Raw genomic sequence first — 57,671 nt, 5'->3', positions numbered from 1 at the left:
CGGCCCGCCTCGGCCGCTCCGTCGGGCTCGCCCCGCCCGCCCGTACCGCTCGCGCCGCCCTCCTGGTCCGTGTCCCGGCCCGGCAGGTCGTCCGCGTCCAGGGTCTCCCCCGGCCAGGGCACGGGCACGGCGCGGGAACGGACCGAGTCGGGGAGTCGGGGCGGGTCCTTCTCCAGTGCCCGGCGCAGTTCCTCGATGCGGTTCTCGCTGCCGTGCCAGACCCGGGCGAGCCGCGGCCCGAGCGCCAGCCCGAGGCCGCCCGCCCGGTCGGTGGCCTCGTCCTCCAGCCAGACCGCGCACCAGTCGGCGAGGCGGGGCACCAGCAGCTGCCCGGCGAGCGCGGCGACCAGGTCCTCGTCGAGCTGGCCGGCGAGCAGGTCGGAGGCCTCGGCGAGGAAGGAGAGCGCGCCGCGGTTGAGCCAGTCGTGGCCGCGGGACGGATCACGCCCGGGCTCCGTCCCGGGTGTCCCCGCTCCGGGGGTCCCGGAGCCGAAGAGCGCGCCTTCGCGCCCCCCGGCGAGTTCCCCGGCCTGCGCGGCGGGGTCTCCTGCGGTGTACGTCCCCGTCCACGCGCCGCCGCCCGGGGGCGCACCGTCCCACCAGGCACCGCCTGCCGTTCCCGTACTGCCTGCCGCCCCCGCACCGTCCGCCGTTCCCGCGCCGCGTTCCGTCCTCGTACCGTCCGCCGTTCCCGCGCCGCGTTCCCGCACCGCGGCGGAATCGTTCCCCCCATGGCGGTCGGGACCCTCCGTCGTGTCCGGGGTCCCCGCGTCGCGCCGGTCCCGGTCCGCGCCGGATGCCCGGTCGCCCGGACCGCGGCCGACGCGCACCTCCCCCGCCGCGAGCGGCCCGGTGCCGGTGGCGCCTCCCGCCTCCCCTGTCAGCCCGAGTCCGGCGCCGAACTCCGCCGCGCCGTCCACGGGCAGCCGCGCCCACACGGTCTTGACGCCGGTCCGGTAGGTGATGCCCCAGGCCTCGGAGAGCGCGGCGACGAGCCGCAGGCCCCGCCCGTACTCGGGCGTGCCGTAAGGGCGTTCGGCCGCGTCCTCGCGCACCGCGCGTGAGGGGTGGTGGTCGGAGACCTCGATGATCACCGCCCGCAGCGTGGCCGCCCCGCCGTCGTCGCCGGTCTCCAGCCTGCACTGCAGTTCCACGTCCGTGCCCGCGTGCACGACCGCGTTGGTGACGAGCTCGCTGACGATCACGACCGCGTCGTCGCGGAGGCGCTCATCGACCGTCACCGCGCCGGGAAGCGCGAGCGCCGCCCAGTCGGCGAGCGCCTCACTCACCAGCCCTCTGGCGGCGCCCGGCGCGAGCGGGGTGCCCGGCAGCGCCACGCGCACGACCGTCTCCAGGTCGGCACGGTGGTGCGCGGGCGCGTCCGGGGCAAGCGCCATGGAGTCCCGCCGGGACTCCCGTTGCGTCGGAATGGCCCCCACTGTGCAGCTCCCTGAGCAGTTCGGACGAATACGCCTCAGGCGACACGGACAGAGTGACAGACTGAACCCGCCCATAAGCGCCGAGTTACCGAAGTGGGCTGCCATGAGTGCGAACCGTGCTACGCGCGTGCTCGAAGAAGGACAGAATCGGGCATCCGAAGACGGCCGGATCCGGGCGTCCGATCCACGACAGCCGCTCGCCACGCCGACCGCCGCAGGCGACGACGACAGCGACGGCAACAGCGACGGCGACTTCACCGAGGTGCCGGAGGCGGGGTACGGCCCGGCGGGCGGACCTCGTCACCCGGGGTGACAGCGGTCCCGCAGCCGTCACCCCGGGACCGAGCACGACCGGGGAGGCCGCGGTCCCGCCGACGACCGAGTGAGGCACCGTCACCATGAGCGCTGAGGAAACGACCGACGAGCGCGCCGGCATCCTCCTGGTCGACGACATGGAGGACAACCTGATCGCACTGGAGGCCGTCCTGGGGTCCCTCAACGAGCCGATGGTGCGCGCGCGTTCGGGCGAGGAGGCGATGAAGGCGCTGCTGCGGCAGCGCTTCGCCGTCGTCCTCCTGGACATCCGCATGCCCGGCATGGACGGTTTCGAGACCGCCACGAACATCAAGCGGCTCGACCAGACCAAGGACGTCCCGATCATCTTCCTGACCGGTACCGACGCCGGCGCGGGCTACGCCTTCCGCGGTTACGCCACCGGTGCCGCGGACTATCTGACGAAGCCGTTCGACCCCTGGGTGCTGCGCGCCAAGGTCACCGTCTTCCTCGAACTGCACCGCAAGAACATGCAGCTGGAACGGCTGCTGGCACGGGAACAGGCCCACGCCGCCCGGATCAGCGCGCGACTGGCAGCCCTGGAGGCGCAGTTGGCCACCGAGGACCCCCCGAACGTGCCGGACCTGCGCAGGCAGGTGAGAGAACTGCGGCACCTGGTGACGAGGGCGGCGGCCGGCACCCGCGCCCCGTGAGGGACGTGAGCGGCGGCCGCCGCGACGGATGCAGGGTCCCTCTCCGTGAGCGGCACGGAGGGTCACTCGCCGGTGCGGACACGGCGGACCGCTCGCCCCGGCCCCGGAGGGCCCGATGCCGGGCGGGCGGTCCGGCCGCCGCGGGCTCACGCCTCGCGCGTACCGGCGTACATCTCCTCGATCAGTCCCTTGTACTCCCGCTCCACGACCGGCCGCTTCAGCTTCAGGCTCGGTGTGATCTCGCCGTGCTCGACGTCGAGGTCACGCGGCAGCAGCCGGAACTTCTTGATCGTCTGCCAGCGCTGGAGCCCGCTGTTGAGCTCCTTCACATAGCCCTCGATCAGCTCCACGGTGACGGGGGCGGCCACGACCTCGGCGTACGGGCGGCCCTCCAGCCCGTTCTCCTTCGCCCACTCCAGGATCGACGGCTCGTCGAGGGCGATGAGGGCGGTGCAGAAGTTCCGGTCGGCGCCGTGCACGAGGATGTTGGAGACGTACGGGCAGACCGCCTTGAACTGGCCCTCCACCTCGGCGGGCGCGATGTACTTGCCGCCGGAGGTCTTGATGAGGTCCTTCTTGCGGTCGGTGATCCGCAGGTATCCGTCCGGGGACAGCTCGCCGATGTCGCCGGTGTGGAACCAGCCGTCGGCCTCCAGGACCTCGGCGGTCTTCTCCGGCAGCCCGTGGTAGCCCTCCATGATGCCGGGACCGCGCAGCAGGATCTCGCCGTCGTCCGCGATGCGCACCTCGGTGCCGGGCAGCGGCTTGCCGACGGTACCGGTGCGGTAGGCCTCGCCGGGGTTCACGAAGGAGGCCGCGGAGGACTCCGTGAGGCCGTACCCCTCCAGGATGTGGATGCCGGCGCCCGCGAAGAAGTAGCCGATCTCGGGAGCGAGGGCGGCGCTGCCGGAGACGCACGCGCGCAGTCTGCCGCCGAAGGCCTCGCGGATCTTGGCGAACACGAGCGCGTCCGCGACCTTGTGCTTGGCCGCGAGCGCGAAGGGGACCGAGGCGGTGCCGGTGCGGCGGAAGTTGTCCTGGCCGGCCTTCGCGTACGCGCGGGAGACCTCGGCGGCCCACTGGAAGATCTTGTACTTGGCGCCGCCGCCGGCCCGCGCCTTGGCCGCGACCCCGTTGTAGACCTTCTCGAAGATGCGCGGGACGGCCGCCATGTACGTCGGCTGCACCACCGGCAGATTCTCGATGATCTTGTCCACCCGGCCGTCGACGGCGGTGACGTGACCGACCTCGATCTGGCCGGAGGTGAGCACCTTGCCGAAGACATGGGCGAGCGGCAGCCAGAGGTACTGCACGTCGTCGGGACCGAGCAGTCCGGTCGAGGCGATGGCCTTCGCCATGTACGACCAGTTGTCGTGCGGGAGACGGACACCCTTGGGACGGCCCGTGGTGCCGGAGGTGTAGATGAGGGTGGCGAGCTGGTCGGCGGTGATCGCGCCGACCCGGTCCTTGATCAGCTCGGGGTTCTTCTCCAGGTGGGCGGCGCCGCGCGCCTCCAGCTCGGCCAGGCTCAGGACCGCGTCGCCGGTCTCGACACCGGCCGGGTCGATGACGACCACATGGCTCAGCTCGGGCAGTTCGGCGCGCTTCTGCGCCACCTTGGCGAGCTGGGCCGCGTCCTCGACGATCAGGACCCGGCTGTCCGAGTCGGAGAGGATGAACGCCGACTCCTCGGCGTTCGTCTGCGGGTAGATCGTCGTGGTGGCCGCGCCCGCGCACATGATGCCGAGATCGGCGAGGATCCACTCGACCCGCGTGGAGGAGGCGAGCGCGACGCGCTGCTCCGGCCGCACACCCAGCTCGATCAGTCCGGCCGAGATGGCGAAGACCCGCTCGGCGGCCTGTGTCCAGCTCAGCGACTTCCAGTCGTCAGCGGCACGGCCCGCGGGCGTGGCCGCCCGCTCGGGCGAAGCCGGGGCTCCGGGGGCGGCCGGCACGGGGTAGCGGTAGGCCTCGGCGTCCGGTGTGGCCGCCACGCGCTCCAGGAAGAGGGCCGCAACGGACGGCGGACGGTTCTCGATCAGGGTCTGTGTGTCGCTCACGACATCCTCCGGGGCCCGCGACAGTGCGGCTGGCTGGCTCATTGCGGCTGTTGTTTAACTCGCGAGTAACTATCGAGCAGTGATCAGAGTAGAGCGCGTCCGGCCGGTGCGTAAGGGGCGGCGTCCTGTCACTTCCTACAGAGAGCGACGGTCCGCATGCGCGAGGGCCCGCCACGCGAATGCGCGACGGGCCCTTGAAATCGGCGAATCGGCCTACCCGGGACGGCTACTTCTTGCCCTTGCCGCCGCCGGCGCTGTCGTCACTGGAGAGCACGGCGATGAAGGCCTCTTGCGGAACTTCCACAGAGCCCACCATCTTCATCCGCTTCTTGCCCTCCTTCTGCTTCTCCAGCAGCTTCCGCTTACGGGAGATGTCACCGCCGTAGCACTTGGCGAGGACGTCCTTGCGGATGGCGCGGATGGTCTCGCGGGCGATGACCCGGGAGCCGATGGCCGCCTGGATCGGCACCTCGAAGGCCTGCCGCGGGATCAGCTCGCGCAGCTTGGCGACCAGCCGGACGCCGTACGCGTACGCCGCGTCCTTGTGCGTGACCGCGGAGAAGGCGTCGACCTTGTCGCCGTGCAGGAGGATGTCGACCTTCACCAGGCTGGAGGCCTGCTCGCCGGTGGGCTCGTAGTCCAGCGAGGCGTAGCCGCGGGTCTTGGACTTCAGCTGGTCGAAGAAGTCGAAGACGATCTCCGCGAGCGGCAGGGTGTAGCGGATCTCGACCCGGTCCTCGGAGAGGTAGTCCATGCCGAGCAGGGTGCCGCGCCGGGTCTGGCACAGCTCCATGATCGCGCCGATGAACTCCGAGGGGGCGAGGATGGTCGCCCGGACGACCGGCTCGTACACCTTGTCGATCTTGCCCTCGGGGAACTCGCTCGGGTTGGTGACCGTGTGCTCGCTGCGGTCCTCCATCTCGACGCGGTAGACCACGTTCGGGGCGGTCGCGATCAGGTCGAGCCCGAACTCGCGCTCCAGCCGCTCGCGGATCACGTCGAGGTGCAGCAGTCCGAGGAAGCCGACACGGAAGCCGAAGCCCAGCGCCGCGGAGGTCTCCGGCTCGTACACCAGCGCCGCGTCGTTGAGCTGGAGCTTGTCCAGGGCGTCGCGCAGCTCGGGGTAGTCGGAGCCGTCCAGCGGATACAGGCCCGAGAAGACCATGGGCCGGGGGTCCTTGTACCCGCCGAGCGCCTCGGTGGCGCCCTTGTGCAGGGTGGTGATCGTGTCACCGACCTTGGACTGGCGGACGTCCTTCACGCCGGTGATGAGGTAGCCCACCTCACCGACGCCGAGGCCGTCGGCCGCCTTCATCTCGGGGGCCGAGACGCCGATCTCCAGCAGCTCGTGGGTGGCGCCGGTGGACATCATCCGGATGCGCTCACGCTTGTTGAGCTGGCCGTCGATGACACGGACGTACGTCACGACACCGCGGTAGGAGTCGTACACGGAGTCGAAGATCATCGCGCGGGCGGGCGCGTCCTGGACGCCGACCGGGGCGGGGATCTCCGCGACGACCTTGTCGAGCAGCGCCTCGACGCCCAGGCCGGTCTTGGCGGAGACCTTCAGCACGTCCCCGGGGTCGCACCCGATGAGGTTCGCGAGCTCCTCGGAGAACTTCTCCGGCTGCGCGGCCGGCAGGTCGATCTTGTTCAGTACGGGGATGATCTTGAGGTCGTTCTCCATCGCCAGGTAGAGGTTGGCGAGAGTCTGCGCCTCGATGCCCTGAGCCGCGTCGACCAGCAGGACCGTGCCCTCGCAGGCCGCGAGCGACCGTGACACCTCGTACGTGAAGTCGACGTGCCCCGGCGTGTCGATCATGTTGAGGATGTGGGTCTTGCCCGGGTTCTCGGACGGTGCCCAGGGCAGCCGGACCGCCTGGGACTTGATCGTGATGCCGCGCTCGCGCTCGATGTCCATCCGGTCGAGGTACTGAGCGCGCATCTGCCGCTGCTCGACCACCCCGGTCAGCTGGAGCATGCGGTCGGCGAGCGTGGACTTGCCGTGGTCGATGTGCGCGATGATGCAGAAATTGCGGATCAGAGCCGGGTCGGTACGGCTCGGCTCGGGCACATTGTTAGGGGTCGCGGGCACGCAGGGTCCTGTCTCTTGAGGCGCCTGTCGCCTCGGGTCGGATCGATACGTAGGCTCCATGGTCCCACGGGTGGGGAGCTGCGACCGGTTTGGGCCGGTCGGGCGGCGGCTGGTAGCCTGGGTGGCTGTGTCTCATGCCCTCTCTGCACGAGGCACACCCCAAGGAAATCAAACGGCGGGCGAGACGTGCTGTCTCGCGCGCCTGAACCTGTAAAGGCTCATTCGTGGCGAACATCAAGTCCCAGATCAAGCGGATCAAGACCAACGAGAAGGCCCGGCAGCGCAACAAGGCCGTCAAGTCCTCTCTGAAGACCGCGATCCGCAAGGCCCGCGAGGCTGCTGCCGCGGGTGACGTCGAGAAGGCCACCGAGTACACGCGCGCCGCGTCGCGCCAGCTCGACAAGGCCGTCTCGAAGGGCGTCATCCACAAGAACCAGGCCGCCAACAAGAAGTCGGCGCTTGCTTCGAAGGTCGTTGCCCTCAAGGGCTGAGTCCACCTCGACTTGACCGCCGGAAGGGACCAAGCGGGCCCTCTCATCCGCTCCTGACCGGCACCCCCGGAACCGTGCGCGGCCTGCGTTCGCCACGCGGGCACGGATCCACAGGCTTGAACCGAAGGCCCCGTCCCTCTCCTTCCCCAGGAGACCGGGCGGGGCCTTCGCGTTCCCGGAAACCCCGCCGCCATCCTCCGGACGAGGTGAGGGGCGGCGGGGCGGCTGGCGGCTGGCGGCTGGCGGCTGGCGGCTGGCGGCTGGCTGTCGTACCACCGGGGGTGGCGCCGGACGGACAATGGGCGGGGCGCGTCGTGGTGGGCGCCTGGCCCTGGGCAGCGACCTGCCGCGCACTCGCGCCGACGGGCGGTGTCCTGACGTGTGATCGGGCGGCGCCTTGTCGGCGTCCCGCGACGAGCGGGCGACGTCGCGGCGAACCACCGGGCGGCGGACGCCTGACCGTGGGCGGCGGCCTGTCGCGCACGCGCGCCGACCGGCGGTGTCCTGCCGGGTCATCGGCCCGTGTCATCGAGCGGCAGACGATCCCCTGCCGTACCACCGCGGTATCGGAACCGCGGGCTCTAGCTCCGTCGGGAGCGGGCCGCGCGGGCGATGGCCACGACCGCCTTCTCCAGCGCGTACTCGGGGTCGTCCCCGCCACCCTTGACCCCGGCGTCCGCCTCCGCGACCGCCCGCAGTGCGACGGCCACGCCGTCCGGCGTCCATCCCCGCATCTGCTGGCGCACCCGGTCGATCTTCCACGGCGGCATGCCCAGCTCCCGGGCGAGGTCGGCCGGCCGACCGCCGCGCGCGGAGGACAGCTTGCCGATCGCCCGCACGCCCTGCGCCAGCGCGCTGGTGATCAGGACCGGGGCGACCCCGGTCGACAAGGACCAGCGCAGTGCCTCCAGCGCCTCGGCCGCCCGTCCTTCCACGGCCCGGTCGGCCACGGTGAAGCTGGACGCCTCGGCCCGCCCGGTGTAGTACCGGCCGACGACGGCCTCGTCGATCGTGCCCTCGACATCGGCGGTCAGCTGGGAGACCGCGGACGCCAGCTCCCTCAGATCGCTCCCGATGGAGTCGACGAGCGCCTGGCAGGCCTCCGGTGTCGCGGACCTGCCCAGGGTCCTGAACTCGCCCCGCACGAACGCCAGCCGGTCCGCCGGCTTCGTCATCTTGGGACACGCCACCTCACGGGCCCCGGCCTTGCGCGCGGCGTCGAGCAGCCCCTTGCCCTTGGCCGCGCCCGCGTGCAGCAGCACGAGGGTGATCTCCTCGGCCGGCGCGCCCAGATACGCCTTCACGTCCTTGATGGTGTCGGCGGACAGGTCCTGCGCGTTGCGTACGACCACGACCTTGCGCTCCGCGAAGAGCGACGGGCTCGTCAGCTCGGCCAGCGTGCCGGGCTGCAGCTGGTCCGGGGCGAGGTCCCGGACGTCCGTGTCGGCGTCGGCGGCCCTGGCGGCGGCCACCACCTCCCGCACGGCACGGTCGAGCAGGAGATCCTCCTGGCCCACGGCGAGCGTGACGGGGGCGAGAGGGTCGTCTTGTGCGGTCTTCTTGGCCATCCCCGACAGCATCCCACGCGCCACCGACAACGCACGCCGCGCGCTCCGGGCCCGGCCCGGCGGTCCGACCGGCGGCCCGCCCGGCACCGTGGCCCCCCGCCCGTGCCGGCGAGGGTCTACGGCTCCTCGCGCCAGCCGTCCCACTCCGCCGCGAAGTCGTCCAGCTCCTTCGGGTCGAGCCGTTCCTCCGTGTCCGTCAGGACCACCAGCCACTGCGCGTCCTCGGCGTCGTCCTCGCCGGCCAGCGCGTCCCTGACGAGCTGCGGCTCCTCCGCGAGCCCGAACCGGTCGCCGACCGCCTCCGCGGCCTCTTCCGCCGCGTCGCGGTCCGGCAGCACCAACACATGTCTCACGTCACTCACGAGGGACATTTTCCGCTACGCCCGACCGGACCGACGCCGGGGTCCCGCCCGCCGCCGCTCCCGCCCGCCGCCCCGCGTCGCGCCGCCCGCCGGACCCGCCCGGTACAGCCGCCGACGCACCTGTCGGCGCATCCGTCGGCGCACGCATCCGTCAGCTCTTCTGGACGATCTGCACGTCCAGCTCGATCCTGATGCTCGGCCCGACCACCGCGATGCCCCGCGCGAGCATCGTCTGCCAGCTGACGGTGAAGTCGTCGCGGTGCAGCTCGGTCGTGGCCCGGCAGGCCGCCCGCACCTCGTCATCCATCCCGTTGCCGAGTCCGAGGTACTCCGTGTCGAGCGTGATCGTGCGCGTCACCCCGTGCAGCGAGAGCGCCCCGGTCACCCCCCAGCGGTTGCCGCCCCGGTGCACGAAGCGTTCGCTGTAGAACTCCAGCGCCGGAAAACGCGCCACGTCCAGGAAGTCCGCCGACCGCAGATGGTCGTCGCGCATCCTGACGTTCGTGTCGATGGACGCGGCGTCGATCACCACGTGCATCGCCGACTGCTCCATGTCCTCGGCGATCCTTATCGCCCCCGCGAACGTGTTGAACCGTCCGTGGATCCGGGCCAGCCCGATGTGCCGCGCGGTGAACGCGATCGACGAGTGCGTCGGCTCGATGTCCCAGTCACCCGGCCTCGGCAGGGCGGGCGGCTCGGAGACCTGCAGCGTCACATCACCGAGGGAGGCCAGCACGTTCTCCCCGACGACGGCGTTCGCACGGTAGGGCCGGTACCCCTCCGCCGACACCGCGAGCCGGTACTCGCCGGCCGGCACCGTCGCCACGAACGACCCGTACGGGTCCGTGCCCCCGCCCATCACCTGGCGGCCCGTGGCGTCACTGACGGTGAACTCCGCGTGCGGCACCGGCTCGCTGACCGGATCGAGCACCCGGCAGCTGAGCACTCCGGCGCTGGGCGGCACCCGCACCGCGGCGAGGGGACCCGTCCGTTGCGCCCGGTCCGTTCGGTTTCGCCACCAGCGGCCGATCATCTACGACACTCCCGCACCACGTGAAAACATCTGTTGACAAGAGCGCATTCGATCACCAGTGCGGCTTTCGGGGCAACACGGGGGTACAACACGGGAATCAAGCACATGTGCCTGGACTACGGCCGTGAGCACCGTTTGACCTATGAGAACCCCCTGTTTTCTCCGCCCCGCTCCCTGGCGGCTCACCCCTCCACCGGCGCCGCCCCGTCAGGACTTCCGTACCTCCGGCACCCGGTCCAGTTCGATCCCGAAGCGCTCCCGGTAGACCGCCAGCACCTCCTCGTCCGTGGCCTGTTCCGTCACCTCCTTCGTGCCGTCCGGCGCCGTCACCGTCAGACTGCGACCGCTGAGCGTGATCCGCCCCCCGTCCTCCGTGACCCGCGAACACACCGTCGACCGGCCGAAGTGCGACATCGGTGAGGTGCCGTGCCACCATGCGCCGGCCACGAAGTCGCCGAGCACCCGCGGCCGCACCTCCATGCGGTACTGCGGTCCGCCGTTCCGGATGACGTCCAGGTCCTCGGCCTCCCGTCGCCCGCCGACCCCCCGCACTCCCGCCGCGTCAGGTCCCGCCTCGACGACCCTGAACGTGCCACCCGGGTCGCTCTGTTCGCCCCGCTCCCCGAACGCCAGCGGAAGGTGACTGTGCGCCCCGAACCCGACGTCCGCCAGCCAGTCGCCCCCGTCCACCGTCCGCACCCGCAACGCGAGATGGTCGTACGGAATCCCGAGCCGCCCGTCCTCGCCGTACCCCCGGGCCGAGAGAAGCGTCACATCGAAGCCCAACGCACCCAGCAACGCCCCGAACAGTCCGTTCAGTTCGTAGCAGAAACCGCCCCTGCGCGCGCCCACCACCTTGTCCAGCAGATGTTTCTCCTCCAGCACGATCCCCTCTCCCAGATGGATCGACAGGTTCTCGAACGGCACCGTCCTGAGATGGCGGAGGTGCAGATCGCGCAGCACCCCGGAGGTGGGCCACGCCGGGTGCTGGGCCCCGATCCGGCGGAGATAGGCATCAGCCTGTGCGGAATTCATGACCTCAGTCTCTCGCCACGCCGAGCTCCGTGCCCGCACCGACGACAGCCAGTGCCCCGTCCTCGTCCGTCCGCAGCACCACCGCGCCGCCGGCTCGCAGCGCCGCGACCGTGCCGGGAGCGGGGTGTCCGTACGGGTTGTCCCTCCCGCAGGAGATCAGGGCGATCCGGGGCGCGGCTCTTCGCAGGAGTTCCGGATCCTGGTAGGCCGAGCCGTGATGCGCGACCTTCAGCACATCCACGGCCGTCAGCTCCGCGGCGACCGGCGACCTCAACAGCGCGCGCTGCGCCGGTGGTTCGAGATCTCCGAGCAGCAGCACCCGCAGTCCCGCCGACCGTACGAGCAGCGCGACGCTGGCGTCGTTCGGACCGTTCGGGACCGGGCCCGGCGGGCTCGGCCCGGGCCACAGGACCTGCCATGCGAGGCTTCCCGTCCGCCGCCGCTCCCCCGCCGCCGCCCGCGTCACCGTGATGCGCCGCGCGGCCGCCTCGCGCCGGACGAACTCGGCCTGCTCCGGCGGCTCCTCGAAGCCGGTCGTCTCGATCTCCCCCACCGCACGACCGCGCAGCACCCCCGGCAGCCCCGCCACATGATCGGCGTGGAAGTGCGTGAGGACGACGAGCGGGATCCGGGTGACCCCGAGCGCGGTCAGGCAGCGGTCGACCCGTGCCGGGTCCGGTCCGGCGTCCACCACCACCGCGGTGCCGTCACCCGCCGCGAGGACCGTCGCGTCGCCCTGTCCCACGTCGCACATCGCGAACCGCCAGCCGGGCGGCGGCCATCCCGTGATCACCCGGGTGAGCGGTGCGGGGCGCACCACGGCCAGCAGGAACACCACGAGACATGCAGCGGTCGCCCACCGGTGCCTCAGGATCCGTCGGCCGAGGAGCACGACCGCCACCGTGACCAGGGCCAGCAGCGACGCCCCCGGCCAGCTCCCGGGCCAGTCCACGGACCCGCCCGGCAGAGCCGCCCCGGCTCGGGCGATGTCCGCGATCCACCGGGTGGGCCAACTCGCGCACCACGCGACCGCCTTGGCGAGAGCCGGGCTGAACGGGGCGACCGCCAGCGTCATGAATCCCAGCACGGTGGCCGGCGCGACGGCGAGCTCCGCGAGCAGGTTGCACGGCACCGCCACCAGGCTCACCCGTGCCGAGAGGACGGCGACGACCGGCGCGCACAGCGCCTGTGCGGCTCCCGCGGCCGCGAGCGCCTCGGCGAGCCGGGGCGGGACCCCGCGCCCGCGCAGCGCCGCACTCCAGCGCGGGGCGAGCGTGAGCAGGGCGCCGGTCGCCAGGACGGAGAGCAGGAAGCCGTAGCTACGGGCCAGCCAGGGGTCGTACAGCACCAGCAGCAGGACCGCCGTCGCCAGCGCGGGAATCAGTGACCTACGACGCCCGGTGGCGACCGCGAGCAGCGTGATCGCACCGCAGGCCGCGGCCCGCAGCACGCTCGGATCGGGTCGGCAGACGATCACGAAGCCGAGCGTGACCGCGCCACCCAGCAGTGCGGTGGCCCGTAGCGGAACTCCGAGGCGCGGGGCGAGGCCGCGTCGCTCGGCGCGCTGGGCAAGGCCGGGCGGTCCGATGAACAGGGCCAGCAGAATCGTCAGGTTGCCTCCGCTGACCGCGAGCAGATGGGTGAGGTCCGTCGCCCTGAACGCGTCGTCCAGCTCGGGTGCGACCCGTGCGGTGTCCCCCACGACCAGCCCCGGCAGCAGGGCCCGCGCGTCCGTCTCGAGCCCGTCGGTCGCCTGCCGCAGTCCCTCGCGCAGCCGGCCGGCGAACCGCTGCGGACCTGACGGCTCCCCCACCACCTCGGGCGGTCCGCTCCCCCGCACGCGCAGCACCGCCGCGACCCGGTCCCCGCCCGTCAGCGCGGGGGCCAGCCGGCCGGCGATCCGCAACCGGGTGGACGGCAGGAGCGACAGCCAGGGCGACCTCCGGACGGCCTGCCCGGGCATCCTCCGTGGCGCCCGTGCGTCGACGATCACGAGCACCGGCGTCCGCGTCCGTACGGCTCGCCCGCTCCCGTCCGCCCTGCTCACCCGGCGGACCTCGGCATCGAGCAGCACGGCGGTCGGTGCCGCGTGATCGCCCTTGACGCGGGGCCGGGTGAGCCGTGCGTCGGAGGTGACCTCCACCTCGACGCGCACGTGGGCGAACTCCCGCGCCAGGGCCGGTACCGGTCCGCGTCGCACATCCGCCCCGTGCAGTCCCGCGGAGGCGGCTGCCGCGGCGGCGCAGAGCAGCACGGCGGCAACGGAGATCCTGGGCCACGCCCGCGCCGTCGTCCCCGGCCGCCGCGGCGGCGGTGCGCCCGGCCGGGCCCTGCCGTGCGTACGGGCCGTCCGTCCCGCCGCCAGCAGGGCGCAGGCCAGGACCCCGCAGCCGACCACCACACCGGTGGTCCGGCCGGCCGGGGCGTCCAGGGTCAGCGCCGCCGTCGCCCAGGCCGCCAGGGCGGGCGGCACGAGTCGCAGGTCCGCCGGCCCGTCCTCCCGGGGGTGCGCCCTGCCCAGCCGCTTGCCCGACGCCACGTGCACGGCCCGACGGTTCCTGGCCGCACGCGGGGCTCCGGACGCACCTCGGACCCGGCTCCTCGGTGGACCTCCGGTCCCGCCCGGGTCTCTCGTCCCGGACGGGCCACTTGTCCCGCGCGGATCACCGATCCCGGGTGGGTCTCCGATCCCGGACGGGTCACCGGTCCCGGCTGGGTCTCCGGCTCCGAGCAGGGCTCCGGTGCCAGGCGCGTCACGGAGCTCGGGCGCGGTCCGGCTCTCCGCGAGGGCCCCGTCAGGACCGCGCCGCCGCGAGGGGGTCGTGGGCCCGCTCACGGTCGCACGAGATTCTGCAGATCGGCGAACCGGCGGTCGCCGATCCCGTTGACCTCGCGGAGCTCGTCGACGGAGCGGAAGCCGCCGTGTTCGGTGCGGTACTCGACGATGTGCCGGGCGAGGACCGGACCGACACCGGGGAGGGTGTCGAGCTGGTCCACCGTCGCCGTGTTGAGGGAGACCGGAGCGGTGGGCGCGGCCCCGGAACCGGCCCCGCCCACCCCACCACCGACCCCGAGGGAGCCACCGCCCATGGCCGTCCCCGCCACCGGCGCGGGAGCCCCGACGACGACCTGTTCGCCGTCCACGAGGAGACGCGCGCGGTTGAGGCCCTCCGTGTTCGCGCCCGGCCGCACCCCGCCCGCGGCCCTCAGCGCGTCCTCGACCCGGGACCCGGCGGGCAGGCGCCGGAGTCCGGGACCGCGCACCTTGCCGCTGACGTCCACCACGATCTCGGCGCCGACCGGTCCTGCGCTGTTCGCCGGTCCGGCCGGACCGCCTGCCGCCGGGGACGGGTCCGCGGCTCCGCTCCCGCCCTCCGACGCCTCCCCGCCGCCGGAGGGAGCGACCGCCCGTACCTCTTCGGGGGCGCGCACCTGCTGGGTCCGGCCCGTCCAGAAGTGCTGCACGGCGAAGACGGCGGCGACGACGAGCAGCACACCCAGCGCCGCCACGCTCCGGCGCTCCAGTCCGCACCTCGACTGCAGCCACAGCGGCAACCGCTCCCGTACGGCGAGCCCGGCCCGGTGCCGCCACCCGGGCTCCGCACCGTACGGGGGAACACCGGTGCCCACTCGGCCGTCCGTCTCCCGCGGCGAACCCCCCTGGGACGACGTCCTGTTGGACGAAGGACCTCCGTCGGCCCGCGAGGACCGGTCTCCGCCCCAGCCCTCGGCGACACCGAGACCCGTCGAGGTCCTCGCCCGGGGAGCGCCCACGTCCCGGTCCACCACCGGCGGTCCGTGCCCCGACTCCCCCTCCTCCCGGCCCGATTCGGGGAAGAGCGCCCGCGCGCGCAGCCGGAGCGCCTCGGCCGGGGCGTCGTGGCGCCGGATCTCGGTGCCGGAGCGGCCTCGCGGGTGAGGACGGGGACGAGAGGGAGGACGATGACGGGTGCGGCCGTCGGAGACGGGACCGCGCCCCGGTCCACTGGTCGGTGTGGCGGTGCGTGAGCGTGATCGAAGTGCCATGCGTCGAGGATCCGGCACCGCGCCGTCCCGCGATGATCTTGCTCAATTCCGGTGGACGACCAGCGGCTTGTGGACAACTCCGTCACCCGTGGGAGTCACACCCGGCACCAACGGCGCGACCGCCCTCCCCACTTCCTCACCCTTCACCGAGGCGAGATGACCGCCCCCAGCAACCCGGGCCCGGTGTGCGCCCCGATCACCGCGCCGACCTCGCTCACATGCAGATCGGCCAGGCTCGGCACCCGTGTCCGCAAGCGGTCGGCGAGGGCGGACGCCCGTTCGGGGGCGGCCAGGTGATGGACGGCGATGTCGACCTCGGCGCCGCCCGCGCGTTCGACCACGATCTCCTCCAGCCGGGCGATCGCCTTCGAGGCCGTCCGTACCTTCTCCAGGAGCTCGATGCGTCCGCCGTCCAGCTGCAGCAGCGGCTTCACCGCGAGCGCGGAGCCGAGCAGTGCCTGCGCCGCCCCGATCCGGCCGCCGCGGCGCAGATAGTCGAGGGTGTCGACGTAGAAGTACGTGGAGGTGCCGGCCGCCCGCTTCTCCGCGGCCGTGACCGCCTCGTCGACCGTGCCGCCGGACTCGGCGGACCGGGCCGCGGACAGCGCGCAGAACCCGAGGGCCATCGCGACCATGCCGGTGTCCACCACGCGCACGGGCACGGGCGCCTCACGTGCCGCGAGGACCGCGGCGTCGTAGGTGCCGGAGAACTCGGCGGACAGATGCAGGGAGACGATGCCGGTCGCACCCGACGCGGCGATCGCGCGGTAGGTGGCGGCGAAGACCTCGGGGCTGGGCCGGGACGTGGTCACCGGGCGCCGCTTCTGGAGTGCCTGCGCCAGCGAACGGGCCGAGATCTCGGTGCCCTCTTCGAGCGCCTGGTCGCCGAGGACCACGGTCAGGGGCACCGCGGTGATGCCGTGGCGCTCCATCGTCCGCGGCGGCAGGTAGGCCGTTGAATCGGTGACGATCGCGACATGGCGGGACATGAGCTGGAGGTTACCCGTCGGGGCGGCCGGACGGCAGTCCGGCCCTCTCACCTGGGGTCCAGGTCGGGTCAAGTCGTGCTCTCGGGGCGGGGCTTCTTCTGCCAGGGGTACGTGGGACGCCGCCCCGGCGGGGTGAGGGCGGCGCGCGTAGGCTCCTCGGCCGGGCGTGATCGCGGGGGTCGCGGCCGGGTCCGGCTGTCGGAAGCGGACGCGTCCGGCGCCGATGCCTCGGGCCAGGCGGACGCCGGCTCCGGCCCGGTCGTCCAGTGCCGCAGCGCGCCCGCCTCGACGTCGATCTGCGCGCTCAGCGAGTCCAGGTCGTCCTCGGCGAACCGGCGGGCCCGGTCCCGCGCGGCCCAGCGCAGCGAGTCCGCGGACCCGGTGATCCGCTCGGTCCGCTCGCGCAGCCCGGGAAGCCGGGTGGCCAGGGTGCCCTTGTCCGGCTCCGTCTCCAGGCGCTTGAGTTCGTCGTCCAACTCCCGCCCGTGCGCGCTGAGGCGCTCGAAGAGCCCCAGGGACTCCCGCAGCGACTCGTCCTCGCCCACGCCCGCGTGCAGCGCGTCCTGCGTGGCCCGCATCGAGGTGCGCAGCATCAGCCGCAGCCGGGCGATCTCGCCGGCCGGGCCGAACTGGGTGAAGGTCCTGGCGCGAAGGGTGCTGTCCTCGACCGTGCGGCGGGCCCCCGAGATCGTGCGGTCCACACCGCGCTTGGCGGCGCCGACCGCCTTCACCGTGGCGTAGGCGCCCAGGACCACGAACAGCAGGAAGAGCAGGGCGATCACTGCGATCACGGTTTCCACCACACTCCTCCTCCCGACGCTCGCGACGGCCGCCGCGACGCTCTTCAACGGTAAACGCAACGGGCAGGTCCTGAGTTCCGGAAGAACCCCGAACCTGCCCGTAGGGGACTACCCCGACGCCCGCCCGCCCCGCACGGGCCGGACCACGAGGAGACCCTCCCCGGACACGACCCCGCGCGAACGCGCCCGCCCGTCCCCGGCGATCCGCCCGTCTCTAGGCGGTGACGATGTTGACCAGCTTCGGCGCCCGCACGATCACCTTGCGGATGCCCGCGCCGTCCAGCGCCGCGACGACCTTCTCGTCGGCCAGCGCGATCTTCTCCAGCTCCGCGTCGGAGATGGACGGGGAGACCTCCAGGCGCGCCTTGACCTTGCCCTTGATCTGCACGACGCAGGTCACGGCCTCGTCCACGACGTACGCGGGGTCGGCCACGGGGAAGTCCTGGTGGACCACGGAGTCCGCGTGGCCCAGCTTGCGCCACAGTTCCTCGGCGACGTGCGGGGCCAGCGGCGCGATCAGCAGCACCAGTGCCTCGGCGACCGTGCGCGACACCGGGCCGCCCGCCTTGGTCAGGTGGTTGTTCAGCTCGGTGACCTTGGCGATGGCGGTGTTGAAGCGCAGGCCCTCCAGGTCCTGGCGCACGCCGTCGATCGCCTTGTGCAGGACCCGCAGGGTGTCCTCGTCGGCGGTGTCCTCGACGACGGTGACCGCGCCGGTGGTCTCGTCGACGACGTTGCGCCACAGGCGCTGCAGCAGCCGGTACTGGCCGACCACCGCGCGCGTGTCCCACGGGCGCGACACGTCCAGGGGACCCATCGCCATCTCGTACAGACGCAGGGTGTCGGCGCCGTACTCGTCGCAGATCTCGTCCGGAGTGACCGCGTTCTTCAGGGACTTGCCCATCTTGCCCAGCAGCCGGGAGACCTTCTCGCCCTGGTGGTAGTAGGCGCCGTCGCGCTCCTCCACCTCGGCGGCCGGTACGGCGATGCCCCGGCTGTCGCGGTACACGAAGGCCTGGATCATGCCTTGGTTGAACAGCTTGTGGAACGGCTCCGCCGAGGAGACATGCCCCAGGTCGAACAGGACCTTCGACCAGAAGCGCGCGTACAGCAGGTGCAGCACGGCGTGCTCGGCGCCGCCCACGTACAGGTCGACGCCGCCGGTGGGCTGCCCTTCGCGCGGGCCCATCCAGTACTGCTCGATGGCCGGGTCGACCAACTGCCGGTCGTTGTGCGGGTCCAGGTAGCGCAGTTCGTACCAGCAGGAACCGGCCCAGTTGGGCATGGTGTTGGTCTCGCGGCGGTACTTCCGCGGGCCGCGGCCGTCGCCCAGGTCCAGGGTGACGTGGACCCAGTCCTGGTTGCGGGACAGCGGCGTCTCCGGAGACGTGTTCGCGTCGTCCGGGTCGAAGGTGCGCGGCGAGTAGTCCTCGACCTCCGGCAGCTCCAGGGGCAGCATCGACTCGGGCAGCGAGTGGGCGACGCCGTCCTCGTCGTAGACGATCGGGAAGGGCTCGCCCCAGTAGCGCTGGCGGCTGAACAGCCAGTCGCGCAGGCGGAAGTTGACGGTGCCCTCGCCGATGCCCCGGCGCTCCAGCCACTCCGTGATGCGCGCCTTCGCGTCGACGACGCCCAGGCCGTCCAGGGAGATCTCGCCGCCCGCGGAGTTGACGATCTTCGCGTCGTACGAGGCGAAGGCGTCGTCCCAGGTGGAGGCGTCGGTGCCGCGGTCGTCCGAGGGCTCGACCACGCAGCGCATGGGCAGCTCGAAGGCGCGCGCGAACGCGAAGTCGCGGGTGTCGTGCGCCGGGACGGCCATGATCGCGCCGGTGCCGTAGCCCATCAGCACGTAGTCGGCGATGAAGACCGGGACCTTCTCGCCGTTGACCGGGTTGGTGGCGAACGTGCCGGTGAAGACGCCGGTCTTGTCCTTGGCCTCGGCCTGGCGCTCGACGTCGGACTTCGAGGCGGCCTGCGCGCGGTAGGCGGCGACGGCCTCGGCGGGGGTCGCGTGACCGCCGGTCCACACGTCGTGGGTGCCCTCGGGCCAGGCGGCCGGGGTGAACTTCTCGACCAGCGGGTGTTCCGGGGCCAGCACCATGTAGGTGGCGCCGAACAGGGTGTCCTGGCGGGTGGTGAAGACCGTGATCGCTTCCCCGTCGATCGGGAAGTCGATCCGGGCGCCCTCGGAGCGGCCGATCCAGTTGCGCTGCTGCAGCTTGATGGCCTCGGGCCAGTCCAGCGTCTCCAGGTCGTCCAGCAGACGGTCGGCGTACGCCGTGATCCGCATGTTCCACTGGCGCAGCTTGGCCTTGAAGACCGGGAAGTTGCCGCGCTCGGAGCGGCCGTCCGCGGTGACCTCCTCGTTGGCCAGGACGGTGCCCAGACCGGGACACCAGTTGACGGGCGCGTCGGAGGCGTACGCCAGCCGGTACTCGCTCAGCGTGTCGGCGCGCTCGGCGGCGGACAGCTCGTTCCACGCGCGCGTGGTGCCGTCAGCGCCCGCGACGGCACGGTCGCCGCTCTCGAACTGGGCGATCAGCGCGGAGATCGGGCGGGCCTTGTCCGCCTCGTCGTCGTACCAGGAGTTGAAGATCTGCAGGAAGATCCACTGGGTCCACTTGTAGTACTCCGGGTCGATCGTGGCGAACGACCGGCGCTTGTCGTGGCCCAGGCCCAGCGCGCGGAGCTGGACCTTCATGTTCTCCATGTTGGCCTCGGTGGACACGCGCGGGTGCGTGCCGGTCTGCACGGCGTACTGCTCGGCGGGCAGGCCGAAGGCGTCGAAGCCCAGGGTGTGCAGGACGTTGTGGCCGGTCATCCGCTGGAACCGGGCGTAGACATCGGTGGCGATGTAGCCCAGGGGGTGCCCCACGTGCAGGCCCGCACCCGAGGGGTACGGGAACATGTCCATGATGAACTTCTTGGGCCGGGCGGCCAGCTCGGGATCCCCGGCCAGGTCGCCGGTGGGGTTCGGGGCCTCGTACGTGCCCTCGGCGTCCCAGAAGTCCTGCCAGCGTGCTTCGATCTCCGCGGCCATCGCGGCCGTGTAGCGGTGCGGCGCTGCCACCTCGGTGGCGACAGCGGGGTTCGTCTCGCTCATGATCCTCAAAGCTCCATCGATCGTCTCTGCCGGCGGCTCAGAAATGAAAAATCCCCTCGCACAGGAGGGGACGCCGCGCTGATGCCGACCACGGGTCGTCAGTGGTCGGGACTGATCAGCGCGGCTCGCTAAGCAGAAGGCGTACGGCACGCATGGCGTCAGGGTACCGCAGCGCCCGCGCGTGTCGCGACGGACTTGCGGTCCACGCGACACGCCGTGCGACAGTCACGATCGCGCCAAAAAACTGAACAATATTCAAATATTACTTCGCGTAACGGACCCTAAGGGACAACACAAGGCCCTGGGGGCCCTTTGATAACAACGTAATAACTCAATCTCGTATCCCTCGGCAGGGACTCGACCTAGAGTGCGGCTTCGGGACCGCTTCCCCGAACCGTTGGGAGTAACCCCCCTATGAACCCTCGTCGCAATGGCAGCACCCTTCCCCGCCCAGGCCGCTCCGCCTATGGAGTGGCCAGCGCTGTCATTCTGCTTCTCATACCCGTGGTCGTGCTGGCAGGAGGCAACGGAGTCCGGGACTTCCTCAACTTCGGCGCCGGCGTGCTGTCGCTGGTCGCCCTCTCCTGCTCCGTCATCTGGGGGCTGGTGGCGACCGACCGGCTGTTCCTGAACACCCGCCAGCGTCTGGTGGCGCAGGCGGTGCACCGCACGACCGCCGTGTCCTCGGTCGCCTTCCTGCTCCTGCACATCACGGTCAAGCTGGCGCTCGACCACACCGTGCTGATCGCCGCGCTGATCCCCTTCAGCCTCGGCGTCTCCGGGACGGCCGGACTCATCGGCTTCGGCTCCCTGGCCGGACTGCTCATGATCTTCACGGCCGTCACCGGAGCGCTGCGCAGCGCCTTCGCGTCCCCCGCCCCGATCGCGTCCCGCTGGCGCGCGATGCACATGCTGGCCTACCCCGCCTGGTGCTCCGCGCTGATCCACGGCCTCTACGCGGGTCGACAGGCGAAGCCGATCTTCACGATCCTGTACAGCCTGTGCCTGGTCGCGGTCATGGCCGCGCTCGCCCTGCGGGCGGCGCCCGCTCCCTACAAGCGCAAGGTCGCCGACCGGGTCCTCGCGCTGCTCGGCGAGGGCAACGGCTACAGCGCCCGCGTGGCACGCGAGGAGCAGCTGGCGGCGTCCCGCGCCGCCCGGTCCGACACCGCGCGCGGCGGCCGGCAGTCCACGCGGTCGGCGGGCGACTCCTTCGTGCCGCCGCAGCCGGGCCCCGAGCGCTCGCTCTACCAGACCCCGGTGGACCCCACCGCCGCGGGCGGCGCGCCCGGTTTCGCGGCCGCCTACCGGGCCGTGTCGGGCACGCCCGGCGGGAATCCCGCGCCGACCGACCGCTTCCAGACGGCGGGCAACGCGCAGCCCACGGAGACGTTCTCCCGCGCGGACGGCAGCAGCCCGTCGGGCAGTTGGCCCATCCCGTCGCCGCCGCCGGTCGGCGAGGCACCCCGCTCCGCGTACGACCCGCTCGCCGACACGGGATACAACATCCCCGTCTATGACAATTCGGCGGCCGGCGGATACGGCACGAGTGATGTGTACAACAACACTGAGTCGAACCCCGCCTTCGGCACGTACAACACCAACGACACGTACGACAGCGGTCCCACGACTGACGTACTGCCGGGCGCCTTCGACGCTCCTGGCTCCGGTGAACCATGGAACGCCCCTTCCGGAGGCTTTAAGTGAACGAGGCCCTGCCCGACGTCCCGGAGGTCCGCGTCGTCGGACTTCCGCAGCTCACGTCGGGTTTCGACCTGGTTGAACGGCTCGATCTGCCCATGCACCTCAAGGTGCACGGGCCGCTCGAGCCGATGGGCGGTGAACAGCTCGCGGGCCTCGCCGAGGCGATCAGCCTGAAGGGCCGCGGCGGCGCGGGCTTCCCCTTCGCCAAGAAACTCCGCTCGGTCGCCGAGTCGGCGATCAGCAAGGGCATCCGTCCCGTGGTGGTCGTCAACGGCAGCGAGGACGAACCCGCCTGCCGCAAGGACACGGTGCTCATCAACCGTGCCCCCCATCTCATCCTGGACGGCGCCCTGCTGGCCGCGGAGGCCATGGGCGCGCGCACCCTGGTCATCGGGGTGACGCGCGAATCCACCCAGCGGTCCATGGAGGCCGCGCTGGCCGAGCGCGGCCTGAGCGACCGGCGCGGATCCCCGCTTCGCGCGCGCGTGCAGCGCAACCCGGTCCGCATGGTGACCGGGGCGGCGGCCTCCCTGATCCGCTCCATCGACGGCGGCCCGGCCATCCCGCCCGGCCGCAAGGTCAGCGCGTCGCAGACCGGCGTCGGCGGCGCGCCCACGCTGCTGTCGAACGCCGAGACGTTCGCGCAACTGGCCATCGCCGCCCGCATCGGACCCGACCGCTACCGCAACACCGGCCTGTACGACGAGCCCGGCACGGTCATGCTCACCGTCTCGGGCGCGGTCGCGCGCCCCATGGTGATCGAGGTGCCGACCGGCGTGCCCCTGCGGTACGTGCTCCAGCTCGCGGGCGCCCCGCCCATGCCCCAGGGCGTGCTGACCGGCGGCTACCACGGCAAGTGGCTGGACGCCGCGACTGTCAACGAGGCGGTCGTCTCGCGCAACTCCCTGGACGCCGTGGGCGGCGCGCTCGGCGCCGGCGCGATCCTCCCGATCACCCAGGAGACGTGCCCGCTCGGCGAGTCGCTCCGTGTGGCGCAGTGGCTGGCCGAGGAGAGCGCGGGACAGTGCGGTCCCTGCTACCTCGGACTGCCCGCGGCGGCGCGCGGCCTGGAGGACATCCTCAACGGCGGTGGTCCGGCCGCCCTGGAGGCCGTGAAGCAGGTCGCCAAGGCCGTGAAGCGACGCGGCGCCTGCTCCCACCCGGACGGCTCGGCGATGTTCATCGAGTCGACGATCAAGGCGTTCACCGACGACCTTGCCGCGCATGTCCTCGGCAACGGCTGCGGACGGCCCGTGGAGGGCGTTCTGCCGCTCTTCGAGGGCGGCCAGCTCCCGACGGGCATCCCGGGCGGCCAGGCGCCGGAGGAGGCGGGCCCCAGCCGCCAGAAGATCTACGTCGACTGGACGCTGTGCCGCGGGCACGGCCTGTGCGCGGACATCCTGCCCGAGGTCTTCGAGCTCGGCGCGGACGGCTTCCCCACCGTCGCGCAGGCGCAGGTGCCCCGCTACGCGGAGGCGAAGGCGCTGCGGGCCGTACGCCGCTGCCCGGCGCTCGCCCTGCGCATCGAGGAGGACTCCCGGTCCTCCGCACCCGCGCGCAACAACCTGCCGGTGCTGTCCCAGCGCCGGGGCCGCCGGGCGCTCGGCAGCGGCCGCTGAACAAGGCCGGGGCCGGCCGGTCGACCGGCCGGCCGGTCCCCGGACACGATGAAGGCGGGCCACCCGATCCGGGTGGCCCGCCTTCATCTTCTGTGGAGCTAAGGAGAATTGAACTCCTGACCTCCTGCATGCCATGCAGGCGCTCTACCAACTGAGCTATAGCCCCTTGCTTCGCTCCGCCCGGTCTCCCCGGCGGCGACGCCAACATTACACGGTCCTCCCCGTGCACCACCAAATCGATTCCGCGCCGCTCGGACAATACGGACATGCGGGATAGTGTCGGCACCCGTGACCGCGATCGCCCTCCCCCGTGTCCGCCGCCACGCGTCCCTCGCCCTCGGGACCTGTCTGCTGTCGTTCGCCGCCTTCTGGTGCGCGCAGCGGGCCGCGCACGTGTCGATGATCGACCTGACGGTGTACCGGGCGGAGGGCGCGACCGTACGCGCCGGCGGCGACCTCTACGCGCTGCGCGCGACCGAAGCCCGTCTGCCCACGACGTACCCGCCGTTCGCCGCACTGCTGTTCACACCGCTGACCCTGCTGGAGACGGCGGACCTGCGGGCGCCGGCGACGGCCGTGAACCTGGTGCTCCTCGTGGCGTTCGTGACGCTCTCGCTGCGGCTCGTCGGCCACGCGCACGCGCGAAGCGTCGCGTGGGTCTCCGCGGCGGCCGTGTGGTGCGAGCCGGTGTGGACGACACTGCGCTACGGACAGGTCAACCTTCTGCTCGGCGTGCTGGTGCTGCACGACCTGACCGGGCGGCCCGGGCGGCGTCTGGCCGGGGCCGGGATCGGGATCGCCGCGGCGGTCAAACTGACCCCGGCGCTCTTCGCGGTGTTCCTGCTGGCCGCCGGCCTCGTGGACCGGGCACGGCGGGGCGGCACGGGCGAGCGGCTGCGCCACGCGCGCGGGGCGGCCGTCGCGTTCACCGCGGCGACCCTCCTCGCGGCCGCCGTCCTGCCCCGCGACTCATGGCACTTCTGGACCCGGGCGGTCTTCGAGACGGGCCGGGTCGGACTGGTGGAGGACACGGCGAACCAGTCGCTGCGCGGGGTCCTGGCCCGGCTGCTGCACACCGCGGCCCCCGGGCCGTGGTGGACCGTCACGGCGGCCGTGGTGACGGTCGCCGGCCTCGCCGCGGCCGCGGCCGCGGAGCTGCGCGGGCTGCGGGCCTGGTCGGTGACCGCCTGCGCGGTGACGGCGCTGCTGGTCAGTCCGGTGTCCTGGTCGCACCACTGGGTGTGGTGCGTACCGGTGACGCTGCTCCTCGCGACGAGCGGCAGGGCGGCCGCCGTCGCGGCCGTCGCGGTGTTCTGCTCGTACGCGCCGTGGTGGGTGCCGCACGGCCCCGGCAGGCTCGAACTCCACCAGAACGGCGCCCAGTCGGCGCTGTCGGCCCTCTACCCGGCAGCCGGCTGCGCCTTCCTGGCCCTGCTCGGGCTCAGGCTGTGGCAAACGAGTAGAAACGCTTGAGCGTGCAGTGCTCGTCGAGCAGCCGCCCGTAGATCGGCTCGCCCTCCAGCTCGCGGTACGTCTCGATCGGGTCGCCTTTTATGATCAGCGCCCGCGCGCACTCCTCGCACCAGTACTGGTAGTCGTGGTTGACCGGTTCCATGTCGCGGACGATGGGCGTACCACTGCCGCACCAATCGCACTTTCGCCTGTGTGCACCCATCGATCAGCTCCAGCTGTGGCCGCAGGCCGTGCACACGTAGGAGATCCCGCCGTTGTCGCCGAGAACCTGGGCGATATGGACGGATCCGCAGGAAGGACAGTCGAGGAGGGTGGCTCTTCGAGGTTTCGGTGCCGCTTCGAGAAGATCGTGGACCTCCCCGAGGATGCTCGCAGGCATCGCTTCTCCCTCCCGTCGGGCCGCGCCCCCTTCCGGCCGTTTGATTCTGCCACGGCCGGAGCAATACGGTCAGCGACGCCTTCGTACCAGTCCGGACACGGCACCCGACGTATCCGTCGCGGCCAGCGCATACGTGCACATGAGGAGCGCGTCCGCAGAGGTATACGCCCCCGGAGGCCCAAGTGACTCAAGCGGATCGGGAAGAGTCCGCCGAAGGCCCGGACGCGGAACCCGGAGGGGAAACCTCGACGGAGAACCCGGACACACGAAAAATCCCGCCCCCCGAAGGGGACGGGATCTCCGTCGTCGATCTGCACCGACTCGAAGGAGTCGATCTGTGGAGCTAAGGAGAATTGAACTCCTGACCTCCTGCATGCCATGCAGGCGCTCTACCAACTGAGCTATAGCCCCTTGCGTTCTTCCCGCCCTGCGGGCCGAACAAGAAGAACTTTAGCCTGCGACCTGCCGGAAAGTGAAATCCGGTCCCGACGGGTCCCCGGGACCGGACAGGGGCCGTCCGGCCCGCTCAGTCGTCGTCGCCGAGCACCGGTTCCGGCAGCGTGCCGGCGTTGTGCTCCAGCAGCCGCCAGCCCCGCGCGCCCCGCCCGAGGACGGACCAGCAGCAGTTGGAGAGGCCGCCGAGACTCTCCCAGTGCTGGGACTCCAGGCCGAGCAGCCGCCCGATGGTCGTACGGATCGTGCCGCCGTGGCTGACGACCACGAGGGTGCCGTCCTCGGGCAGTTTGTCGACGTGCGCCAGCACCACGGGGGCCGCCCGGTCGGCGACCTCGGACTCCAGCTCGCCCCCGCCGCGGCGCACGGGCTCGCCGCGCTTCCAGGCGGCGTACTCGTCGCCGTAGCGGCTGAGGATCTCCTCGTGCGTCAGGCCCTGCCAGACGCCCGCGTAGGTCTCCCGCAGAGCCTCGTCGTGGATGACGTCGAGGCCGGTGAGCTCGGCCAGCTCAGCGGCCGTGGCGGCGGCCCGCCGGAGGTCCGAGGCGACGATCGCGTCCGGCTCCAGCGAGGCGAGCAGCCGGGCGGCCCGCCGGGCCTGGCCGATGCCGGTCTCGGTGAGCTCGACGTCCGTGGAGCCCTGGAAACGGCTCTCCACGTTCCACGAGGTCTGGCCGTGCCTCCAGAGGATGACGCGGCGGCCCCGGCCCGGCTTCCTGCCCGAGCCGGCGGTCACCGAAGCTCCCCCAGCCCGGCGGAGTCCTCCTCGGCCTGCAGCTTGGCGTGCTCGGCGGACTTGCCGCGGGTGGCCTTGGCGTCGGCGGGCAGGTCCAGCTCGGGGCAGTCCTTCCAGAGCCGCTCCAGGGCGTAGAAGACGCGCTCCTCGCTGTGCTGGACGTGCACCACGATGTCGACGTAGTCGAGCAGCACCCAGCGGGCCTCGCGGTCGCCCTCGCGGCGCACCGGCTTGGCGCCGAGCTCCTTGTTCAGCCGCTCCTCGATCTCGTCGACGATCGACTTGACCTGGCGGTCGTTGGGTGCGGACGCCAGCAGGAAGGCGTCGGTGATCGAGAGCACATCGCTCACGTCGTAGGCGATGATGTCGTGCGCGAGCTTGTCGGCGGCCGCCTGCGCGGCGGTGTTGATGAGCTCGATGGAGCGGTCCGTGGCGGTCACTACGCGGCTTTCCGTCGGCGGTCAGTAATGACTCAAGGGTCTCACGGACGGCCGAGGACACCCCACGCGTTTCCCCGGCCGTGCCCCGGAGGCCCCGGGACACGCCCGCGGGCACCTCGCGACCGGCGGCCGTCACCGCCGGTCGCGCGAGATCACCCGGCGCCGTCCGGACTCACCCGGTGGAGCCGCTCACCTTGTAGTCCTGGCCCAGGACCACGGAGACGTCCGCGTTGGACGTCGCCGCGCCCTTCTTCACCGCGCCGGTCGGCAGGCCCAGGGTCTTCGCGACCTCGACGGCGTCGGCCTTCTTGGCGTCGTCCGTGTACGTGATGCCGGACACGGCCTGGGCAGCGGCTGCGGTGCCGGAGTCGAGGAAGGTGTAGCCGCCGTTGACCAGGACGACACGGGCCTTCTCGGTGGCGGCCTTCACCCCGGTGGCGTTCTTGATGCCGACACGGACGGCGGCGCCGGCGTCCGGGCTCTTCGCGGTACCGCCGAGCACGTCCTTGACCACGCTGTCGGTGGCGCTCTCGCTGAGGGTGCCGTCCTGCTGGACGGGCAGCAGCGCCGTCTTGTAGTCGCCGCCCTTGGCGAGGTCGGCGAGCTTGGCGAGGAAGACGCCGAGGTCCTGGTCGGTCAGCGGCGGGTCGAGGATCTGGGCGAGGGTCTGCACGGTGGTCGTCGCGGCCTGCTTGTCGGACGACAGCTTGCGCAGCACGCCCTGCATGACCTGTCCGAACCGCTCCAGCTGGGCGTTCTGGGCCTCGCCCGGCGCCTTGTAGGTCGCGTAGGCGACGGCCGTCCTGCCGCTGAGGGTCTGGTCCTCGCCCTTCTTGACGAGGGGTGCCCCGCCCTTCTTCTTCGCGTCGGGGTCGGGCACGTCGGTGTCGGTGGTGATGTCGATGTTGCCGACGAGTTCGACGAGGTTGCTGAGGTAGGGGGTGTCGAGGCGCCAGGTGCCCTGGATGTCGGTCCCCAGCACCGTGTCGATCGCGTCCTGGGTCCCGGAGGAGCCGTCCTCGTCGACGGACTTGGCGAGGGTGGTCGTCGAACCGTCGTCGTCGGACAGGGCGAGGGAGTTGGGCAGCAGGACGGTGGTGCCCTGCTTGGTCGTGGTGTTGTCGACGAGCAGCGCGGTGGAGGTTCCGCCGCCCTTCGTGTCGTGCAGATGGACGACGAGCACGTCGCGGTTCTGGGCGCTCGACGGCGTCGTCGTGGCCGGCTTGTCGGGCGAGGCGGTGCCGGGCAGCTTGCCCGCGTACCAGAGGTAGCCGACGCCGCCGACCAGGACGAGGGCGAACACCACGATCAGGGCGACGATCCGGCCGCGGGCGCGGCGGCGGGCCTCCTCACGGCGCTCGGTGCGGTTCTCGGTGAACTTCAGCCAGTCGATGACGTCCTCGGACTCGGCCTCCTGCTCCTCGACGAACGCGAACTGCTCCGTGCGGTAGTCGCGGTCGGCCCGCGGGCCGCCGTCCTCCGCGGGACCCGCCTGCTGCGGGATGTACGCGGTCTGCTCGGCTACGCGCGGCTGCTGTCCGGTGCTCGATGCGCCGGCGGCCGCGCCCGGGGTCTGCCCGCCGTATCCGGCCTGCCCGTCCTGGGCCGCCCGGCCGGTCCGGTCCGGCCGTCCGGCCGGTCCGGAGCCCGTGGTCTGTGCCGGGGGTGCCTGGTGCGCCGTGTGGGAGGCCTGGGACGTCCGCGCCGACTGCCCGTAGGGGTCGTACGCCGTGTCCTGCCCGCCGGGAGCGGACGCGCCGGCTCCGTAGGGGTCGTAGGCGTGGGGGTCGTACGCCGGGACGGACGTCTGCTGACCGGTGTCGTAGGAGGACACCGGCTGTTGACCGGTGTCGTAGCCCGTCGCTCCGGTCGCGTACGGGTCGTAGCCGTAGCCCTGGGGCTGTTGAGGCTGTTGAGGCTGCGCGTACGGGTCGTAGGTCTGCCGGGACTGCTGGGGCGGCACCTGCCGGTACACAGGCTGCCCGAACTCGTCGTAGCCGACGAGCTCGTACTGGTCGCCGCCCGTGTATCCGTCGTATCGGTCGTTCACCGGTGCCCCTCTCGGCTCACTCGCCGCGGTACAGCTCACGCTTGTCGATGTAGCGCACTACACCGTCCGGCACCAGGTACCAGACGGGATCCCCCTTGCCGACCCTCGCACGACAGTCTGTGGACGAGATGGCGAGCGCGGGAACCTCGACGAGCGAGACCCCGCCCTCGGGCAGCCCGGGGTCGGTCAGGGTGTGGCCGGGTCTGGTGACTCCGACGAAGTGCGCGAGGGAGAACAGTTCTTCCGCGTACCGCCAGGTGAGGATCTGGCCGAGCGCGTCCGCGCCGGTGATGAAGAACAGGTCGGCGTCGGGGTTGAGGGAGCGCAGGTCGCGCAGGGTGTCGGTGGTGTAGGTCGGTCCGCCGCGGTCGATGTCGATGCGGCTCACCGAGAACTGGGGGTTCTCGGCCGTCGCGATGACCGTCATCAGATAGCGGTCCTCGGCCAGGGACACCTTCCGGTCGGTCTTCTGCCACGGCTGCCCGGTCGGTACGAACACCACCTCGTCGAGGTGGAACTGCGCGGCGACCTCGCTGGCCGCCACCAGGTGTCCGTGGTGGATCGGGTCGAACGTCCCGCCCATCACGCCGAGACGGCGCTTGCCCGGATTCGAGGGGCCGTTGCGGCGGCCGGCCGTCGGTACGCCACCGGTGACCCGTGCCCCGCCACCCGCGGTGTCACCGCTCTCCGGGGCGTTCACCGGACCGGTAGGCATGTCCTGCTCTCCCATGCCTGCAGACCCTACCGGCCCGGTCGGCGGGCTTCGCCCGACAGGGGTCCCGGGGAAGCCCGCGGGTGGCGGAAAAGGCTCAGCGGTCGCGGTTGAAACGCGTCGTGATCCACAGCAGCAGGAGCAGGACGAAGAGGGCGCCACCGCCGGTCAGGAACGGGTTGAGGCTCTCATGGTTGCCACCGTGCTCCTCGCCCTCGGCGGCAAGAGTGATCAGCTGTGCGGCAGTGCTGTGGAAGCTCATCTCGGCAGGACCTATCCGGTGTGGGCGGGATAAAGACGTCGGCCCATCGTAAGCGGGTGTCCCCACCGCGATCACCCCGACTCCGCCGTTGGGGAGGCCGGTTGCCGTGCGGCGGGAGGCACCGGCACCGAGGGCGGCCGGTCACCGGCACCCGAGGCAGCCGGTCACCGGCACCGGCGGGCCGGTGAGGCGCCCCGGCCGAACGGTCACCGGTCGCCGGTCTCAGTCGTCCTCGCGCTTGTACCCCCGCAGCAGGAACCAGGCGGTGAGGGCCAGCCCGACGATCATGACGACCAGCACGACGCGGAGCAGATCGCCCGGGCCCTGCTTGTCTGCCGCGTTCGCGGCCTCGGTGAGCCAGGCGGCTGCGGGGATGTGCTCCATGGCGTACGACTCCTTCTCTGTACTGCCCGTCCACGGTATATCCGCCTAGGCTGGGCCGTGCCTTGGGGGCACACTGGGCACTCTGACGCACATGGGGGAAAACATGTCCGACGGCAGCCACCAGCAGAACGGGCACGAGAACGTGCCGAGCAGGCAGCGCAGGCGCTTCGAGGGGATCTCCTCACGCGCGTACGAACATCCGGCGGACCGCTCGGCCCTGGTGGCCCTGCGCAAGCTCACCGGCTTCGACACGGTCTTCAAGGCGCTGAGCGGCCTGCTGCCCGAGCGCAGCCTGCGGCTGCTCTTCCTGTCCGACTCGGTGCGCGTCTCGGACGCCCAGTTCGCGCATCTCAACGCCATGCTGCGGGACGCCTGCTACATCCTGGACCTGGAGAAGGTCCCGGCGATGTACGTGAACCAGGACCCGCAGCCCAACGCGATGTGCATCGGCCTGGACGAGCCGATCATCGTCGTCACGACCGGTCTCGTGGAACTGCTCGACGAGGAGGAGATGCGGGCCGTCGTCGGGCACGAGGTGGGCCACGCGCTGTCCGGCCACTCCGTGTACCGCACGATCCTGCTCTTCCTGACGAGCCTCGCCCTGCGGGTGGCCTGGATCCCGCTGGGCAACCTCGCGATCATGGCCATCGTGACCGCGCTGCGCGAATGGTTCCGCAAGTCGGAGCTGTCCGCCGACCGGGCGGGCCTGCTGGTCGGGCAGGATCTGCGCGCCTCCATGCGCGGCCTGATGAAGATCGCGGGCGGCAACCACCTGCACGAGATGAACGTGGACGCGTTCCTCGCGCAGGCCGAGGAGTACGAGGCCGGGGGCGACCTGCGCGACTCCGTGCTCAAGATCCTCAACGTCCTCCCCCGTACCCATCCCTTCACGACCGTGCGGGCCGCCGAGCTGAAGAAGTGGGCCGAGTCCCGCGACCACCAGCGGATCATGGACGGTCACTACCCGCGCCGCGACGAGGACAGGGACACCTCGGTCACGGACTCCTTCCGGCAGTCGGCGTCGAGCTACGCCACGGACGTGAAGAACTCCAAGGACCCCCTGATGAAGCTGGTCAGTGACATCGCGGGCGGTGCGGGCGACCTGGGCGGCCGGGTGCGGCGCGGCTTCGGCGGCTTCGCGGGCGGCTCCGGCGGCGGCGCGGCCAAGGACGCTCCGCCGCGGGACGGACGGGGCGGCGAGGGGGGCCTCGGCGACGACTCGGGCGACGGCAGGCCGGGCGGCGGCTCCCGGGGCGACGCGGGGACCGGGGGCGACGCCTGAGCCGAACGGCGCGCCCGGGCGCGGGTCAGATCTTCGGCTGGGCGCCGGTCGCCAGCGAGCCGCAGAGCGCCGTCGCGCTGCCCGTCGCGTACGGGTCGGTGCCGGCCGGGCCACCCGCCTTCGCCGTCTGCCCGGCGAGCAGCGGGCGAAGGTGGTCCGCCGAGTCGTCGGCGCAGGCGAGCGGCCCGGCCTGGAGGTAGGAGACCGCCAGCTCGGCCTGGTGCATGCGCAGGTCGTCGCGGTCGAAGCGGAAGTGCAGCTCGCGCCGGACGGTGAACAGGGAGGCCTTCGCCCCGGCAGCTCCGCCGGCCGGCTTCAGGGCGTAGACGAAGGTGTGGTCCGCGACGACCTCGAGGGTGTCCGGGTCGGACTCGACGGCCTGCAGCGTGCCCTGCACCCGGATCCTGAGGTCGGCCAGCTCGGTGCGGGCGGTGTCGAAGCGGACCAGCCAGCCGGTGGGCGCGTGCCGCCCGTCCGCGGCCGGGCGGCTGAAGCTCCGGTCGAACTGGTCGAGCTGCTGGGGATCGAGCAGGATCCGGACCGGCCGGTCGGTGTCGCCCCTGAGCACGTCCGGGTCGAGCGAGGACTTCACCAGGTAGTCCTTGGCGGTCGTCAGGGCGGCGACGACCTGGCTGTCGGAGAAGTGCGCGGTGCGGCGGGCGGCGGGCAGCGCGATGCCCTCGGCACCGACACCGAACTGCGCCGCGGGACTGTGCGCGTACAGGTCGTCGGCGTTCACGGCCCCCGGCACCGGGGTCTGGGGCGCGAGCGGTATGACCGTCATGCGCAGCGGCTCGGGCGGCCGGGCGACGGGGTTCTGGTACGGGTGCCGGACGCCCATGTAGATCGCGGTGCCGAAGGCGACGGCTATCAGCAGGACCAGGATCAGCGCCTGCCGGGACAGGCCGCGCTGGAGGGCGGGCCGGCGGCGTACGGCCGGTGCGTGGTCGGCCATCCGCTCCCGGGCGGAGAACTCCTGGAGGCGGGCAGCACGGACGAACGACTCGTCGAAGACGACGGATCGGTACTCGTCCTCTCCACCTGTGGGAGCGCCCTCGGGTGTCCCCTCAGGAGGGTCTCCAGGCCCGCCCATACCTTCAGAGTAGGTCTCCGGAGCCCCGGGTAAACGCGGTGCTGCGCGACAAGTTCTGACAGGTTCCCACCGAGACCGCCCGGGAACGCCGGGGTGTTCGACCGGTCGGCTACACCGCTGGTGTCACGGGGTCCGGGGCACCGCCGACACGGCCGGGCGGGAGGGGCCGACGGAGACCGGGGGGCCGGTGCCGGTGACCTTCTCCCGGTCCTGCTCGAGGCCTGTGGAGGCCGGTGACGGGAGCTGGTCCTGGCGGCTGGAGGAGGCTCCTCTGTAGACCGCCGTGAAGGCCAGGGCGACCATGCCGATGCCCATCACGAGGGCGAGCAGCCAGGCCACCGGGCGGTGCCAGCGGGCCTGCTTCCCGTAGAGCCTGCCGTACGTCCCGGGAGCGCCGTAGCGGCCCTCCAGGACCTCGGTGCCGTCCGGGTCGTCGCGATCCGGGTCACGGCCGTGTCCGTCGGGGCCGAACCCGTCCTCGTAGTCCTCGTGGTGCTCGTCGTCGCCCCGGCCGCCTCGGGAGTGCGCCCGGCGCGCCTCGGCCTCGGAGGCCTCCGCGCGGGCCTGGGCGGCTGCCAGCAGGCGTTCCACGGCGGTCGGCTCATGGATCACCGCCGCCCGGACGAAGTCCTCGTCGAAGACCACGGAGGCGAACTCTTCGTCCGCACCCCCGCGGTCGCGGTCGTCGTCGGGCTCCCAGCCGTCAGGGAACGGCGTGCCCCCCACGTCCTCCGGCACGGATCCAGAGTAGACCTGGGGGGTCATTTTGGGCAGACGGTATGGAAATTCATCCGCCTGGCGAGACGGCTCTCACGCCGTCCGGCCGGGCGCGCCCGGCGGGCCGCGCCGCCGTCCGCGGCGCCCGGGCGCCGCGGTGTCTCAGCGCCGGACGTGCCCGTCACCGGTGACGATGTACTTGGTGCTCGTCAGCTCCGGCAGCCCCATGGGCCCTCTGGCGTGCAGCTTCTGGGTGGAGATGCCGATCTCCGCGCCGAAGCCGAACTGGCCGCCGTCCGTGAAGCGCGTCGAGGCGTTCACGGCGACCGTGGTGGAGTCCACCAACCGGGTGAAACGGCGGGCGGCCTGCTGCGAGGTGGTGACGATGGCCTCGGTGTGGCCGGAGGTCCACAGCCGGATGTGCTCGACGGCCCGGTCGAGGGAGTCGACGACCGCGGCGGCGATGTCGTAGGAGAGGTACTCCGTCTCCCAGTCCTCGGGCGTGGCCTCCACGACGGTGGCCCGGGAGTTCTTCGCGTGGGCGAGCACGCGCTCGTCGGCGTGCACCGTGACCCCGGCGTCCGCGAGGGCGTCCAGGGCGCGCGGCAGGAACTCGGCCGCGATGTCCTGGTGCACGAGGAGGGTCTCGGCGGAGTTGCAGACGCTGGGCCGCTGGGCCTTGGAGTTGATCAGGATGTCGATCGCCATGTCGAGGTCGGCGTGCGCGTCGACGTACACGTGGCAGTTGCCGGTGCCGGTCTCGATGACGGGGACGGTGGACTCCTGGACGACCGTACGGATCAGCGAGGCGCCGCCGCGCGGGATGAGGACGTCGACCAGGCCGCGGGCGCGCATCAGCTCGCGCACCGACTCACGGCCCTCGCCGGGGACCAGCTGGACGGCGTCGGCGGGCAGTCCGGCGCCGCCCACGGCGTCGCGCAGCACGCGGACGAGGGCGGTGTTGGACTCGAAGGCCGAGGAGGAGCCGCGCAGCAGGACGGCGTTGCCGGATTTCAGGCAGAGGGCGGCGGCGTCGACGGTCACGTTCGGCCGGGCCTCGTAGATGATGCCGACGACGCCTAGCGGGACGCGGACCTGGCGCAGGTCGATGCCGTTGGGCAGGGTGGAGCCGCGCACGACCTCGCCGACCGGGTCGGGCAGCGCGACGACGTCCCGTACGTCGGAGGCGATGGCGCGTACGCGTTCGGGCGTCAGCGTAAGCCGGTCGATGACCGTCTCGCTGGTCCCGGCCTCCCGGGCCCGCGCGATGTCCTTCGCGTTGGCCGCGACGATCTCGCTCGTACGGACCTCCAGCGCGTCCGCGATCGCGAGCAGCGCGTCGTCCTTCTCGGCCCGCGGCAGGGGCGCCAGGTCGGCGGCGGCGGACTTCGCGCGGTAGGCGGCCCGGGTGACCGGGGACATCGAGTCGTACGGCGAGAGCGTGGTCATGTCGGAAGGGTAGTGCGCCGCGGGGGTCCGTCCCGCCGTTGTCCCACACCCCGAGACACCCTCAAAAGGGGTGAACTCCGACCGGAGTGGCCGGAAGTGGCCCGTACCCCTCCGCGATGCGCTGGTGATAGGTCTCCCGGTCGATGACCTCCAGGCCGACGATCTCCCAGGGCGGGAGCTGGGCGGTCTGCCGGTGCTCGCCCCACAGCCGCAGGGCGACGGCCGCCGCGTCGTGCAGGTCGCGGGCCTCCTCCCAGTAGCGGATCTCCGCGTGGTCGTTGGCATACCGGCTGGTCAGCAGGAAGGGGTGGTCGTGGGCCAGTTGCTCCAGACCCCGCCGGACCTCCTTCAGCGGGGCCTCGCCGCCCGAGACGCTCAGCGTGACGTGCCACAGTCGCGGCTGGTCGGCGGGCTTCTCGCCCTCGAAGGCGTCTCCGGCCGCGACGCTGGTCAGGGCCCTCTCCTCGCCCGCCGCACGGGACGGAGCTCCCCCCGCCCGGGCGGAGCCGAGTGTCGGGGAGGCGCCACCGTGCGACGCCGCCGCCCCCGGGCGCACTCGTCTCACGACAGCCTCCTTCACGCAATGGTCGTAACAGAACCTCGGGGTCCCCCTGCAACAAAGTTGAGCAGGTGGGGAGCGCCCGCGTGGCACTTTTCCGGAGTTTCACCGCGCCGCGACAGGCGTCCGCGAAACGTTCACACCAGTTTTCGGCCGGGGTGCGGGAATCGCCCCCTCTGGTCGTACGCCGGCGCTACGGCGCACAGGTGCCACGGACACACGTCCTACGGATACAGGAGCACCAGGTCGTCGCGGTGGACGACCTCACGTTCGTAGGCGGGGCCCAGTTCGCGTGCCAGCTCGCGGGTGGAGCGGCCGATGAGCTGCGGGATCTCCTTGGCGTCGAAGTTCACCAGACCCCGGGCGACCGCGCGGCCCTCGCCGTCGCGCAGTTCGACGGGGTCACCGGCGGCGAAGTCGCCCTCGACGGCCGCGATGCCCGCCGGCAGCAGCGAGGTGCGCCGGTCGACCACGGCGCGCACGGCCCCGTCGTCCAGGACGAGCGCGCCCTGCGGGGTCGAGGCGTGCTGGAGCCACAGCAGCCGGTCGGCGGAGCGCTTTCCGGTGGGGTGGAAGTAGGTGCCGGTGTCCCCGCCCGCCAGCGCCTCGGCCGCGTGCACGGCGGAGGTGAGCACGACGGGAATGCCCGCGGCCGCCGCGATCCGGGCCGCCTCGACCTTGGTGACCATGCCGCCGGTGCCGACGCCCGCCTTGCCCGCGCTGCCGATGTCGATGTGCGCGAGGTCCTGCGGCGCGCGGACCTCCGCTATCCGCGAGGTGCCGGGCCTGCCGGGGTCGCCGTCGTAGACCCCGTCGACGTCGGAGAGCAGGACCAGCAGATCGGCACGGACGAGGTGGGCGACGAGGGCGGCGAGCCGGTCGTTGTCGCCGAAGCGGATCTCGTCCGTGGCGACCGTGTCGTTCTCGTTGACGACCGGCAGGGCGCCCATCGCGAGGAGCTTGTCGAGGGTGCGGGAGGCGTTGCGGTGGTGGGCGCGGCGGCTGGTGTCGTCGGAGGTGAGGAGCACCTGCCCGACCCGGATGCCGTGCCGGGCGCAGGACGCGGTGTAGCGGGCGACCAGGAGTCCCTGGCCGACGCTGGCGGCGGCCTGCTGCCGGGCGAGGTCCTTGGGCCGGCGGCGCAGTCCGAGCGGGGCCAGACCGGCGGCGATGGCTCCGGAGGAGACGAGGACGATCTCCTTCTCGCCGCCGCTGCGGTGCTTGGCGAGCACGTCGACGAGGGCGTCGACGCGGTCGGCGTCGAGGCCGCCCGCGGCCGTCGTCAGCGAGGAGGAGCCCACCTTGACGACCATCCGGTGGGCCCGTGCCACGGCCTGCCGTACCGCACTCGTCGGTCCCGTCGCGTTCCCTTCGGCCTGCCCTGCCACCTGCGGTGTGTCCCCTCGCGTCGGTCCGGTCCGTCCCGCCCGGCAATCTACGCGAACGGGCCGGGCCGGCGCCTCCCGGTCCAGCTGGCGGACGCCCCGCGTAGTCGCCCGCTCACGGGTCGCGCATGCACAAAAGGTTGTACTCGTTCCTCATGGAACTTAAAGAAGACGCAAAGATAAGTTGAACGTTGTGGCACCTACTGTTCATCCAGTGAAGCGCATACTCCTGAGATCAGGGAAAAGTCCGTACGACGTCGTCCCCGTGGAACAGGCCCTCCACCAGGACGTCTTCGCCACCAACGCGGGCAACCTGATCTTCAGCGACGCGGCGCACAAGATCCTCGAGACCCCGGGCACGGAGGTCGTGTCGAACGGCATCCGCACCGACGTGACGGCGGCCGGCCGGATCAACGAGGAGTACGACGCGTTCGTCGTACCGCTGGCCAACGCCTTCCGCCCCTCGTTCGAGCCCCAGCTCAGGCGGCTGACCCGGCTCATCGGCAGGCTGAAGATCCCGGTGGTCGTGCCGGGGATCGGCGCGCAGGCCGGCCTGGACTACAACCCGGCCCGGCTGAAGCCCATGGAGCCCGCCGTACGGGAGTTCGTCGCCGCGGTACTCGACCGCAGCGCGTCCATCGGGGTGCGGGGCGAGTTCACCGAGCGCTATCTGAAGGACATGGGCTTCCGTGACGTCGAGGTCATCGGCTGTCCGTCCCTGTTCATGTACGGCAAGGACCTCGACGTCCGCAAGGACGCCCCCGCCCTCGGCCCCGAGTCCCGGATCGCGGTCAACGGCTCGCACAGCGCGGTGAGGTCCCAGGGCCTCGACCGGGTGATCCGCAGCGCGCACACGCGGTATCCGTATCTGCGCTTCATCGGACAGAATCTGAGCGACGCCCGCCAGCTGCACTGGCGCGACCTGTCGGACCCGAACGGCTCCGTCACCGCGATGCCCACACACCCGGACCACCCGATGTACCGCGAGGACAAGGTCCGCGTCTACATCGACCCGGTCACCTGGATCGACGACCTGCGGGGCTTCGACTTCTCGTTCGACTCCCGCATCCACGGCAACATCGCGGCACTCCTCGCGGGTACGCCCGCGACCGTGCTGTGCGGCGACTCGCGCACCCTGGAGCTGTGCCGCTACTTCGACATCCCGCACCGCCGGATCAGCAAGCCGCCACGGGACCTCGACCCGGCGGAGCTGTACGCGGAGGCGGACTTCGGCGCACTGACGGGTGGACACCAGGAGCGCTTCGAGCGCTTCACCGGCTTCCTGGAGCGCAACGGTCTGCAGAACACCTTCACCCACGGCGACGGGGGCGCGGCCTACGACCGGCGGATCGCCTCGCTCGCCTTCCCGGCCGGGGTCCGGCCCTGGAACGACGCCGACGTGGCCTCGCTCACCACCCGGTTCGGCTGGCTGCAGACCCGTATCACCGAGCTGTCGACGGACAACGCCCGGCTGCGGCGTGAGCTGGACCGGGCCCGGAAGGGCGCCCCCAGGGCCCTGGCACAGGCATTGGTCCCGCAGCGTTCCGTCTACCGCATGGCGCGCCGCGCGGTGGGGCGTCCGCTGCGCAAGGCGCTGCAGTCGGGCCGCCAGTAAGGAGCGCCCGTCCTCCCTCGCGGGGTCCGTACCCCCCGGTACGCACCCCGTCGACGCCCGTTCCGTACGCCCCCCCAGGGCCCCGGAACGGGCGTTCGGCCTCATCCCGCGCGGCGGGGCCCCAACACCTTGCGCGCCATCCGGCGGGCGGTCCGCATACCGGGGAAGCGACCGGCGGGCGCGAACTTGAAGCTGTCGATGGTGACCGTCTCGCGTGAGGTCGGGACGAACCAGCCGTCCGGGATGGGCGCTTCCTTGTCACGGAAGTGCGGGTAGGCGAGATAGGCCTTGCGGCTGCGCGGGTCCACGTGGAGCGCGGGTGCCTTCTTCTTCTTGAGGAACACCAGGACGTCGGCCAGCAGGTCGGCCCGGCCCAGCCCGGCCAGATTCACCCGCAGCCGTTCGTTGACCTTGAGCCGGTCGGCGACGCCCTCGGTCCAGTACGCGTCGATCATCGGCTTGGCCAGGGCGAGCTTGTCGCGTCTGACCTCCTCGTCGTCCTTGAGGAAGACCGGCCCGAACTGCGGGAGCAGGGTGATGAGGAAGGGCCGGACCATCAGGCCGTCGCGGCGCTTGCCGGCGGGCACGTGCTCGGCGATCAGACCCATCAGGGCCCGGGCGGAGTCGAACCGCAGCCGGTAACCGCCGGTCTTGGTCGCGTGCTTGCCGTCCTCACGGCCGACCAGGTAGTAGCAGTCGTAGTCGGCGATCACGGAGACACCGTCCGCGCGGAGGTAGGCCTCCATGGTGAACAGCGCGTCCTCGCCGGTCTTCAGCGACTCGTCGAAGTGCATGTCGTGCCGGGTGAGCAGGTCGCGCCGGAAGAGCTTCTGCGCGCTGAGCGTGAACTTGATCCGGGAGGAGAACACGTCCGTGCGGGGCAGCGTCTTGTCCCACATCGACTTCGGGGCGGTGCGGTTGACCCCGACGACCTTGCCGAGCACCACGTCCGTGCCGTGCTCGTCCGCCATCGCGACCATGCGCTCCAGGGCCTCCGGGCCCAGGTGGTCGTCGGCGTCGAGGAAGAAGACGTAGCGCCCGCGGGCCTTGTCGAGGCCGACGTTGCGCGGGCCGCTGGGGCCGCCCGAGTTGGCCTGCCGGATCACGGTGACCGCTATGGCCGAGCGCTCCGCGAACTCCTCCAGATGTTCCCCCGTGCCGTCCGTCGACCCGTCGTCGACCGCGACGACCTCGATCCGGTCGGGACCGAGGGTCTGGTCCTCGACCGACTGCAGGCACTTGACCAGGTACGGCATGGCCTCGTACGCGCCGATGATCACGCTCACATCAGGCTGCGTCACTGTCACGTTTCCCCACCGTCATCAGAATATTTCCCCCGTATCACCTCAAGGACTACTTACTAGACGGGTGAGGCGGCGGATCGGTTGCCTGATGAGGCCTCATATGTGACGTGCTTCACAGAAAGAAGCCCGGCTCCGGGGTGTACCCCGGAGCCGGGCTCTGTCATGCGTGCGCGGACGGCCCGCGGCCGGTCGACGGCGCGGGGATCACCCCTTGACCGCCGCACCGCCCGTCTCGCCCGCGGTGGCGCTCCGCTGACCGGGCACCGCGCCGGCCGGTTCCGCCGCGGCGGCCGCGCCCGCCTCCTGACCCTGGTTGCGCGCCCGGGACTTCTTCGCCAGATCGCGCACCGCGCCGTTGAACTGGACGATCGACGCCGGCTCGTCGGGGCCCAGCAGATACCGCTTCAGCTCGCGGCGGTCACCGGCCAGCGTGTCCGCCGACGGATCGAAGACCCCCGTGAGCAACTCGTCCAGTTCGGCGGCCGAGTTGGAGAGGATCACGGCGGCGCGCACGGCGGTGTTCTGCCGCTTGAACTCCTCGACGCCCAGCTCCGCGGAGTCCGTCACCGCGTAGGGCTTGCCGCTCGCGATGTAGTCGGAGACCACGCTGGATATGTCCGAGACCATCGCGTCGGAGACGTTGAAACAGTCGTACAGGCGGGGCTCGGCGCCGGTGATGACCCGGTGCTCCCAGCTGCCGAAGGAGCGCCAGTAGGCGTCGTTCCACTCGGCGCGCAGCCGGGCGACCTCGGCGTGCGCCGCGGTGTCGACCACGCCGTCACGGGTGGCCTCGGCCTCGTCGCCGTTCTCGGTGGCACCGGTCAGCTGCTCGATGCGGGCCTCGACCCGGGCCAGCTCGGCCACGGCCGCGCTCCGGGCCGCCGCGTCGGCGCCGCGGCGGGGGTCGGCGGCGCGCTCGGCGGCCGCCTTCTCGACCAGCGCGACGATCCTGCCGTGCGCGGCCTTGGCCTGCGCGCTGCGGGTGCCGGTGAACGGGTGCGGCTTGTAGAGGACGCGGACGGGCGGATCGGCCTGCACCAGACGACGGACGATGTTCTCGCCCGCCAGCAGGATCGAGGTGTTGCCCGGGTTGTCGTCCCAGCCCTCCCAGGTGGGGGCGTACAGGATCGTCGGGCAGCGGTCGGCGGCGGCCGCGCCCTGGGTGTCCTGCGCGGTCCGGATCGGCGCGAGCTGCGGGCGGCCGACCTCGGCGATGTCCTCGTCGCGGACACCGACGTCGGCGATGGCGTAGCGGTCGCGGCCCGCGCGGCCGGCGGTCCACACCTCGTCGTACGCCTTGCTGAACGGGTTGACGCTGGCGAGCTTGTCACTGTCGCCGTGTCCGATGAAGACGTGCTTCATGGTGGGCACGCGCAGCAGGTGGATGTTCTTGCCGACGTTCGCCGCGTAGAGCGCGACCCGCACCGTGGACAGGTCCATGTTCATCAGGTGCACCCCTCCGGGCACGCAGATGACCGGCACCGTGGTGGGCGCCATGCGGTCCAGGATCGCCCGCTCCCGGAGGATGATCAGCGGCCGGGTGTCCAGCTGCTCCATCGTCTCCAGCCACATGTTGACCTGGTAGGCGGAGTCCTTGGAACCGGAGAAGTAGAGCACCGTCTCGGGACGGTAGGTGCGCAGCCAGTCGTCGACCGCGGCGAGGACCTGTTCGGCGTTGGGCGGGACCCGCCGCCCTCGTACGAACGGGACCAGGGCCGCGACGTAGACGAGGGCGAGCAGCAGCGTCACCCCGATGCCCACGAAGCCGTAGACGTTGTCGTCGGTCGCCCCGGAGATCAGGAGACCGACGACGGCCACGAGGTCGAGGTGGAGCATCTTCTCGGCAGCCCGGGAGAGCAGCCGGCGCGGCGGCGCGGCCGGGATACGGACGCGCGGTTCCAGGTCGACGTTGCGGGTGGCGACGGGCAGCTTGCGGCGCTGCACGATCAGCGTGACCAGGGCGCTGTGCGGTGCCTGGAAGCCGTAGAAGGCCAGGAAGCACGCGATGGCCGCGTTGAAGACCATGCTGTCGGTCAGGTCGAGCCGCGCCAGCAGCAGCACGAGCAGCAGCTGCCGGATCAGGAATCTGATGGACACACCGGCCCGCACCTTGCTGAGGCGGTTGACCAGATAGCTGCCGCGCCGGTGCAGATAGTGGTCCGCCAGGTACGTCACGGCGGCCGCGGCCGCGAAGGCGCCGACGCTCGGCAGGAGAGCGGCGAGCATCAGGCAGGGGAAGCCCAGCATCATGAGGGCCGCCGCCGCCAGCTCGGCCGCGCTGCCCACACGGGCGACGCGAATAGCGGTGGAAATCACGGAGAAACCTGCTCTTGAGGGGTGAGTGCCGGTTTGATACCAAAAGATTTTTTGATACCGAGATGAGCCAAAAGCGAAAAGTGAACTCTACGGATTCAGGCCTTTGTGAACGCGCGGCGAACACGCGGACACAAAGGCCTGAATTCCGGAAGGCTATTCTTTTTTGATTATGCCACGCCGTCCTGGCGGTCCAGCACGCCGGCCAGCGCCGCCTCGAAACCGGAGCCGCGGCCCGCGCCCGCCGTCGGGTCCTGCTGACGGACGTCGATGACGTGACCGGTGAGCTCGGAGAGCAGCACGTCCAGGGAGGTGTGCGCGACCGCCTCGGAGGAGAGCAGGGAGCCCGCGGGCTCCTGCCCGAAAGCCTTGGTGCGCATGGGGGTCGCGGTGCGCTCGGGGTTGATGCAGTTGACGCGGATGCCGTCGCCGGCCCACTCGTCGGAGAGCGCCTGGGTGAGGTTCACCATGGCGGCCTTGGTGGAGGAGTAGAGGCTGTACTCGGCGCGGCCGCGGGTGTAGCTGCTGGAGGTGTAGAGCAGCAGCTGGCCCCTGGTCTCGGCCAGGTACTTGTACGAGGAGCGGGCTATCTGCACCGGGGCGAGGTAGTTGACCTTCAGCGCTTCCTCGATGGTCGCGTTGTCCGTCTCGGCCAGCTTGCCGATGCGCAGCACACCGGCGGTGTTGATCACGTAGTCGATGCGCCCGGTCTCGGCGTAGGCCGTGGACAGCGCGTCGTCGACCTCCTCCGGGTTCTCGACGTGGGTGCCGGTGGTGGAGCGGCCGAGCGCGTAGGTCTTCGCGCCGTAGCCCTCGGCCAGCTCGGCTATGTCCTTGCCGATGCCGTAGGAGCCGCCGAAGACCACCACGGTCTTGCCGGTCAGCAGCTCGCGGTACGCGGCCTCGTCGGCCTGCTCGGGGGCGGCGGTGGAGGCGAGCTGGAAGAGCTTGTCGGCGATGAAGACGTCGACGGGCTGGGTGACCTTCATGTTGTACTCGTCACCCGCGACGACGTGGATCGGCACGTCCGGCAGGTACTTGAGCACGACCGAGCAGTCGTCGGTGGCCTGGAAGTTGGGGTCGCCGGCCGCGACCTCGTAGGCGCGGCGGATCGTGGACAGCTTGAACGCCTGGGGCGTCTGGCCGCGGCGCAGCCGGGAGCGGTCCGGGATCTCGGTGATGAACTCGCCGTCCTCGCCGTGGGTACGGGTCACGATGATCGTGTCCGCGGACGGGATGGCGACGTCCACGGCCTGGAACCGCTCCAGCGCGGTCACGCAGTCGTCGATCACGCGCTCCGACAGCAGCGGGCGCACGGCGTCGTGGAAGAGGACGTTCGCGTCCTCGCCCTCGGCCAGGCCCTCACCGAGGGCGGCGATGGCGCGCTCGGTGGTCTCGTTCCGCGTCGAGCCGCCCTCGATCACCTTGGTGACCTTCTTCAGGCCCGCCTTCGTGACGATCTTCTCGACGTCCGGGACGTAGCCCGGGGCCATCAGCACGATGATGTCGTCGATCGAGTCGGCCTGTTCGAAGGTGGTCAGCGTGTGCTCGATGACCGCCTTGCCGGCGATCTTCAGCAGCTGCTTCGGAATCGACAGACCCACGCGCTGGCCGGTGCCGCCGGCCAGGATCACTGCGGTGGTACGGGGCTTGGCAATGTGCTCAGACACAGGTGACCTACCTTGGGGCGACAGGGAACCCGGGAATGGTCCCACCTACGGTTACCGCCGTGCAAGGCGAGCGCCGCCTGCCGCATATGTGCGCGCAACCGGAAATTCACCTTGCTTGCAGGCCACCCCGAGAGAGCCGGATGAATTGTCCGGATTTGCTGTGAGTAAGTGCACACATCCCGCCCGCGATTCTCACGTTCGCTTCATGCGCCCGCGCATCCGGTGACCCAGCACACAAGCGGGTTCCCCCGAAGGCCTCCGGCGAACCCGTCCGATCGCGGGAGCGCGCGGACTCCGCGGCTCGGGCGGCGATCCCGCCGCACCGGGTCCGGACGGCGGCGCGGCGGTCGGCGGACCGGGACCCGTGCGCGTACGGACGCGACAGGGCGTCTCCGCACCCGGGGCCGTCCCCGGGACCCGCCCGGACGTACCGGACGGGAGATCATGCGACCGGCCGACAGGGGAACGCCCGCTCTCTGAGCCACGTCACCGCGCGCGGGTTTCGAAGGGATTCCGGCCGGAAGTCCCTTTTCCCGGAATTCCCTCACAAACACCGGCGGCATTTCGCTTTTCCGTCGGCCAGGAGGAATCGTCCGCCGCCTTCGGGGCCTCCCTGAGGAGACCGCCGGGGTAGCCCGGCCGGGATACAGGGGTGCGCGGCGGGGCCGTGCGGCCGGGCCGCCCTGGCTCCTCGCACGGGCCTCGGGCGAGGGCCGTCCCGTGATCCCACGGCGGCCCGGCGCGCGGCCTCCGACGAGCTGCGGCGCACGGCGGAGGGGCATCCTCGTACCGGGCCTGTCCGGGCGGCCCGACGACGCGGCGAGGTGCCGCGGCCGTCGTCGCGCGCCCACCGGGGATCGCGGGAGGGCCCGCGGGGTGTGACCGCGCCCGGCGCGGAGCGGGCAGGATGCGTACGCGGTCACGGCCGCGACCGCTGTCCCGCGGGCGGGGCGCGACGCCCGGCCGGTGGATCACGCCCGCCCGTCGGGGTGTCCCGCACGGTCACGCCGGGACAGCGAGCTGCCCCCCTCGCTTTGGGTGAGGAGTTCCACCACTCCCCCGGCCAGACCGAGTGCCGGCGGTACAGGGCACTGTCCGGGGTGGGACCCCCGACGGTCGTGCCGGTGCCCGGAGCGCGCCGGATCTCCGGGAGGTTCCGGGTACCTCCTGAGAGGCCGCTCCCGACGGGTCGCCGGGTGGCGGGCCGCACCCGGACCGTACGCGAGGTGCGGCCGGATCAGACGAGCCGCACGCCCGGCTCCCCCGCCTCGACCCGCAGACGCGCCAGCCGGCTGGAGGCCGCGTCCGGCTTCAGCACCGTCGACGCGACACGCACCTGGGCGTCGATGCCGTCCCGCCGGATGTCGAAGAGGTGGTAGCCACGGTGGGCGTCGATGAGCTTCCAGTGCGGATTGTCCGGCATCCGCGCGTCCCAGTCCTTGTGGAAGGCCGCCTGATCCTGGTCACCGCCGGTGGAGATGGAGGTCCCGACGAATTCGGTGCCGACCACGTCGGAGTGCGGGTCGGCGAAGTCCTTCTTGAGGTCGCTGATCATCGTGTAGTGCCGGTCGCCGCTGAGGACGACGGGGTTGCTGACGGTCGTGAACTCCCTCATGAGGGCGTTGCGTTCGGCCTGGTAACCGTCCCAGGCGTCGTAGTACCAGAGCTTGCCCTTGCCCACCTGGAGATCGGTCTCGGCCATCATGATCTGTGAGGCGACGATGTTCCAGCGGGCCGGCGAGTGGTGCAGGCCGCGGAGCAGCCAGTCCCGCTGCGCAGCGCCGAGCATGGTGAGCGACGGGTCCTCGGCGGCGGCCTGACCGGTCACCTGGTCGCTGCGGAACTGCCGTGTGTCGAGGACGTTCAGCCGCGCGAGGCGGCCGAAGTCGAGCCGCCGGTACATCCTGATGTGCGGCCCGTCCGGAATGGCGGTGGCCCGGACCGGCATGTGCTCGTAGTACGCCTGGTACGCGGCGGCCAGCCGGGTCACGAACGCGCCGTGGGCCTGCTTGTCCGGGTCCTGCGGCACCTCTCCGGCGAAGTCGTTGTCGACCTCGTGGTCGTCGAAGGTGACCACCCACGGAGCGTGCGCGTGCATCGCCGCGAGGTGCGGGTCGCTGCGGTACTGGGCGTACCGGTTGCGGTACTGGACGAGGGTGTACGGCTCCCCGGTGCCCTCGTGCCTGCGCACGGCTGTGGCCGACGGCGCGGACTCGTAGATGTAGTCCCCGACGAACAGGACGACGTCGGGGTCCTGGCGGAGCATGTCGGCGTACGGGGTGAAGTAGCCGTGCTGCCAGTTCTGGCAGGAGGCGAGCGCGAGGCGCAGCGAGCCGCCCGTGCCGGTCGGGCGCGGCGCGGTCCGGGTGCGGCCGGTCGGCGAGAGCCGGCCGCCGGCGCGGAAGCGGTACCAGTACACGCGGCCGGGGCGCAGCCCGCGGACGTCGACGTGAACGCTGTGGCCGTACTCCGGACGCGCCTGGGCGAGGCCGCGGCGCACCTGCTTGCGGAAGCGGGCGTCCTCGGCGATCTCCCAGGCGACCGTCACCGCGCGGTCGGGCATGCCGCCGCCGTTCAGCGGGTCGGGCGCGAGCCGGGTCCACAGCACGACACCGTCGGGCAGCGGGTCACCGGAGGCCACTCCGAGGCTGAACACACCTTCGGGCAAGGGGGGTTCGGCCGCGCGTGCGGTGCCGGGCACCCAGAGCTGGGCGGACGCGGCGGCGCCGAGTACGGCGGCCGAGGCGGTGAGAAAGTGGCGTCGATCGCGTGAGACGGCTCCGGACATCGGCGGACTCCCTTGCGTCGGTTGCCTCTTGGACACCGACCAGCCCACACGGGACAGCAGCCCACCTCTTGAACAAAGCGCATCATAGACATGACAAATGCGCGAGCACCGAACTCCTGGCCGCAGCAGCGGACTTCGCCGTTCCCTGCCCGGACTTGCGGGTGACTCCCGATCACCCTACGGGCTGTCCCGTGACCGGCGGCGGGCTCGACACGCCGTCAGCGCAACGCGACGGGCACGGAGAGGATGACCTCTCCGTGCCCGTCGTACGCGGTCCGGCCCGCGGCGGGTGACCTAGAACGGTTCGAAGTCGTCGTACTCCTTCTGCGACTCGTCCCGCTCGGCCTGCTTGTCCCGGCGACGCTGGGCGGCGGGACGCGGGGCCTCGAAGCGGTGGTCCTCACCGCGGCGGCCCAGCATCTCCGCGCCGGCCATGACGGTGGGCTCCCAGTCGAAGACGACCGCGTTCTCCTCGGGGCCGATCGCGACGCCGTCGCCGGAGCGGGCGCCCGCCTTCATCAGCTTCTCCTCGACACCGAGGCGGGCGAGCCGGTCGGCGAGGTAGCCGACGGCCTCGTCGTTGTTGAAGTCGGTCTGCCGCACCCAGCGCTCGGGCTTCTCGCCGCGCACGCGGTAGAGGCCGTCCTCCTCCTGGACCACGGTGAAGCCGGCGTCGTCGACCGCCTTCGGGCGGATGACGATCCGGGTCGCCTCCTCCTTGGGCTTGGCGGCCCGGGACTGCGCGATCAGTTCGGCGAGGGCGAAGGACAGTTCCCTGAGGCCCATGTGGGCGACCGCGGACACCTCGAAGACGCGGTAGCCGCGCGACTCGAGGTCGGGACGGACCATCTCCGCCAGGTCCTTGCCGTCCGGTACGTCGATCTTGTTGAGGACGACCATGCGCGGACGGTTGTCGAGACCGCCGTACTGCTTGAGCTCCTCCTCGATGATGTCGAGGTCGGAGATCGGGTCGCGCTCGGACTCCAGGGTCGCCGTGTCGAGGACGTGCACCAGCACGCTGCAGCGCTCCACATGGCGCAGGAACTCGAGGCCGAGGCCCTTGCCCTGGCTGGCGCCGGGGATGAGACCGGGCACGTCGGCGATCGTGTAGACCGTCTCACCGGCCGTCACCACACCGAGGTTGGGGACGAGGGTCGTGAAGGGGTAGTCCGCGATCTTCGGCTTGGCGGCGGAGAGGACCGAGATGAGCGAGGACTTGCCGGCGCTCGGGTAGCCGACGAGCGCCACGTCGGCGACGGTCTTCAGCTCCAGGACGATGTCCTGCATACCTCCGGGCACGCCGAGCAGCGCGAAACCGGGCGCCTTGCGACGGGCCGAAGCCAGCGCCGCGTTGCCGAGGCCGCCGCGGCCGCCCTCCGCCGCGACGTACGAGGTGCCCTGTCCGACGAGGTCCGCCAGGACGTTGCCCGACTTGTCGAGGACGACCGTGCCGTCCGGCACGGGCAGGATCAGGTCCTGGCCGTCCTTGCCGGAGCGGTTGCCGCCCTCGCCGGGCTTGCCGCTGGTTGCCTTGCGGTGGGGCGAGTGGTGGTAGTCGAGCAGCGTGGTGACGGACTGGTCGACGACCAGGATCACGTCACCGCCACGGCCGCCGTTGCCGCCGTCCGGGCCGCCGAGCGGCTTGAACTTCTCCCGGTGTACGGAGGCACAGCCGTGACCTCCGCTACCCGCGGCGACATGCAGCTCGACGCGGTCCACGAAGGTGGTCATGTGGGGTGCCTCCAGCACTTCGGTTACATCGGTTACTTCGGATACTTCGGCCCGTACGCACTTCGGATACCTCGGCACGTACGGAATGTCTCTTACGTAACACGCGAAAGGCGGACCCACTTCCCGTGGGGGAAGTGAGGTCCGCCTCGCGAAGAACTCTGTTCTACGGAGCCTGGGCCCCGAGGCATGCGATCCGGTGCGCGTGGAACCGGGTCAGCCTCGACGGGACTCGATCAGGCGACCGGAACGATGTTCACGACCTTGCGGCCACGGTGCGTGCCGAACTCGACCGCACCGGCGGCCAGCGCGAACAGCGTGTCGTCCTTGCCACGGCCGACGCTGGCGCCGGGGTGGAAGTGGGTGCCACGCTGGCGGACCAGGATCTCACCGGCGTTGACGGTCTGACCGCCGAAGCGCTTCACACCGAGCCGCTGAGCGTTGGAGTCGCGACCGTTCCGAGTGGACGATGCGCCCTTCTTGTGTGCCATGTCTCAGTCCCTACCCTTACTTCGCAGCCGCGGGGATCTCAGTGACCTTGATCGCCGTGTACTGCTGGCGGTGGCCCTGACGACGGCGGTAGCCGGTCTTGTTCTTGTAGCGAAGGATGTCGATCTTGACGCCCTTGTGGTGGTCCACGACCTCGGCCTGGACCTTGATGCCGGCAAGGACCCAGGGGTCGCTCGTCACGGCTTCGCCGTCGACAACGAGCAGGGTCGAGAGCTCGACCGTGTCGCCAACCTTGGCGGTGGAAATCTTGTCAACCTCAACGATGTCGCCGACAGCAACCTTGTGCTGGCGACCACCGCTGCGCACGATGGCGTACACGCGGATCTCTCTTTCGCTCGGAACGGAACCCCGCAGTCCAGCCGCCGACTCGCGCGAGCGGCCTCTCCCGGTGCGCGGAACACGAAGCTCGCACGATCCAGGAGGAAGAGGTTTACGGGGGTGTGGCGCGTCAAGGGACACGCCGACGGTCAAGGCTACGGGGCCCGGCTTGAGGGGTCAAACCGGGACCCCGGGGGCGGCCCGGGCTCGCCGCCCCTTCTCGAAGGGGCCGCGGCCTCCGCCGCCCACCGTCAGGGGCGCACGGCGGAGGCGAACCCGCCTCACCCGTATGCTCCCCAACCGAACCCGGACACCGAAAGGCAGACAAGTGAACTACAGGGTCCAGCCCAGCGCCCAGGTCGACGAGACCGCCGAGATCGGCGCGGGAAGCAGCGTCTGGGACCTCGCGCAGATCCGCGACGGTGCCCGCCTCGGCGAAGGCTGTGTGATCGGTCGTGGCGCGTACGTAGGTTCGGGCGTACGTATGGGCGACAACTGCAAGCTGCAGAATTACGCGCTCGTCTACGAGCCCGCCGAACTCGGTGACGGTGTCTTCATCGGTCCAGCCGTGGTTCTCACCAACGATCACAACCCGCGCTCCGTGGACCCCGAGGGCAAGCAGAAGCGCGGTGGCGACTGGGAAGCCGTCGGTGTGAAGATCGCCGACGGCGCCTCGATCGGTGCCCGCGCGGTCTGCGTCGCCCCGATCAGCATCGGCCGCTGGGCCATGGTGGCCGCCGGTGCAGTCGTCACCAAGGACGTGCCGGACTTCGCGCTGGTCGTCGGCGTTCCCGCGCGACAGGTCGGCTGGGTCGGCAGGGCCGGCGTCAAGCTGGTCGAACACACGGGCGAGGCTGGAGTGTGGGAGTGCCCGCGGACCGGCAGCCTCTACGAGGAGAAGGACGGCGCCCTCGTCGAACAGAGCGCCTGAGACCCGACGAACCGGGCGGACGTCGTCGCGTCCGTCGGGGAGACGGGTCTTCCCGGTCTCCGCCCGGCTGCCCCTGTCGCCGCTGAGCAGCAGTCGGTCAGAACCCTCCGCGAGCAGGATCGCCGCTCATGACGGTCGGGACTTCCGGATCAGCGCTCCTGATCAGCGGGGCGGGCTCCGGCCCGCGCCTCGGGCAGCCCTGGGCCGGCACGCCGAAGCTCCGTCTCCGTCACCGGCCCCGAGGACCAGTGACGGTCGACGAGGAGGGGCAGGCCGAGCACCACGGGCGTCCACATCAGGACACCGAGGCGGTCGGCCTCCTGGACGAGCGGGTGGGCCAGGACCGCGGAGGCCCCGGTGAACGCGGTGGCCACGGCGAGCAGGCCCAGTCCCCTGCCGTGCCGGGCCAGCGCCCAGGTCGCGAGGCCCGTGAGGACCAGAAAGTACGGGAGGCCCGCCTGCTGGGCGATCCAGTCCCGCGCGAACCGGACGGCGAGACCCAGCAGCGCGCTCCAGGGATCGGCGATCTCCGGAGCGTCGAAGTGATGGGTGAAGGTGTCCTGAAGGGTGGCCTGCGAGGAGGCCAGGCCGAGAAACCGCATGGCGGCGAGGACCCCGGCGGCCGCCAGCGCGGAAGACACCGCGAGGACGACCGTACCCCGGTGGCGCCACGGAGGCCGGAGGCACAGAGCCCACGTCGCGGCCGCGCCGAGGACAACCGCCAGCACCAGGGCCGACGAGTAGCGGGTGACCCCGCCGGCCAGGTAACCGAGGGTCACCAGAGCACCCCCCCGCACCAGGGACCGGCCTCTGAGCAGCAGCAGACCGCCCCAGAGCACGCCCAGCACACACACCGTGAACAGCCCCTCGCTCAACGCCTGGGCACTCCACCAGCCGAGCGGTGTGGCGAGGAAAGCCACCTGTCCGGCCGCCGCGGCTCGCCGGCTCAGCCCCGCACAGCCCAGCAGTCCGAACACGAGCAGCGAGCCCCCTGCTGCCACGACCGCCCCCAGCAGCCGCATCCCCTGCAGCACTCCGAACGCTCCGACGAACGGCGCCGCGAGCAGGGGATAGCCCGGTCGGCCGGAGAAGATGGCCTGGTAGCGCGGGTCGCCGGTGGTGATGTCGGGAGCGTCGGTCCACCGCTCGAGGCAGGAGCGCTCGGCAGCGGCCTTGAGGACGTTCCGGCTCTCGTGGACCATCGGCTGAAGCCGCTCGTCGTGCGCCGTGCGGTCGGCGCGGCTGGCACAGTAGGCGGCCAGCGCCGTGCGATGCGCTTCCTCTCGTGAGGCGCCGAGATACTGCTCCGCCGCCCGCGCGTACCGGTAGGAATCCGGGAACATCGTCCACTGCGGCCCCGCGACGAGCTGGAACACCGCGTACAGCGCACAGATCGCCAGCGGCAGAGCGGACCGGCTGCCGCGTACCCGGGCAGCGATCCGCGCCGTGGAGGACGCGGTGACGGCGGTGAGAACAGCGGGCACGTGAGGATCCTGAGCAGTGAGCGGCCAACCCCGGCAGCGTGGCCAGGGTCGGATCATATGACGACGTCCAGGCGGTCCGAGGCGCCGGTGCCGGGACCCTGTTCCGACGGCTCTCCCCTTCCGCTTCACCGCATGGGCCCGTCCCGTACGCCCGGACGGGCCCATCAGGTGCGGGTGGGTGTCAGCCTCCGATGACAACCCGGCGGACGCCCTTCCAGGCCTCCGGGTCGGTCGTGCGGCGTCCGTCGACCAGGACCGTGACGTCCGGCAGGTCCGCCGGGACCAGCGTCCGGTACTCGGCGTGGTCGGCCTGCAGGATCGCCGCGGTGACCTTCTCACCGGCGTGCGGCGGCAGACCGTGCGCCGCCAGTTCCTCGGCCGTGTACATCGGGTCCGAGACGAACGGGACGGCGCCACGGGCCCTGAGCGCCTCGACAGTCGGGAAGACGCCGGAGAAGGCCGTCTCCTTCACGCCGCCGCGGTAGGCAGCGCCCAGCACCAGGACATTCGCCCCGGCCAGGTCGCCGTAGGCGGCCGCCAGCAGGTCCACGGCGTACTCCGGCATCGCCGCGTTCGCCTCGCGCGCGGAACGGACCACGGTCGCGGACGGGTCGTTCCACAGGTACATCCGCGGATAGATCGGGATGCAGTGGCCGCCGACGGCGATACCCGGCTGGTGGATGTGGCTGTACGGCTGTGAGTTGCAGGCCTCGATGACCTTCTTGACGTCGATGCCGTTGCTGTCGGCGAAGCGCGCGAACTGGTTGGCCAGGCCGATGTTGACGTCGCGGTAGGTGGTCTCGGCGAGCTTGGCGAGCTCGGAGGCCTCGGCGGTGCCCAGGTCCCAGACGCCGTTCGGCCGCGGCAGGTCGGCGCGCTCGTCGAAGTCGAGCACCTGCTCGTAGAACTCCACGCCCCGCGCGGTCGACGCCTCGTCGACGCCGCCGACCAGCTTGGGGTAGCGGCGCAGGTCGGAGAAGACACGCCCGGTGAGGACCCGCTCCGGCGAGAAGACCAGGTGGAAGTCCTCCCCCGGGGTCAGGCCCGAGGCCTCGGCCAGCATCGGCGCCCAGCGGGTGCGGGTGGTACCGACCGGCAGTGTGGTCTCGTAGGAGACGAGCGTGCCCGGCTTGAGGCCCTGGGCGATGGCCTTCGTCGCGGAGTCCATCCAGCCGAAGTCCGGCGTGCCTTCCACGTCGACGAACAGCGGGACCACCACGACCACGGCCTCGGACTGCGCGACCGCTTTCGCGGTGTCCGTCGTCGCGCTCAGCAGACCGGCGTCGACGGCCTGCTTGAGCTTGACGTCCAGGTCGTGCTCACCGGGGAACGGCTCGGTGCCGGCGTTGACCAGCTCGACGACCTTCTCGTTGACGTCCGCGCCGATGACCCGGTGTCCCTTGGACGCGAACTGCACGGCCAGCGGAAGCCCGATCTTGCCGAGGGCTACTACACAGATGTTCATGGACGGTCGCTACTTCCTTTTCGCACGGCTCGTGGGGGAACCGCTCGCCTTCGGGCCCGCGGATCGGGATTTCAGTCGCCGGGCGAGGGCCGACTTCGCCCGGGAGACCAGGGGCGGCTTCGGCCGGTGCAGGGGACCCGTGGTGATCACCACACGGCCCTTGGGATTCACCGTCGCCCGCGCGAAGTACGGAGTCTCGTAAGCTCCCCAACGGCGCGCCAGCGGCATGGGCTTGTCCACGCCGCGTACGGGGATCTCGTAGGTCGATCCGGCTACGTCGAGATAGACCCGTACACCCAGCTTGGCCGGGCTCCGGTCGAGCGGCACCCGCGCGTGGAGCACGGTGGACGCGCCGTCCTCGCTGGTTTCGGTCGTGAACGCGCCCACGGGAGGCGGGAGTTCGCGGCTCTTCGGGAGCTTTCTGGCCTTGGCCTTGTCCGCGGACGCGGGCATGGCGCCCTGGGCGAGACGCAGCACGGCTCCGTCGACGTCGCCGAGGACCGGCAGCCGCAGGGTGGCGGCGTACGTGATCCCTTCGCCCTCCTGTTCCCAGGCGGACGCGAGCAGTTCGGTGCCCTGCGCGAGACGGCCGGGGACGGCCTCCCCGACCAGCTCGTAACAGCGGTCGGACAGACCGATGCGAGGATCGCGGAAACCGGGGTAGCGGGCGTAGGCACTCTCGCCCTCGACGACGAACGGCGGAGCCCCGTTCGCCTTCTCCGAGGTGATCGCCTCGCACAGTTCGTCGACCGCGCCTGCCCGGGCCAGACAGATACGCACCCGGCGCTTGACGTCCATGGCGTCACGGATGCCGTCGGTCAAGTAGGCCTCGGCGAGCCGTGCGACGCCCGCGCAGAGCTCACGCTGGAGCTCACGGTCGAGCACGGGGAAGTCGTCCTGGACGAGCTTGGCCACTTCCCAGGTGAAGTGCCGGCGCAGTACGGCGTCGCGCTCCGGACCCGCCTCGAGGAGACCGGCCGTGAAATCCATGATCTCCACGGCGCACCGCAGCCGCGCCAGGTGGTCGGCGCGGTAGGTGATGTTGCTGGCGTCGCCCCGCTTCACCGCGTAGTAGCAGGTGTAGTCGGCCACCACGGAGATCTTCCGCGCGCGTACGCAGGCCTCGATGGTGAACGGCTGGTCGCTGCCCACGGGCAGGTGCTCGGGGAAGCGCAGCCCGTGCTGTTCGACCATGTCGCGCCGGAACAGTTTGGTGTTGGCGAGCGTCCACGGCAGGGCGGAGTCGGTGAGGCCGACGTCCGGGTTGTTCTTCTTGTAGAGAGCCTGGTGGACGTAGCGGCCGTTCGTGCCGACCATCTTGCCGACGACGACGTCGGAGCCGTGCTCGTCGGCGCAGGCCACCATGCGCTCCAGCGCTTCCTCGCCGAGGTAGTCGTCGGAGCCGATGAAGTAGACGTAGCGGCCCGTGGCGATGTCCAGCGCGCGGTTGCTGGGGGCGGCCGGGCCACCGGAGTTGGCCTGGTGAAGCACCTTGACGGTGCCTGGGTACCGTTCCGCGAAGCGATCGAGTTCGGCACCGCTGTCGTCGGTGGAGCCGTCGTCGACCGCGACGATCTCCAGCCTGTCCCGGCCGATGCTCTGCCCGATCAGGGAGTTCAGGCACTCCGTCAGATAGGGCATGGTGTTGTAGACCGCGACGACGACGCTGACGTCGGGTGTGCCACTCATGTCCGTGCCTCCACCGGTCTCTGCTCGGCCGTCTGCCGGGCCCCGCTTCCGGGCAGCAGCCCGCTGTAGACCTCGTCCAGCACGTCGGCCTGGGCCTCCCAGGTCCACTGGTCGAGGAGCCCCGGCTTGTCGTAGACGCTCCGGTAGCGCTCGGCGTCGCCCAGCACGGACTTCACCGCGCGAACGTAGTCCTCCACGTCCTCGGCCCGGAACACCTCACCCTGGCCGGTCTGCTCGACCATGGAACCCATCGTCTTCACATCGCTGACCACCAGCGGCAGCCGGGCGTGAGAGTACTCGAAGAACTTGGTGATGAGGGCGATCTCGTGGTTCGGCCAGTGATGGATCGGGATGACCCCGGCGTCCGCGGCCGCGAGGAAGCGCACCACCTGGTAGTGCGGCACGTACGGCACGAGATGCAGCCGTTCGCCGACCCCCAGCTCCTGCGCCCGCGCCCGAAGGGTCCTCATGTACTCGGACTCGGTGTTGAGCACGACGAACGCAGTGTGCACGTCCGGCAGCCGGGGCAGCGACTCGACCATGATGTCGAGGCCTCGCTGCGGAGCGGCGGAACCGCTGTAGACGGTCAGGGGCACGTCGTTCCCGATGCCGCACAGCTCCCGCAGGTCCGGAACGGGCTCGGCCGCCTCCTCCGGCGAGAGCTCGGCGTCGGGCGCGTTGAGGACCACGGTGGGGCGGGCCTTGAGGCCGTGCCGCTCCTGGAGCATCCCGGCGAGGGTGTCCGAGACCGTCGTCACGGCGTCGGCGTGCCGCGAGTACTCCAGCTCGTGTGCGCACTGGGCGACGTGCCAGCGAGGGTGCGACCTCCACGGCTTGATCCCGGGCAGGAACTCGTGTGCGTCCCACACGAGTTTGACCTTCCGGCCCTTGGCGCGGGCGCGCAGCGTGGCGCGGGCTCCGACCCCCAGCATGCGGAAGTCGTTGGCGTGGATGAGGTCGGGCTTGAGCTCGTCGACGACCTTGCCGTACGCGAGCTCGAAGTCCCAGAGATGGGGATCGAGCCTGCGCCAGGCGCGGGTACCCATGGTCTTCTTCCAGAAGGCGGTGGTGAACCGGTCCAGAGGGGAGTCCATGTCCTTGCGTCGCTTCTCGAGCGCCAGGGTGCTGCGGTGGCGCAGTTTCACCCAGGAGTACAGGAAGCGAGTCAGGAGGCGAGGCCCGGCGAGCCGCAGGCGGCCGAGGGCCGAACCCTCCTGCTGCGCGAGGATCAGCCGGATGCTGAGGTCGACACGCTTGGCCTTGATCTTCTGAAGCTGGTGAGCGGCCAGCGGACCGGGCTGGTAGGCCAGAGGGGCACGAAGCACGGCACGCCGGTACTCGTGGCGTCGGCGGGCCATCGGACCGGGCACCGACAGAAGCCGGACCTCGGCTTCACCGATCCGCCAGGTCTGCGCCTTCTTCCCCTTGGCCTTGCCGAGCAGTACGACGTCCCAGCCCGCTTCGGCAGCCGACCTGGCCTCCTTCTGGACGCGCGAGTCGCCGTTCACCCCGTTGTCGACGAGCATCACGATCCGCCCGCGCACGGGCCGGTCCGCCGACGTGTTGTTCTCAACTGCCATGAACGGCCAGGCCCTCCGAAAGAAGTGAAACGCTGCGGTTTTCCAGCGCGGACTCGAGCACGGCCGCCGCCACCTCCACCGTCCGCGTGCCCTGACGCAGGGTGCAGATGTCGGCGGGCTTGCCGAGCACGGCATCGCGGAACAGCTCGTGTTCGACCAGGAGCGGCTCACGCTTCGGGATGGCGTACCGGATCATGTCGCCCTCGGAGACGCCACGGAAGGCCTGGAGGGCCTCCCATTCCGTCGCCATCGCGGAGTTGGAGTGGAATGTCAGATCGGCGGTGAGGGTGTCGGCGATGAAACAGCCACGCTCTCCGGTGACCGAGGTGAAGCGCTCCTTGAGCGGGCTCAGCCAGTTGACCAGGTGGTTGACCATCGTGCCGTCGTCGAGGCGGCCGACCGCGGAGACCATGTCCTCGTGCTCGCGGCCGCTCTTGGAGACGGTGTGCGCGGCGATGGAGACATACTCCCGCCCGGTCACCCAGCCGGTGAGGTCGATGTCGTGGGTGGCCAGGTCCTTGACCACGCCGACGTCCGCGATGCGGTGCGGGAAGGGACCCTGGCGGCGGGTGACGACCTGGTAGACGTCGCCGAGCTCGCCGGCCTCCAGCCGGGCGCGCAGCGAGCGCAGCGCCGGGTTGCACCGCTCGATGTGGCCCACGCCGGCCACCAGCCCGCGCGATTCGAACGCGTCGACGAGACGGTGCGCGCCCTCCACGGTGTCGGCGACCGGCTTCTCGATCAGCGCGCAGACACCGGCCTCGGCGAGTTGCATGCCGACCGGCTCGTGCAGCGCCGTGGGACAGGCCACGACGGCGTAGTCGATGCCCAGGCCGATGAGCTGGTCGACGGTGTCCAGGACCGGTGCGCCGTGGGCGGCTCCGAACGTGTCGCCCATCGGGTCGACGACGGCGACGAATTCGACGCCCTCCAGCCCGGACAGGACGCGGGCGTGGTGACGCCCCATGGAACCAAGGCCTACGAGTCCGGCCCGCAGCTTCCTCCCGCTGCTCACAGTCGGGCTCCCAGCGCGTCCACGGCCGACACGATGCGCTCCAGGTCCCCGGTGGACAGACCCGGGTGGACGGGCAGCGAGACGACCTCGGCGGCGGCGCGCTCCGTCTCGGGCAGGTCCCAGGTGCGACCGGCCTTCTGGTCCGGCTCCCAGTACGGCTTCAGCCGGTGGATCGGCGTCGGGTAGTACACGGCGTTGCCGACGCCGGCCCGGGTCAGGGCCGCCATGGCCGCGTCGCGGTCGCCCCGGACGCGCACGGTGTACTGGTGGAAGACGTGGCGGGCGCCCTCGGCGACGCTCGGCGTGACAACGGACGGCGCGCTGATGTGCTCCGTCAGGTACGCGGCGTTGGCGATGCGCTGCTCGGTCCAGCCGTGCAGCTTGGCGAGTTGCACGCGGCCGATGGCGGCGGAGACGTCCGTCATACGGACGTTGGCGCCGACGATCTCGTTGGCGTAGCGCTGCTCCATGCCCTGGTTGCGCAGCAGGCGCAGGGTGCGGGCGATCTCCGCGTCGGCGGTGGTGACCATGCCGCCCTCGAGGCTGTGCATGTTCTTGGTCGGATAGAAGCTGAACG

At 71.4% G+C, this 57,671-nt stretch carries 46 protein-coding genes and 2 tRNA genes (2 of these 48 cut by a window edge); 8 read left to right on the top strand and 40 right to left on the bottom strand.

Features of this window, described 5'->3' with window-relative positions; translation table 11 throughout:
- Positions 1-1,397: the 5' portion of an ATP-binding SpoIIE family protein phosphatase gene (locus OG776_RS27630; RefSeq protein ID WP_329322703.1), read on the bottom strand. It extends 985 nt beyond the left edge of the window; the window shows 1,397 of its 2,382 coding nt (coding positions 1-1,397); it begins with the start codon at positions 1,395-1,397; its stop codon lies beyond the left edge, outside the window.
- A gap of 440 nt (positions 1,398-1,837) precedes the next feature.
- Between OG776_RS27630 and OG776_RS27625 the strand changes: the two genes are divergently transcribed.
- Positions 1,838-2,425 carry a response regulator gene (locus tag OG776_RS27625; RefSeq protein WP_148013911.1) on the top strand — a complete coding sequence of 196 codons (588 nt, stop codon included), beginning with the start codon at positions 1,838-1,840 and terminating at the stop codon, positions 2,423-2,425.
- Between the two features lie 146 nt (positions 2,426-2,571).
- Here the strand turns inward: OG776_RS27625 and OG776_RS27620 are convergent, their stop codons facing one another.
- Positions 2,572-4,485 (bottom strand): AMP-dependent synthetase/ligase, encoded by a 1,914-nt coding sequence (locus OG776_RS27620; RefSeq protein WP_329322702.1) that lies wholly within the window; start codon positions 4,483-4,485, stop codon positions 2,572-2,574.
- Positions 4,486-4,711: 226 nt separating this feature from the next.
- Entirely contained in the window at positions 4,712-6,580 is a 1,869-nt protein-coding gene (gene lepA, locus OG776_RS27615) for a translation elongation factor 4 (protein WP_148013913.1), read from the bottom strand.
- A gap of 224 nt (positions 6,581-6,804) precedes the next feature.
- Here lepA and rpsT point away from each other — a divergent pair, with 224 nt between their 5' ends.
- Complete coding sequence (gene rpsT / locus OG776_RS27610) at positions 6,805-7,071, top strand: 30S ribosomal protein S20 (protein ID WP_148013915.1); 267 nt, start codon at positions 6,805-6,807, stop codon at positions 7,069-7,071.
- A 581-nt stretch (positions 7,072-7,652) separates the two neighbouring features.
- Here rpsT and holA read toward each other — a convergent pair.
- The 9 genes from holA to leuS all read right to left on the bottom strand — a co-directional run bounded on the left by holA (position 7,653) and on the right by leuS (position 19,987).
- Positions 7,653-8,639, bottom strand: a complete 987-nt coding sequence (gene holA, locus OG776_RS27605; protein ID WP_187286011.1) for a DNA polymerase III subunit delta — start codon at positions 8,637-8,639, stop codon at positions 7,653-7,655.
- Between the two features lie 116 nt (positions 8,640-8,755).
- A complete protein-coding gene (locus OG776_RS27600) occupies positions 8,756-9,001 on the bottom strand; it encodes a hypothetical protein (RefSeq protein WP_329322701.1) in 246 nt (81 codons plus the stop codon).
- Between the two features lie 151 nt (positions 9,002-9,152).
- Positions 9,153-10,034, bottom strand: coding sequence for a YceI family protein (locus OG776_RS27595; protein ID WP_148012579.1), 882 nt, complete (start codon positions 10,032-10,034; stop codon positions 9,153-9,155).
- Between the two features lie 207 nt (positions 10,035-10,241).
- Positions 10,242-11,069 carry an arylamine N-acetyltransferase family protein gene (locus tag OG776_RS27590; RefSeq protein ID WP_329322700.1) on the bottom strand — a complete coding sequence of 276 codons (828 nt, stop codon included), beginning with the start codon at positions 11,067-11,069 and terminating at the stop codon, positions 10,242-10,244.
- Between the two features lie 4 nt (positions 11,070-11,073).
- On the bottom strand, positions 11,074-13,614 hold the full coding sequence (locus OG776_RS27585; protein ID WP_329322699.1) for a ComEC/Rec2 family competence protein: 2,541 nt from the start codon (positions 13,612-13,614) through the stop codon (positions 11,074-11,076).
- Positions 13,615-13,901: 287 nt separating this feature from the next.
- The gene (locus tag OG776_RS27580; RefSeq protein ID WP_329322698.1) at positions 13,902-15,095 is read right to left on the bottom strand and encodes a ComEA family DNA-binding protein; all 1,194 of its coding nucleotides are present in this window, start codon (positions 15,093-15,095) and stop codon (positions 13,902-13,904) included.
- 143 nt (positions 15,096-15,238) lie between these two features.
- On the bottom strand, positions 15,239-16,084 hold the full coding sequence (locus OG776_RS27575) for a DegV family protein (RefSeq protein ID WP_148013918.1): 846 nt from the start codon (positions 16,082-16,084) through the stop codon (positions 15,239-15,241).
- A 68-nt stretch (positions 16,085-16,152) separates the two neighbouring features.
- Positions 16,153-16,884, bottom strand: a complete 732-nt coding sequence (locus tag OG776_RS27570) for a hypothetical protein (protein WP_410093434.1) — start codon at positions 16,882-16,884, stop codon at positions 16,153-16,155.
- Between the two features lie 214 nt (positions 16,885-17,098).
- The gene (gene leuS, locus OG776_RS27565) at positions 17,099-19,987 is read right to left on the bottom strand and encodes a leucine--tRNA ligase (RefSeq protein WP_148013919.1); all 2,889 of its coding nucleotides are present in this window, start codon (positions 19,985-19,987) and stop codon (positions 17,099-17,101) included.
- Between the two features lie 414 nt (positions 19,988-20,401).
- On the opposite strand from leuS, the gene OG776_RS27560 reads away from it, so the two are divergent.
- Positions 20,402-21,694, top strand: a complete 1,293-nt coding sequence (locus tag OG776_RS27560) for a cytochrome b/b6 domain-containing protein (RefSeq protein WP_329322697.1) — start codon at positions 20,402-20,404, stop codon at positions 21,692-21,694.
- The gene (locus OG776_RS27555) at positions 21,691-23,310 is read left to right on the top strand and encodes an NADH-quinone oxidoreductase subunit NuoF family protein (RefSeq protein ID WP_148013922.1); all 1,620 of its coding nucleotides are present in this window, start codon (positions 21,691-21,693) and stop codon (positions 23,308-23,310) included. Before OG776_RS27560 ends, OG776_RS27555 begins: the two co-directional genes overlap by 4 nt.
- A 93-nt stretch (positions 23,311-23,403) precedes the next feature.
- Here OG776_RS27555 and OG776_RS27550 read toward each other — a convergent pair.
- Positions 23,404-23,476 (bottom strand) — tRNA-Ala (locus OG776_RS27550).
- Between the two features lie 122 nt (positions 23,477-23,598).
- On the opposite strand from OG776_RS27550, the gene OG776_RS27545 reads away from it, so the two are divergent.
- Positions 23,599-24,783 carry a glycosyltransferase 87 family protein gene (locus OG776_RS27545; RefSeq protein WP_329322696.1) on the top strand — a complete coding sequence of 395 codons (1,185 nt, stop codon included), beginning with the start codon at positions 23,599-23,601 and terminating at the stop codon, positions 24,781-24,783.
- Here the strand turns inward: OG776_RS27545 and OG776_RS27540 are convergent.
- From OG776_RS27540 to OG776_RS27500, 9 genes are all read right to left on the bottom strand, one after another.
- On the bottom strand, positions 24,752-24,985 hold the full coding sequence (locus OG776_RS27540) for a hypothetical protein (RefSeq protein ID WP_010986886.1): 234 nt from the start codon (positions 24,983-24,985) through the stop codon (positions 24,752-24,754). The genes OG776_RS27545 and OG776_RS27540 overlap by 32 nt on opposite strands.
- Positions 24,986-24,988: 3 nt before the next feature.
- Entirely contained in the window at positions 24,989-25,162 is a 174-nt protein-coding gene (locus OG776_RS27535; RefSeq protein ID WP_187286013.1) for a hypothetical protein, read from the bottom strand.
- 338 nt (positions 25,163-25,500) lie between these two features.
- A tRNA-Ala gene (locus OG776_RS27530) sits at positions 25,501-25,573 on the bottom strand.
- Positions 25,574-25,688: 115 nt separating this feature from the next.
- Positions 25,689-26,351: a histidine phosphatase family protein gene (locus OG776_RS27525; protein ID WP_148013924.1), complete on the bottom strand. Its 663-nt coding sequence runs from the start codon at positions 26,349-26,351 to the stop codon at positions 25,689-25,691.
- Complete coding sequence (rsfS, locus tag OG776_RS27520; RefSeq protein ID WP_148013925.1) at positions 26,348-26,791, bottom strand: ribosome silencing factor; 444 nt, start codon at positions 26,789-26,791, stop codon at positions 26,348-26,350. The genes OG776_RS27525 and rsfS overlap by 4 nt, the downstream gene beginning before the upstream one ends.
- A 172-nt stretch (positions 26,792-26,963) precedes the next feature.
- The gene (locus tag OG776_RS27515) at positions 26,964-28,841 is read right to left on the bottom strand and encodes an LCP family protein (RefSeq protein ID WP_329322695.1); all 1,878 of its coding nucleotides are present in this window, start codon (positions 28,839-28,841) and stop codon (positions 26,964-26,966) included.
- A gap of 16 nt (positions 28,842-28,857) precedes the next feature.
- On the bottom strand, positions 28,858-29,571 hold the full coding sequence (gene nadD, locus OG776_RS27510) for a nicotinate-nucleotide adenylyltransferase (protein WP_148013927.1): 714 nt from the start codon (positions 29,569-29,571) through the stop codon (positions 28,858-28,860).
- A gap of 79 nt (positions 29,572-29,650) precedes the next feature.
- Positions 29,651-29,815: a hypothetical protein gene (locus OG776_RS27505; RefSeq protein WP_187286014.1), complete on the bottom strand. Its 165-nt coding sequence runs from the start codon at positions 29,813-29,815 to the stop codon at positions 29,651-29,653.
- A 222-nt stretch (positions 29,816-30,037) separates the two neighbouring features.
- Complete coding sequence (locus OG776_RS27500) at positions 30,038-30,199, bottom strand: hypothetical protein (RefSeq protein ID WP_187286015.1); 162 nt, start codon at positions 30,197-30,199, stop codon at positions 30,038-30,040.
- 103 nt (positions 30,200-30,302) lie between these two features.
- Here OG776_RS27500 and OG776_RS27495 point away from each other — a divergent pair, with 103 nt between their 5' ends.
- Positions 30,303-31,481, top strand: a complete 1,179-nt coding sequence (locus OG776_RS27495) for a M48 family metallopeptidase (RefSeq protein ID WP_148013928.1) — start codon at positions 30,303-30,305, stop codon at positions 31,479-31,481.
- A 25-nt stretch (positions 31,482-31,506) separates the two neighbouring features.
- Here the strand turns inward: OG776_RS27495 and OG776_RS27490 are convergent, their stop codons facing one another.
- From OG776_RS27490 to proB, 5 genes are all read right to left on the bottom strand, one after another.
- Positions 31,507-32,574, bottom strand: coding sequence for an SCO2583 family membrane protein (locus tag OG776_RS27490; protein ID WP_329322694.1), 1,068 nt, complete (start codon positions 32,572-32,574; stop codon positions 31,507-31,509).
- 123 nt (positions 32,575-32,697) lie between these two features.
- A complete protein-coding gene (locus OG776_RS27485; protein ID WP_443077290.1) occupies positions 32,698-33,312 on the bottom strand; it encodes an SCO2584 family spore wall biosynthesis protein in 615 nt (204 codons plus the stop codon).
- A 141-nt stretch (positions 33,313-33,453) separates the two neighbouring features.
- Positions 33,454-34,740, bottom strand: a complete 1,287-nt coding sequence (locus OG776_RS27480; RefSeq protein ID WP_148013931.1) for a glutamate-5-semialdehyde dehydrogenase — start codon at positions 34,738-34,740, stop codon at positions 33,454-33,456.
- 61 nt (positions 34,741-34,801) lie between these two features.
- Positions 34,802-35,296 carry a hypothetical protein gene (locus OG776_RS27475; RefSeq protein ID WP_384956489.1) on the bottom strand — a complete coding sequence of 165 codons (495 nt, stop codon included), beginning with the start codon at positions 35,294-35,296 and terminating at the stop codon, positions 34,802-34,804.
- Between the two features lie 227 nt (positions 35,297-35,523).
- A complete protein-coding gene (gene proB / locus OG776_RS27470) occupies positions 35,524-36,612 on the bottom strand; it encodes a glutamate 5-kinase (RefSeq protein WP_390076966.1) in 1,089 nt (362 codons plus the stop codon).
- A gap of 286 nt (positions 36,613-36,898) precedes the next feature.
- Here proB and OG776_RS27465 point away from each other — a divergent pair, with 286 nt between their 5' ends.
- The gene (locus OG776_RS27465) at positions 36,899-38,299 is read left to right on the top strand and encodes a polysaccharide pyruvyl transferase family protein (RefSeq protein ID WP_329322693.1); all 1,401 of its coding nucleotides are present in this window, start codon (positions 36,899-36,901) and stop codon (positions 38,297-38,299) included.
- Between the two features lie 101 nt (positions 38,300-38,400).
- On the opposite strand, the gene OG776_RS27460 is transcribed toward OG776_RS27465, so the two are convergent.
- The 7 genes from OG776_RS27460 to rplU all read right to left on the bottom strand — a co-directional run bounded on the left by OG776_RS27460 (position 38,401) and on the right by rplU (position 48,930).
- Positions 38,401-39,606 carry a glycosyltransferase family 2 protein gene (locus OG776_RS27460; RefSeq protein ID WP_148013934.1) on the bottom strand — a complete coding sequence of 402 codons (1,206 nt, stop codon included), beginning with the start codon at positions 39,604-39,606 and terminating at the stop codon, positions 38,401-38,403.
- Between the two features lie 201 nt (positions 39,607-39,807).
- Positions 39,808-41,919, bottom strand: a complete 2,112-nt coding sequence (locus OG776_RS27455; RefSeq protein ID WP_329322692.1) for a hypothetical protein — start codon at positions 41,917-41,919, stop codon at positions 39,808-39,810.
- A 167-nt stretch (positions 41,920-42,086) separates the two neighbouring features.
- Complete coding sequence (locus OG776_RS27450) at positions 42,087-43,586, bottom strand: bifunctional cytidylyltransferase/SDR family oxidoreductase (RefSeq protein ID WP_148013936.1); 1,500 nt, start codon at positions 43,584-43,586, stop codon at positions 42,087-42,089.
- Positions 43,587-44,823: 1,237 nt separating this feature from the next.
- Positions 44,824-46,374 carry an alkaline phosphatase D family protein gene (locus tag OG776_RS27445; protein ID WP_148013937.1) on the bottom strand — a complete coding sequence of 517 codons (1,551 nt, stop codon included), beginning with the start codon at positions 46,372-46,374 and terminating at the stop codon, positions 44,824-44,826.
- A gap of 294 nt (positions 46,375-46,668) precedes the next feature.
- Positions 46,669-48,105: a GTPase ObgE gene (gene obgE / locus OG776_RS27440; protein ID WP_148013938.1), complete on the bottom strand. Its 1,437-nt coding sequence runs from the start codon at positions 48,103-48,105 to the stop codon at positions 46,669-46,671.
- 233 nt (positions 48,106-48,338) lie between these two features.
- Positions 48,339-48,593, bottom strand: a complete 255-nt coding sequence (gene rpmA / locus OG776_RS27435; protein WP_148013939.1) for a 50S ribosomal protein L27 — start codon at positions 48,591-48,593, stop codon at positions 48,339-48,341.
- Positions 48,594-48,609: 16 nt separating this feature from the next.
- Positions 48,610-48,930 carry a 50S ribosomal protein L21 gene (rplU, locus tag OG776_RS27430; RefSeq protein ID WP_030601628.1) on the bottom strand — a complete coding sequence of 107 codons (321 nt, stop codon included), beginning with the start codon at positions 48,928-48,930 and terminating at the stop codon, positions 48,610-48,612.
- Positions 48,931-49,258: 328 nt separating this feature from the next.
- Between rplU and OG776_RS27425 the strand changes: the two genes are divergently transcribed.
- Positions 49,259-49,861 (top strand): acyltransferase, encoded by a 603-nt coding sequence (locus OG776_RS27425; protein ID WP_148013940.1) that lies wholly within the window; start codon positions 49,259-49,261, stop codon positions 49,859-49,861.
- A gap of 149 nt (positions 49,862-50,010) precedes the next feature.
- On the opposite strand, the gene OG776_RS27420 is transcribed toward OG776_RS27425, so the two are convergent.
- The 6 genes from OG776_RS27420 to OG776_RS27395 all read right to left on the bottom strand — a co-directional run.
- Positions 50,011-51,345 (bottom strand): hypothetical protein, encoded by a 1,335-nt coding sequence (locus OG776_RS27420; protein ID WP_148013941.1) that lies wholly within the window; start codon positions 51,343-51,345, stop codon positions 50,011-50,013.
- Between the two features lie 181 nt (positions 51,346-51,526).
- Positions 51,527-52,810, bottom strand: coding sequence for a nucleotide sugar dehydrogenase (locus OG776_RS27415; protein ID WP_148013942.1), 1,284 nt, complete (start codon positions 52,808-52,810; stop codon positions 51,527-51,529).
- Between the two features lie 9 nt (positions 52,811-52,819).
- Positions 52,820-54,499 (bottom strand): glycosyltransferase family 2 protein, encoded by a 1,680-nt coding sequence (locus OG776_RS27410; protein ID WP_148013943.1) that lies wholly within the window; start codon positions 54,497-54,499, stop codon positions 52,820-52,822.
- A complete protein-coding gene (locus OG776_RS27405) occupies positions 54,496-56,079 on the bottom strand; it encodes a glycosyltransferase family 4 protein (RefSeq protein WP_329322691.1) in 1,584 nt (527 codons plus the stop codon). Before OG776_RS27405 ends, OG776_RS27410 begins: the two co-directional genes overlap by 4 nt.
- Positions 56,069-57,094 carry a Gfo/Idh/MocA family protein gene (locus tag OG776_RS27400; protein WP_148013944.1) on the bottom strand — a complete coding sequence of 342 codons (1,026 nt, stop codon included), beginning with the start codon at positions 57,092-57,094 and terminating at the stop codon, positions 56,069-56,071. The genes OG776_RS27405 and OG776_RS27400 overlap by 11 nt, the downstream gene beginning before the upstream one ends.
- A protein-coding gene (locus tag OG776_RS27395; protein WP_329322690.1) for a DegT/DnrJ/EryC1/StrS family aminotransferase crosses the window boundary here: on the bottom strand, positions 57,091-57,671 show its 3' portion. It continues 535 nt past the right edge of the window; the window shows 581 of its 1,116 coding nt (coding positions 536-1,116); the start codon falls outside the window, past its right edge; its stop codon occupies positions 57,091-57,093. Before OG776_RS27395 ends, OG776_RS27400 begins: the two co-directional genes overlap by 4 nt.

Source organism: Streptomyces sp. NBC_01689 (assembly GCF_036250675.1).
Taxonomy (GTDB): Bacteria; Actinomycetota; Actinomycetes; order Streptomycetales; family Streptomycetaceae; genus Streptomyces.
Note: the sequence above shows the minus strand (reverse complement) of the source record. Positions and strands in the feature narration are given on the sequence as shown.

What these genes read in the sequence shown, in the direction of transcription:
- OG776_RS27560 (WP_329322697.1), top strand. Translation starts at nt 20,402, where the DNA reads ATGAACCCTCGTCGCAATGGCAGCACCCTTCCCCGCCCAGGCCGCTCC.
- nadD (WP_148013927.1), bottom strand. Translation starts at nt 29,571, where the DNA reads ATGGGAGAGCAGGACATGCCTACCGGTCCGGTGAACGCCCCGGAGAGC.
- leuS (WP_148013919.1), bottom strand. Translation starts at nt 19,987, where the DNA reads ATGAGCGAGACGAACCCCGCTGTCGCCACCGAGGTGGCAGCGCCGCAC.
- OG776_RS27480 (WP_148013931.1), bottom strand. Translation starts at nt 34,740, where the DNA reads ATGACCACGCTCTCGCCGTACGACTCGATGTCCCCGGTCACCCGGGCC.
- OG776_RS27495 (WP_148013928.1), top strand. Translation starts at nt 30,303, where the DNA reads ATGTCCGACGGCAGCCACCAGCAGAACGGGCACGAGAACGTGCCGAGC.
- obgE (WP_148013938.1), bottom strand. Translation starts at nt 48,105, where the DNA reads ATGACCACCTTCGTGGACCGCGTCGAGCTGCATGTCGCCGCGGGTAGC.
- holA (WP_187286011.1), bottom strand. Translation starts at nt 8,639, where the DNA reads ATGGCCAAGAAGACCGCACAAGACGACCCTCTCGCCCCCGTCACGCTC.
- OG776_RS27410 (WP_148013943.1), bottom strand. Translation starts at nt 54,499, where the DNA reads ATGAGTGGCACACCCGACGTCAGCGTCGTCGTCGCGGTCTACAACACC.
- OG776_RS27595 (WP_148012579.1), bottom strand. Translation starts at nt 10,034, where the DNA reads ATGATCGGCCGCTGGTGGCGAAACCGAACGGACCGGGCGCAACGGACG.
- rpmA (WP_148013939.1), bottom strand. Translation starts at nt 48,593, where the DNA reads ATGGCACACAAGAAGGGCGCATCGTCCACTCGGAACGGTCGCGACTCC.
- OG776_RS27535 (WP_187286013.1), bottom strand. Translation starts at nt 25,162, where the DNA reads ATGCCTGCGAGCATCCTCGGGGAGGTCCACGATCTTCTCGAAGCGGCA.
- OG776_RS27575 (WP_148013918.1), bottom strand. Translation starts at nt 16,084, where the DNA reads ATGTCCCGCCATGTCGCGATCGTCACCGATTCAACGGCCTACCTGCCG.
- OG776_RS27445 (WP_148013937.1), bottom strand. Translation starts at nt 46,374, where the DNA reads ATGTCCGGAGCCGTCTCACGCGATCGACGCCACTTTCTCACCGCCTCG.
- OG776_RS27625 (WP_148013911.1), top strand. Translation starts at nt 1,838, where the DNA reads ATGAGCGCTGAGGAAACGACCGACGAGCGCGCCGGCATCCTCCTGGTC.
- OG776_RS27590 (WP_329322700.1), bottom strand. Translation starts at nt 11,069, where the DNA reads ATGAATTCCGCACAGGCTGATGCCTATCTCCGCCGGATCGGGGCCCAG.
- OG776_RS27490 (WP_329322694.1), bottom strand. Translation starts at nt 32,574, where the DNA reads ATGGGCGGGCCTGGAGACCCTCCTGAGGGGACACCCGAGGGCGCTCCC.
- OG776_RS27405 (WP_329322691.1), bottom strand. Translation starts at nt 56,079, where the DNA reads ATGGCAGTTGAGAACAACACGTCGGCGGACCGGCCCGTGCGCGGGCGG.
- OG776_RS27415 (WP_148013942.1), bottom strand. Translation starts at nt 52,810, where the DNA reads ATGAACATCTGTGTAGTAGCCCTCGGCAAGATCGGGCTTCCGCTGGCC.
- proB (WP_390076966.1), bottom strand. Translation starts at nt 36,612, where the DNA reads ATGGTCGTCAAGGTGGGCTCCTCCTCGCTGACGACGGCCGCGGGCGGC.
- OG776_RS27540 (WP_010986886.1), bottom strand. Translation starts at nt 24,985, where the DNA reads ATGGGTGCACACAGGCGAAAGTGCGATTGGTGCGGCAGTGGTACGCCC.
- OG776_RS27500 (WP_187286015.1), bottom strand. Translation starts at nt 30,199, where the DNA reads ATGGAGCACATCCCCGCAGCCGCCTGGCTCACCGAGGCCGCGAACGCG.
- OG776_RS27505 (WP_187286014.1), bottom strand. Translation starts at nt 29,815, where the DNA reads ATGAGCTTCCACAGCACTGCCGCACAGCTGATCACTCTTGCCGCCGAG.
- OG776_RS27580 (WP_329322698.1), bottom strand. Translation starts at nt 15,095, where the DNA reads ATGGCACTTCGATCACGCTCACGCACCGCCACACCGACCAGTGGACCG.